Genomic DNA, 57,671 nt, shown 5'->3' with positions numbered 1-57,671 from the left:
ACCTGGAGGGGCACGGCCGCGAGGACGTGCTCGACGACGTCGACCTGTCCCGGACGGTCGGCTGGTTCACCACGATGTTCCCGGTGCGGCTGGAGGTCACCGGCTCCTCCTGGCGCGACCGGGTGAAGTCCGCGCGCAAGCAACTGCGCCGCGTGCCGGGCAACGGTTTCGGCTACGGCGCGCTGCGCTGGGCGGACCGCGTGCCGGGTGTCGAGGCGCCGGTCTCGTTCAACTACCTCGGTCAGTTCGACGCGCGGGCCGAGGACGAGTCGTTGTTCGGCGAGGTGCTGTCCGCGGTGGGCCGCGACCACGTCGACCAGGACCCGCACGTGGTGCAGGTGGTCGGCGAGGTGGCGGACGGGCGGATGACGTTCGGTGTCGTGCACCGCGTCCCCGTCGCCGGACTGGTCGACGACTTCGCCGCGGCGTTGCGCGCCATCGCCGCCGACTGCCGGGAGACGCGATGACCCCGTTGTCGCGCAACCGCGACTACCGGTTGCTGTGGGGCAGCCAGGCCGTGTCCGAGGTGGGCTTCAACGCCTCCCTCATAGCCTTCCCGCTGGTCGTGCTGATGGTCACCGGCTCGGCGGCGGCATCGGGCCTGGTGCTCGCCGTGGACGCGGTGGCCCAGCTCGTCGTCGGGCTGCCCGGCGGCGTGCTGGCCGACCGCTGGGACCGCCGGCGGGTCATGCTCTGGTCCGAGGCGGGGCAGGCGGTCGCCGTGGCCAGCCTCGCGGTGGCGTTGTGGCAGGGTGCCGCGACCCTGCCGCACATGGTGGCCGTGGCCGCGGTGCTGGGCGCCTGCCGGGCGCTCTTCGAACCCGCCGAGGACGCCAGCCTGCCGCGGATCGTGCCGGAGTCGCAGCTCGCCACCGCCGTGTCGCTCAACGCCGCGCGGTCGTCCGTCGGGCAGATGGCGGGCACCGCGCTGGGCGGCTTCCTCGTGGCGGCCGGCCGCTGGGTGCCGTTCGCGGTCGACGCCCTGACGCACGCGCTGGCGTTCGTGGGCCTGCTCTTCCTGCGGGTACCGCCTTCGCCGCCGGCCGAGCGCCGGCCCTTCGCCCGCGAACTGCTCGACGGCCTGAAGTGGGTGCTGGGCAGGCCGGAGATGCGCGTGACGGCGTGGTGCGCGATGACGCTCAACATGTTCTTCAGCGCGTACTACCTGGTGATCATCGTGCTGGCGCAGTCCCGTGGCGTGCCGTTGGGCGAGATCGGCGTGATGGCCGCGATGCTCGGCGTCGGCGGTGTGGTGGGAGCGTTGATCGCCCCGCGCCTGAGCGCGAAGCTGTCGCCGCACCAGGCGATCGCCGGCGTGTTCTGGGCGCTGACCCTCCTGGCGCCGCTGGCCGTGTTCATCTCCAACGGCTACCTGATGGGCGCGCTGTTCGCCGGCATGGCACTGCTCGCACCCACCGCCAACACGGTGATCACCACCTACCAGCTGCTGCGCACACCCGACTCGTTGCGCGGCCGGCTGAGCGGCGTCATGAACGTCGCCGTCGGCACGGCCGCCGCCCTGGGCCCCGCGCTGGGCGGCGTGCTGGCCGAGCTGCTTCCCGGATCAGGCGCGGTGCTGCTGTGCGCGAGCGGCATCGCGGTCATCACGGTGCTGGTCACCGTGCATCCCGTTCTCCGCGCATATCCACGAAAGGACGTCATGGCATGAGGGACGACATCGAGTACCAGGTCCTGCTCAACGACGAGGAGCAGTACTCGCTCTGGCCCGCGACACACGAGGTGCCGGCGGGATGGCGTCCGGACGGGTTCCGCGGCACCAAAGAGGAGTGCTCCGCCCACGTGGACGAGGTGTGGACCGACATGAGGCCGCGCAGCCTGCGGGAGCGCATGGCCGCGGAATGACCGGCGGGCCGCCCGGCCACCGCGGCCGGGCGGCCTAGCCCTGCGCGTCGACGACGTGCGCCAGCAGACCAGGACCCGCCTCGGGCAGAACGTCGTGCGCCGTCATCGGTTCTCCGCAGCAGTCGCACGCCAGCGTGACCCGTGCTTCGCCGGTGCACTCGCGATGCCGGTAGTGCACCGGCGGTCCGTCCGGCGCCATGTAGGCGTCGCCCCAGTCCTTGATGGCCATCAGGATCGGGTAGAGGTCGTGCCCCTTGCGGCTGAGCCGGTACTCGCCGCGGTCGGCGTCGACGGCCTGCTGCCGCACCAGGATCCCGTGCTCCACCAGCCGGCCGAGCCGGTCCTGCAGGCGACTGCGCGGAATCCCCAGGTTGCTCTGGAACGCGTTGAACCGCCGCACGCCCGCGAACGCCTCCTTCAGGATCAGCAACGTCCACCTGTCCCCCAGCACCACCAGCGGGCGGGTGATCGAGCAGGGCAGGTCGGCGAGCTGTTCGTACCGCATTCGCCGACCCTACCGAAGATGGTCTCTTTTCGAGACCGAGCCGTGCTAGCTTTCGGTCTCGAAAAGAGACCGCTTTGGAGGTTCCCGTGAGCGCGGCCCCTGACCTGCACGAGGCGTTGCAGCGGTTGCTCGCCGAGAGGTGGACCTGCCGCCAGTTCCTGCCCGACCCGGTCCCGAGGGACACCATCGAGCAGGTGCTCGCCCTCGCCCAGCGCACCCCGTCCTGGTGCAACACCCAGCCGTGGCACGTGACCGTCACCGAAGGCGCCGCAACGGAGAGGCTGCGCAAGCAGCTGCTCGACCACCTGCAGAACAACCCGGGCCAGCCGGACTTCCCCTTCCCCACGCAGTACACGGGCGTCTACCGGGAACGCCGCCGGGAGTGCGGCAAGCAGCTCTACACCAGCCTCGGCATCGAACGCGGTGACCACGAGGGCACCGTCCGACAGATGCTGCGCAACTTCGAGCTCTTCGACGCACCCCACGTCGCGATCATCACCACCGAGGCCGACCTCGGCGTCTACGGCGCGATCGACTGCGGTCTCTACCTCAACTCGTTCCTGCTCGCAGTCCAGAGCCTCGGCCTCGCCGCAGCACCGCAGGCCGCGCTCGCGGGGTACTCCGGCTTCCTGCGCGGCCACTTCGGGCTTCCGGACACCAGGCGCGTCGTCGCCGGAGTCTCGTTCGGCTACCCCGACACGGCGCATCCGGCCAACGGTTTCCGCACCACTCGCGCGACCCCCGACACCGCCGTGACGTGGCACTCCACGTAACACGTCTCAGGGCGCGATACTCCTGCCATGACGGGTGAAGCAGGCGCGGTCGTGACCGGGGCCGGACGCGGCGTGGGCAAGCTGGTCGCGCGGATGCTGGTCGAACGCGGCTACACGGTGCTGGTCACCGACGTCGACGAAGCCACCGCGACCGCGACGGCCGCCGAGATCGGCGCGACCGCGCGGGTGCTCGACGTGCGGGACGACGCGGCCGTGGAAGCGGCACGCGACGACATCGTCGCCCGTGCGGGCCGGCTCGACGTCTGGGTCAACAACGCGGGCGTTCTGGTGACCGGCCCGGCGTGGGAGCAGGACGCCGCCACCCGCAGGCTGATGGTCGAGGTCAACGCCCTCGGCACCATCAACGGAACGGTCGCCGCGATCCAGGCCATGCGCGGCCACGGCGGCGGGCACGTCGTGAACATCGTGTCCCTCGCGGGCATCACGGCCGTCATGGGCGAAGCGGTGTACGCCGCCTCCAAACACGCGGCCATCGGCTTCAGCCTCAGCACCCTCGCCGATCTGCGGCACGCGGGCGTCCAGGACATCGACATCTCGTGCGTCTGCCCGGACGGCATCTGGACGCCGATGCTCCACGACAAACTCGACGATCCGGCGGCCGCGCTGTCGTTCTCCGGCACGCTGCTGCAGCCCGCCGACATCGCCGCGGCCGTCGCCGCCGTGCTCGACAAACCGAAGCCGGTCACCACCGTCCCGAGGTGGCGTGGGGCTTTGGCCCGGCTCGCCGACACGTTCCCGCGGTTCGGGTTGCGCGCGATTCCTTTCATGGTGGCGCAGGGCCGCCGGACCCAGCGCAAGCTCGTGGCACGCGACCGGCAAGCCTGATCTCCTGGACGTGACTCACAGTTCGGAACTGGTCCACGTAGCTGCCAGCGCGAGCAACCGTTCAGCGAAGCCGTCGACGTCGCACCGTTCCGGGTCGAGCCCGAAATGGTCCTCGACCTCGGTCCACAGGTATTCCGACAGCGATGCGCGAGTGGCGCCGCCGGTGAGTCTGTCCCAGAGCGGGGCGAGCAGGCAGTCGTACTCGTCGTCGACGACGTCGGCGACTCCGATCGGATCCCACTCGTTGAGCAGGTGACGCAGGCCGGCTTGGCGGGAACCGTGCACCTCGGGGTTGTCGATCATTCAGAACGCCGTGACGTGGCGCCACCGGTGAGGAAGTGGTGGGACGATGCTACCCGCGCGCCGATGAACAGCGCGGATTCAAGCGAAGCTGTCAGCGTGCGTCCGTCCACTCGAGAACTGGAGCGCTCCGCCATGAAGTACACCGTCTCGTTGGAGATCGCCCTGCCGCGCGAGAGGGTGGCCCAGCTGCTCGCCGACCCGGAACAGATGCCGAAGTGGCTGCGGGGCCTGGTGCTGCACGAGCCGCTGAGCGGGGTGCACGGCCACGTCGGCACCAGGTCGCGAGTGGTGATGCAGACGGGGCAGCAGGAGTTCGAGGGCACCGAGACCATCACTCGCCGGGAACCGGTGGACCTGCACGAGATCCCGAGCGACAGCGTTGTCCTCTTCGAACGCGAGATCGCCGGCAAGGGTATGTGGAGCGTCGCGCGCGAACGCCTGACCGAGGCCGGTCCGGAGACGACGCTCTGGGTGAGCGAGAACGAGTACCGGTTCAGCGGCTTGATGATGCGTCTGGTGGGGCTTCTGATGCCCGGCGCCTTCCGCAAGCAGTCGCTGCAGCACATGCAGGACTTCAAGGCGTTCGCCGAGCACGGGAAGGACGTCCGCGAAGCGAACGGCTGAAACCGCTGCGTCACCGCTGACGCAAGACCAGAGGGGTACCGATCGGCGGTCGGTACCCCTCCAAGCCGATGACGCCGCGGCGACCTCCGGGACCACGACCCGGCTTTCAGCCGCCGAGGCGTTCGTCCGCGGACCGCCGCAGCTCGTCGAGGTGCACCAGGCTGTTCAGCACCGCCTCCGTGTCACCGACGAAGTCGATGAGGCACGCGACCTCGTCGACGCCGATCTCGGCGAGCGCGTCCAACGTCCGCAGCCCGTCCTGCACCGTGCCGAAGAGCCCGCCGGTGTCGAAGTAGCGGTCGAACGAGCGCGCGACCAGGAAGTCGACGTCCTCCGGGTCCATGTCCTCGGGGTTCACGCCCGGCATCAGGTCTCCGGAGGCGCGGGCGATCAGGCTGATCGAGCTGCGCAGGTAGTCGCTGAACGGCTTGCGCACGATCTCGCGCACCTCGTCGCGGTCGGTGCCGAGGAACGTGTGCAGCATCAGCGACACCTGCCCGTTGCCGGCGACGCCGTGCGAGCCCGCCTGGAACGCCTCCCGGTACAGGGTGATCTTCTTCGCCAGGTCGTCGAGGTCCTGGCCGAGCAGGTGGGTCAGCACGCCGGCACCGAGTTCACCGGCCTGCCGGAACGTCTCCGGCGTGCCCGCACTGGTCAGCCACACCGGCAGTTCCGGCTGCACGGGGGCGGGGAAGATCCCCACCTGCTTCTTCTCGCCGGCGCCGTCCACGACGTCGATCTTCTTGCCGCGCCACAGCTCGCGCACCGTCTGCATGGTCTCGACGAGGACCTCCTTGCGGCGCGGGTAGTTCTCCGGCCGCAACGCGAAGTCCACGGCGTGCCAGCCGGAGGCGAACGACAGGCCGACGCGGCCGCGGGAGAGGTTGTCCACGACGGACCACTCCTCGGCGATCCGCAGCGGGTGGTGCAGCGGGCCGACGACACTGCCCGCCCTGACCGCCACCCGCTCCGTCACGGCGGCCACCGCGGCGCCCGTGACCGCCGGGTTCGGGTACTGCCCGCCGAACTGGTGGAAGTGCCGCTCCGGCGTCCACACCGCCGTGAAGCCGTGCGTGTCGGCGAACCGGGCACCTTCGATCAGCAGCCGGTACCGGTCGCCGGAGCCGGCGCCGTCGTCGGCGAAGTAGAACAGTCCGAAGTCCATGCCAATCCCCTCGAGAAGAGGGCGGGTGGCCACGAGGGGCCACCCGCGGCCTCGTTAACAGACGACCTTCACCTGGAACACGTCCAGGTCGGTCAGGATGCTGACCTTCACGTTGCGCAGGCGGTCCGACCAGCCGACCGCCGACCACTCCTGCCACAGCGGCACGACCGGCATGTCCTGCACCAGCAGGCGTTCCGCCTCCCGGTACAGCTCCAGCGCCGCCTCCTTGGCCGGGGCGCGGTCCGCGCGGTCCATCGCGGCGTCGAACGCCGGGTTCGAGTAGCCGTAGTCGTTCGAGGACGCGCCTGTCCGGTACAGCGGGGACAGGAAGTTCTCGATCGACGGGTAGTCGGCTCGCCAGTCCGAGCGGTACGCGCCGGTGATCGTCCGGCCCACGACCGCCTGCCGGAACTCGCGGAACGACATCGTCTCCCTGGTCTCGCAGGCGATGCCGAGCGTGGCCGTGATGCTCTGGCACACCGGGCCCATCCACGTGCGCGCGCCGGACTCGATGTTGGTGTGCAGCTGCAGCGGTCCCTGGAAACCGGACTTCGCCAGGAGCTCCCGCGCCTTCACCGGGTTGTACGTGCACAGCTCACCGCACTGCCCCGGCTGGTAGCCCTCCAGGCCCGGGATGGTGAACCCGTCGGCCGGCTTCTGCCCGCCGCCGACGAGCTTGATCAGCTCTGTCCGGTCGATCGCCATCGACACGGCCTTGCGCAGGTCCGGGTTGTCGTAACCGGGCAGGTAGCTCGGGAACGCCAGGTTCTGCATCAGCAGGAAGTTGCGGTCGGTGTACCGGCCGGGAAGGTCCTTCTTGTACTGACCGCTGGTGATCTTCGAGTACGGCATGGCCTCCATGAAGTCCATCTCGCCGCGCACGAGCGCGTCGTAGGCCGTGGAGGTGTCCGGGTACACCGTGTAGAGCAGTTCCTTGACCCGCGGCTTCTCCGCGCCCTTGTAGTCGCGGTACGCGGTGAGCAGCTGGTGCCCGTTGGGCACCGCCTCCTTGAGCTTGTACGGCCCGTTGCCGACCGGCTTCTGCATCCACGCGGCCGGGTCGCGGAAGAACGAGTCCGGCAGCGGGTAGAACGCCCAGTAGCCCACCATCGTCGGGAAGATCGACAGCGGCGCGGACAGCGTCACCTGGAACTCGTGGTCGTTGACGACCCTGAGCCCGGACATCCGCTTCGAGATCGGTTCCCCGGTCGCCGGGTTGAGGTCCCGGTACCCCTCGATCTTGTCCATGAACGTGTTGTTGCGCAGCTTGTTCGGCCCGTACGCCACGTGGTTCCAGGCGTCGACGAAGTTGCGCGCCTTGACCTCGGTACCGTCGTGGAACCGCCACCCGCGGTGGATCCTGATGCGGAACACCCTCGAGTCGGTCGTGGTGATCGACTTCGCCATCGCGTTGTACGGCTCGGCGTCCTCCAGCCGGTACCCGACCAGGCCGGTGAACATCATGCTGATCAGCCGGCCGCCTCCCCACTCGTTGGTGTCACCCGGTAGCAGAGGCCGGAACGGCTCCGTGTTGAACATTCGGATCTGGGTGTTCTGGATTCCCCCGTGTCGTTGCTCCGCCACCGCCGCGGACGGCGTGACGACCGCGGACGCGACCAGCAGTGCACCGGCCAGCGCCAGCAGTTTCCCCCTGCCCCTCATTCACTCCCCCTTGACTCCAACCGCCACGCGCCGCACACCGAAGGTGAGCAGCGCCCCCACCGCGAGAGCCGCGACGGGAAGCAAGTAGGAGAACCGCAACGCGTCGGCGAACCCTTCGCGGAACTCCTGCGGCACCACGTTCTGCAGCAACCCGGCGTCGAGCCCCTCCACCGACAACCGCGCCTGCAGCACCGCCCCCACGGCCGCGCTGCCGAGCAGGCTGCCGCACAACCTCGTGGTGTTGAACAACCCCGACGCCGCTCCGGACACGTCCTGGGCGATGTCCCGCATCGCGATGATCGCCGCGGGCGAACCGCCGACCCCCATGCCGAGCCCGAGCAGGACCAGTCCGGGCACCAGGTGCCACCACACGCCGTCGGCCCGCACCGCGAGCGCGATCCCGGTGATCCCGGCGGCGAACAGCGCGAGTCCGGCCAGCAGCACGGGTTTGCCGCCGTACCGGTCGATCGCGCTGCCCGACTTCGGCGCGACGACCGCGGAGAGCAGCGGGGCCAGCGCCACGGTGAGCCCGGCGTCCCGCGCGCTCATCCCCGCCACCGACTGCAGGTGCAGCAACGTCAGGAACAGCATCGCGCCCAGTCCCAGCGGAAGTGCGGCGACGACCACCGCCATCAGCGCGAAGTTCCGGTCGCGCAGGATCACGAAGGGCAGCAACGGTTCCCGGTCCTGCCGGCCGCGTTCGACGAGCACGAACAGGACGAGCACGAGCACGCCACCGAGCAGCGCGACCGGGATCAGCCCGCCCCACGCGTGCCGCTCCCCCTCGATCAGCCCGTAGGTCAGCAGGAACAGGCCGGTGGTGACCAGCACGGTGCCGAGCAGGTCGAGCCTGCGCCGCCGGCCGCCGTCGTGGCCCGGCAACCAGGCCGCCCCGAGCACGGCCGCGGCGACACCGAGCGGGATGTTGAGGAAGAAGATCCACCGCCAGCCCAGCGAGTCGACCAGCAGGCCGCCCACGGTCGGCCCGATCGCGGCACCGAGACCGCCGACCGCACCCCAGATGCCGAACGCCGCGCCGCGCTTCTCCTCCGGGAACACCCTGGTGAGCAACGACAGCGTCTGCGGCACGAGCAGCGCCGCACCGACGCCCTGCACCACCCGTGCCCAGATCAGCTGGTCCGCTGTCTGCGCTAGGCCGCACACCACGGACGCGGCGGTGAAGAGGCTGACGCCGGACACGAACATCCGGCGCTGCCCGAACAGGTCCCCGAGCCGGCCACCGGTGATCAGCAGCACCGCGAACGCCAGCACGTAGGAGTTGATCACCCACAGCACCGAGTCGAGCGAGGCGTCCAGATCACGCGCGAGGGTGGGGATGGCGACGTTGACGACGGTGGTGTCCAGCAGCGTCATCACCTGGCCGAGGACCAGGGCCACGAGCACCAGCCACGGGTTGCGGCTCACTGCTGCCCCATCTGCTCGACGAGGCTCCGCGGCCGCATGTCCACCCAGTTCTCGTCGACGTGGTCGACGCACGCGGACCTGCTGTCCGGCCCGAAGGTCACCGTCCACCCCTCCGGCACGGCGATGTGCTCGGGCCACAGCGAGTACTGGCCCTCGTCGTTGATCAGCACGAGGTAGGTGCCGTCGGCGTTCTCGAACGGGTTGCTCATCACACTCTCCGTGCGGTTCTGGCGCCGAGGACCTGGGCGATCTCGGCGATGGGTTCGGGCTGGGTCATGGCGCCGTGGGCGCAGTCGAGCGAATGCACGTCGATCAGGCCGGTCACGTGCGGCGCCCACAGGCCGGGCGACGGGCTTCCGGTGGCGGCGAAGAAGAGGACGTCGCCGCGGAACACCCGCGGAGTGGCGGCGTTCATCAGCCGGGCGTTCGTGGCGAACGTCGCGGCCATCGCGTCGACCTGCTCCGGGGTGAACCCGGTGAGCTCGCCGCGGTCTCCGTGGCCCAGCGACGCGAGCATCGCGTCCGGACCCGGATCGTCCGCGCGCACCGGGTAGGCGTCGAGCAACGTCAGCAGTGCCACCTCAGCACCCTGTTCCTGCAGCAGCACCGCCATCTCGTGCGCCACCACACCGCCGAACGACCAGCCGAGCAGGTCGTACGGGCCTTCCGGCTGCACCTCCCGGATGCGGGCGACGTAGTCCGCCGCCATCTCGGCGACCGACCCCGGCGCCTGGGCCGCGGCCGTGAGACTCCTGGCCTGCAACGCGTACACCGGCCGGTCCACGCCGCGCAGCAGTCCGGAGTAGACCCAGCCGATGCCGGCCGCCGGATGCACGCAGAACAACGGTGTCCCGGCGCCGTCCGCCCGCAGCGGCAGCAGCACGTCGAACGAGTCGCGCTCGTCGTCGTGGCCGAGCCGGTGCGCCAAACCCGCGACGGTGGGCTCCTCGAACAACGTCCGGATGCCCAGCCGCACACCGAAGGCGCGCTGGATCCGGCCGAGCAGCCTGGCCGCCAGGATGGAGTGCCCGCCGAGGTCGAAGAACCCGTCGTCGATGCCGACCGCGGGCAGGTCCAGTTCCTCGGCGAAGAGCTCGGCCAGGATCTGTTCGGCCGGGTTGCGCGGCTCCCGCCGCACGCCGGCGGTGAAGTCCGGTGCGGGCAGCGCCTTCCGGTCGAGCTTGCCGTTCGGGGTCAGCGGCAGAGCCGGGACCGGCACGACGAAAGGCACCATGTGCGACGGCAACGTCCGCGCCAGTGCCTCCCGCGACACCTCCACTGTGGACACCACGTAGGCCACGAGACGATCGGAGACGGCGAGCACGGCGGCCTGGGCGACGCCGGGCTGGGCCAGCAGCACGGCCTCGACCTCGCCCGGCTCGATCCGGAAACCGCGGACCTTCACCTGCTGGTCCGACCGGCCGACGAACTCCAGGTTGCCGTCCGGACGCCACCGCACCACGTCACCGGTGCGGTACATGCGCGCCCCAGAAGAAACATCACTGCCGAACGGGTCCGCGACGAACCTCGACGCGGTGAGACCCGGCCGGCCGAGGTACCCGCGCGCCACGCCGTCACCCGCGACGTACAGCTCGCCCGGAACACCGACCGGCACCGGCCGCAGCGCGTCGTCCAGCACGTACACGCGGGTGCCGGGCATCGGCCTGCCCATCGGCGGGTGGTCGGTACCGGCGAGCGGGTCGCTCATCGCCGACACCACCGTGGTCTCGGTGAGCCCGTAGACCTGCATCATCGTGCGGCCGGGCGACCACCGGGCGACGAGGTCCGCGCTGCACGGCTCGCCGCCGACCACGAACCCCCGCAGGCTCGGCAGGTCCCGGCCCGGCGGCACCGACGCGAGCATCGACGCCACCAGGTCGGTGTGCGTGACGGCGTTCTCCTCGACCAGGTTCGCGAGGTCGTCGCCCGCCGGCTGGCGGTCGGGACCCGGCACGACCAGCGCGGCGCCGGCGAGCAGGGTCAGCGCGATGTCGGCGAGCGACACGTCGAAGCTGATCGACACGGCGAGCAGGAACCGGCTGTCCGGTCCCATCGCCAGCCGGTCGACGTGCGTCAGCGCCATCGTGACGATCCCGGCGTGCGTGACCTGCACGCCCTTGGGAGTGCCGGTCGACCCGGAGGTGTAGATGACGTACGCGGTGTTCGCCGGGTCGATCCGCACCTCCGGGTCCGTGCCCGGCTGGTCGCCCTCGACGGCCGCGGTGCTCAGCACGATCGCGGGCCGCGCGTCGGCGAGCATCGACTCGATCCGCTTTACCGGGTAGCCGGGGTCGATCGGCAGGTAGGCGGCACCGGTCTTGAGGACCGCGAGCCACGCCACGATCAGGTCCGCCGACCGCGGCAACCGCAGCGCCACCAGGCGTTCCGGCCCCGCGCCCTGGCCGATCAGCTGGTGCGCCAACCGGTTCGCCCGCTCGTTGAGCTCCGCGTAGGTCACCGAGGTGCCCTCGAAGACCACCGCGACCGCGTCCGGTGTGCGGCGCACCTGCTCCTCGACCAGCTTCGGCAGCACTTGAGCAGGCCCTTCGGCCGCAGTGCCGTTCCACTCCACCAGAAGCCGCGTGCGGTCTTCCGCCGAGAGCAGGTCGATCGACGAGATCGGCTGCTCCGGCGCGTCGGCGACGGTCTCCAGCAGGCGGTGCAGGGCCCCGGTCAGCGCCAGCACGGTCGGCCGGTCGAAGAGGTCGGTGCTGAACGTGACCTCCGCGAGCAGGCCGTCGGGCTGCTCGGCGAAGCTGAGCTCGAGGTCGAACCGCGACGGGTGCACGCCGGGCTCCACCGGCTCCGCCGTCACGTCCGGCAGGTCCAGCGCCGGCGCGGCACCGTCCTGCAGTGCGAGGACGACCTGGAACAGCGGCGGCCGGGAGGCGGTCCGCGCCGGCTTCAGCTCCTCCACCAGCCGTTCGAACGGCACGTCGGCGTGGGCGTACGCGGCCAGGTCGGTCTCCCGGATCCTGGCGAGCAGGCCGGTGAACGTCGGGTCGCCGGAGGTGTCCGCCCGCAGCACGAGCGTGTTCACGAAGAACCCGACCACGTCGTCCAGCGCGGCGTCGGTGCGGGCGGCGACCGGGCTCCCGATCGGCACGTCCGTACCCGCGCCGAACTTCGTGAGCACCGTCGCCAGTGCCGCGTGCAGCACCATGAACAACGTAGTGTCGTGCTGTCGTGCCAACGTCTTCAACCGGTCGCGCAACGAGGCGTCCAGCAGGGTCGACACCAGGTCGCCCCGCCCGCTCGGCACCGCGGGCCGCGGCCGGTCGAACGGCAGCTCCAGTTCGTCGGGCAACCCGGCCAGCGCGTCCCGCCAGTAGCCGAGCTGTCCGTCCACATCGGACGTCTCGCGCTGCCACAGCGTGTAGTCCACGTACTGCACCGGCAACGGTGTGAACTCCGGCGCCCTGCCCTCCGCCCTCGCCCGGTAGGCCAGTTCGAGGTCGCGGATCAGCGGGGCCATCGACGCGCCGTCGAACGCGATGTGGTGCAGCGCGATCAACAGCACCTGCTCGGCGCCGGTGAACAGGGTGGCGCGCACCGGCAGGTCCGTCGTCAGGTCGAAGCCGCGCGCCGCCGCGGAAAGGTCGGGTGGTCCGTCCACGACGGACAACCGCGCGCCGGCGGGCAGCACGACCTGGATCGGCCCCTCGCCGGTCTGCGGGAACACCGTCCGCAACGACTCGTGCCGGGTGACCACGTCGTCGAACGCCGCGACGAGCGCGGCCTGGTCCACGGCGCCGGTCAGCCGCCACGCGACCGCCACGTTGTAGGCCGCGTCGGCGTCGAGCATCTGGTTGAGGATCCACAGCCGGTGCTGGGCGAACGACAGCGGAATCGGATCCGGGCGCGACATCGGCACGAGCGGGTGCGCGGACCGGCCCGCGGTCCGGACGCGCCCGGCCAGCCCGGCCACCGTGGGGTGCTCGAACACCGCGCGCACGGGCAGCTCGACGCGCAGCGCCGTGCGGACCCGGTTCACCAGCCGCGTCGCGAGCAGTGAGTGCCCGCCGAGGTCGAAGAAGTTGTCGTCCACGCCGATGCTGTCGAGCCCGAGCGTGGCGGCGAAGAGACCGGCCAGGATCTCTTCCTGCGGCGTGCGCGGCCCCCGTCCGGAGGTGCCGCGGAACGACGGCGCGGGCAGCGCGGCCCGGTCGAGCTTCCCGTTGGGCGTCAACGGCAGCACGTCCAGCGGCACGATCGCGGCTGGCACCAGGTAGTCCGGCAACGTGCGGGCCAGCTCGCCGCGCAGCGCCGCCGGGTCGGCCGCACCGGTCACGTAGCCCACCAGCACCCGGACACCGGGCGTGTCCTCGCGGACGATCACCGCGGACCCGGTCACGGCGGGCTGGGCGAGCAGCACGGCCTCGATCTCGCCGAGTTCCACCCGGAACCCGCGGATCTTGACCTGCTGGTCCGCGCGGCCGAGGAACTCCAGGTTGCCGTCCGCACGCCACCGCACCAGGTCGCCGGTGCGGTACATGCGCCCGCCGAACGGGCTGGCGACGAACCGTTCCGCCGTCAGCGCCGGCCGGTCCAGGTACCCGCGGGCGAGCCCGTCACCGGACAGGTACAGCTCCCCCGGCACGCCGACGGGAACCGGCCGCAGGTGCGAGTCCAGCACGAGCGTCCTGGTGTTCCACACCGGGCGGCCCATCGGCGGGGTCTCGTCGCCGGACAACGGGTCGCTCATCACCGCGACCACGGTCGACTCCGTCGGCCCGTAGACCTGCATCATCGTGCGGCCCGGCGAGAAGCGTTCCACCAGGTCGGCCGTGCAAGCCTCGCCGCCGACCACGAACCCGCGCAACCTCGGGAAGTCCCGCTCCGGCATCGACGCGAGCATCGCGGCGACCAGGTCGGTGTGCGTGATCGCGTACGTGTCGATCAGGTCCGCGAGCTCGTCGCCCGCGAGCTTCACCTCCGGCGGCGGCACCACGAGGGTGGCGCCGGAGGTCAGCACCATCGCGATGTCCGCGAGCGAGACGTCGAAGCTGACCGACACCGCGAGCAGGAACCGCGAACCCGGTCCGAGGCCGAGCCGCTCGACGTGCACCCCGGCCACCCCGGCGATGCCGGAGTGGGTCACCACGACGCCCTTCGGCGTGCCGGTCGAGCCGGAAGTGTAGATCACGTACGCGGCGCTCGTCAGCGGCACTTCGACGCCGGGATCGGTGGCAGGTCTGCCTTCAGCCTGCACTGAAGTGACTGTGATGACCGGTTTGGCGTCCTCGATCATGAACGCGATGCGCTCCGCCGGGTAGTCCGCGTCGATCGGCACGTAGGCGGCGCCGGTCTTGAGGATCGCGAGCCACGCGACGATCAGGTCCGCCGAGCGCGGCAGGGACAGCGCCACCCGCCGCTCCGGGCCCGCCCCGGCCTCGATCAGCCGATGCGCCAACCGGTTCGCGCGGGCGTCCAGTTCGGCGTAGGTCAGCTCCGTGTCTCCGAAGACCACCGCGACGGCGTCCGGCGTCCTGGCCACCTGTTCGCGCACCAGCACCGGCAGCGGTGCCCGGCGAAGATCACGCGCCGTGGCGTTGAACCCGGTGACGAGCTGCGCGGTCTCGGCGGCCGGCAGGTAGTCGAGCGCGCCGATCCGGACACCGGCGTCCCGCACCGCGGACACGAGCACGCCGTGCAGCCAGGAGGCGATCCGCTCCGCGGTGGACCGGTCGAACAGCTCCGCGCTGTACTCCAGCCCGCCGGTGATGCCGGTGGGTTCCTCCACCAGGTCGAACGCGAGGTCGAACTTCGCGACGTCCGTGTCGCGCACCTCGACCCGGCCGGTGGCCGCACCGAACGTGATCTCCTGCGCCAGCGTGTCCTGGAACGCGAGCAGCACCTGGAACAGCGGGTGCCGCGACAGCGACCTGGCCGGCTGCAGCTGTTCCACCAGCCGTTCGAACGGCAGGTCGGGGTGGGCGTACGCGGCCAGACCCGTCTCCCTGACCTTCGCCAGCAGCTCCGCGAACGTCGGGTCGCCGGAGGTGTCGGTCCGCAGCACCACGGTGTTCACGAAGAACCCGACGACATCGTCGAGCACCTCGTCCGACCGGGCCGCGACCGGGCTGCCGATCGGGATGTCGGTGCCGGCGCCGAGCCTGGTCAGCAGAGTCGCGATCGCGGCCTGTAGCACCATGAACACGGTCACGCCGTGCTCGTCCGCCAAGGCCCGAATCCTGCGGTGCAGCTCGGGTTCGATCGTCAGGTCGACACGGCCGCCGCGGAACTCCGACACGACCGGGCGAGGCCGGTCGACCGGCAGCGGCAGTTCCTCCGGCAACCCGGCCAGCGCACCGGACCAGAAGTCCAGCTGCTGGCGGAACAGCGACTTCGGGTCCGACTCCGACCCGAGCATCTCCCGTTGCCACAGGGCGTAGTCCGCGTACTGCACGGGCAGCGGCGTCCAGTCCGGCGCACGCCCGGCGAGCCGCGCCTCGTAGGCCTGCGCGAGGTCGCGGACCATCGGCGCGGTCGACCGGCCGTCACCCGCGATGTGGTGGTGCAGCAACAGCAGTTCGTGCTCGTCCGGACCGAGTTCGACCAGCCGGCACCGCAACGGCGGCTCGGTCGTGAGGTCGAAGTCCTCCTCGTGACTGCCCGGGCCCAGCAGCTCCGGCGTCCACGACGGCAGGATCTGCTGGCGCGGGCCGGTGTCGCCCTCGGGGAAGACGGTCCGCAGCACCTCGTGCCGGTCCACCAGGTCACCGAGCGCGGCGGTCAGCGCGGCCCGGTCGAGCGGGCCGGTCAGCACCAGGGTGAGCGGGATGTTGTAGATCCCCTTGGCTTCCTCGATCCGGTTGAGCAGCCACATCCGTTGCTGCGCGTACGAGAGCGGGATCTCGTCCGGCCGGGGCCTCGCGACCAGCGGAGGTCGTGCCGCGTCCGCGTTGCCGAGCAGCGCGGCGAGTCCGGCGACGGTCGGCGACTCGAACAGGTGCCGGATCTTGAGCTCCGCGCCGAACACCGCGCGGGCGCGGCTGATGAGCCGGATCGCGGCCAGCGAGTGGCCGCCGAGCCGGAAGAAGTCCTCGTCGACACCGACCGCGGGCACACCGAGCACCTCGGCGAACAGCGAGCAGAGCAGTTCCTCCGCGGGGTTGCGCGCGGTCCGCACGACCCGCGCCTCCGCGGTCCAGTCCGGTTCCGGCAGCGCCTTGCGGTCGAGCTTTCCGTTGGGGGTCAACGGCAGCGCGTCCAGCACCACGATCGCCGACGGCACCATGTACTCGGGCAGCGACGCGGCGGCGTGCTCCCGCAGCCCGGCCGCGGCACCGGTCACGTAGCCGACCAGGCCGTTGTCCCTGACGACGACCACGGCCTGGCGCACGGCCGGATGCGCGGTGAGGACGGCCTCGATCTCACCCAGCTCGATGCGGTGACCGCGCACCTTGACCTGGAAGTCCACCCTGCCCAGGTAGTCGAGCTCGCCGTCGGCGCCCCAGCGCGCGAGGTCACCGGTGCGGTACATCCGGCCCGGCCCGAAGGGGTTGGCGACGAACCTCTCGGCGGTGAGCGACGGCCTGTGGTGGTAGCCCCTGGCCAGCCCGAGCCCGGCGATGTACAGCTCCCCCGGCACACCGGGCGGCACGGGCCGCAGCCCGGCGTCGAGCACGTAGACATCGGTGTTCCAGATCGGCCTGCCGATGGCGGGCGCGCCCGGCCTGCCCGCGAGTGGGTGCGTGGTGGACCAGATCGTGGTCTCGGTCGGCCCGTACATGTTCGTCACACCCGATGCCAGCGCCCGCATCGAGTCCGCGAGCGCGGGCGGCAGCGCCTCGCCACCGACCAGCATCCGCAGGCCGCGCACCCCCTCGGGTTCCGCGGCGACGAGCGCCTGCCACAACGACGGCGTGGCCTGCAGAACGGTGCCGCCGGTGCGCGCGATCAACCGCACGAGCGCGGCCGGGTCGGTGACCGTCTCCTTCTCCGCCACCACGACCGCGGCACCGCTGAGCAACGGCAGGAACATCTCCAGCGCGGCGATGTCGAACGCGATCGTGGTGACCGCGATCCACCGGTCGTGCGCCGCGAGCGGCACGGTCTCGGCCATCGACGCGAGGAAGTTGAGCAGCGTCGCCCTCGGGATGACCACGCCCTTGGGCTTGCCGGTCGAACCGGAGGTGTAGATCACGTACGCGGGACTGTCCTGCGCGACCACGACTTCGGGATTGGTGTCCACATCGGACAGCGGCGGCAGGGCGCGCAACGTCAGCAGCGGCTCGGCGTCGGCGAGCATGTAGTCGACCCGCTCGGCGGGGTAGTCCGGGTCGAGCGGCAGGTAGGCCGCGCCGGACTTCAGCACGCCGAGCAGCGCGACGACGAGATCCGCCGACCGCGGCATCGCCAGCGCGACATAGCGTTCCGGCCCGGCGCCGAGACCGATCAGGTGGTGCGCGAGGCGGTTGGCACGGGCGTTCAGCTCGTCGTAGGTCAGGAGCACGTCGTCGCACAACACGGCGACCACGTCCGGGGTCCGCGCGACCTGGTCCTCGAACAGCTCGACCACCGAGCGGGCAGGCACCTCACGGGCGGTGTCGTTCCACCGCCGCAGCACCAGGTCGCGTTCGGCCGGATCCAGCACGTCGAGCGTTCCGACAGGACGGTCCGGATCGGCGGCGGCCTCGGTCAGCAGCCGGACCACCCTGGCGGCCAGCCGCGAGGCGGTGCCGTGGTCGAAGAGGTCCGCGGCGTACTCGAGCCGTCCGTCGATGCCGGCGGCGTTCTCGGTGAGGTAGCAGAGCAGGTCGAACTTCGCGACGCCCAGCTCGTCCGCCTCGCGGTGGACCTCCAGCCCCGGCAGGTCGAACTCGACCGGTGGCGTGTTCTGCAGCACCAGCATCGTCTGGAACAACGGGTGCCGGGCCAGCGACCGGGTCGGGTTCAGCAGCTCGACCAGCCGCTCGAACGGCACGTCCGCGTTGGCGTAGGCGGTGAGGTTGGTCTGCCGCACCCGTGCGAGCAGCTCGGCGAACGTCGGGTCGCCCGAGGTGTCCGTGCGCAGCACCAGCGTGTTGAGGAAGCAGCCGACCAGGTCGTCGAGCGCGTCGTCGGTGCGTCCCGCGACCGGCGTGCCGATCGGGATGTCGGTGCCCGCGCCGAGCCTCGTGAAGGTCGCGGCGAACGCCGCCTGCAGCACCATGAAGACGCTGACCTGGTGGCGGCGGGCGAGGTCGCGCACCCGCTCGTGCAGCGCCGCGTCGAGGGAGAACTCGACCACTCCGCCGACGTAGCTGGCCGCGGCGGGGCGGGGCCGGTCGGTGGGCAGCGCGAGTTCCTCCGGCAGCCCGGCCAAGGCCTGCCGCCAGTGCTCCACCTGCGCGGCGATCGGGCTCGCCGGGTCGGACTCGGTGCCGAGCACCTCCCGTTGCCACAGCGTGTAGTCCGCGTACTGCACCGGCAGCGGCGCCCAGTCCGGCGCGGTGCCGGTGAGCCGTGCGGCGTAGGCGGCGGACAGGTCGCGACCGAGCGGCGCCAGTGACCACCCGTCGGCCGCGATGTGGTGCAGGACGATCATCAGCACGTGCTCGCGCTCGGACAGGCGCTGCAGATGCGCCCGGATCGGCGGTTCGGTGGTCAGGTCGAAGCCGTGGCGCGCGTCCGGCGGACCGAGGTGCAGCGGCACGTCGGCCGACGGCAGCACCACCTGGTGCGGCAGGCCGTCTCGTTCGACCAGGACCGTGCGCAACGACTCGTGCCGGTCCGTCAGGTCGGTCAGCGCGGCCCGCAGCGCGGGCACGTCCAGCTCACCGGACAGCCGCAGCACCAGCGGCAGGTTGTAGGTGCCGCTCGGGCCCTCCAGCCGGTCGAGGAACCACAACCGCTGCTGGGTGTAGGAGACCGGCAGGTGTTCGGGGCGTTCGGCGACCGTCACCCGTTGCCGGGCACCACCGGCGGTGGCGATCCGTTCCGCGAGCGCGGCGGGCGTCGGCGCGTCGAAGAGGCTGCGGATGCCGACCTCCACGCCGAAGACCGTGCGCAGCCTGCCGATCAGCCTCATGGCGAGCAGTGAATGCCCGCCGAGGTCGAAGAACCGGTCCTGCACACCGACTTCCGGCACGTTCAGGACGTCCGCGAACAGGCCGACCAGCAACTCCTCGGTCGGTGTGCGGGCCGCACGGCTCTCGGTGACCACGGCCTCGGGTGCGGGCAGCGCCTTGCGGTCGACCTTTCCGCTGGGGGTCAACGGAAACGCGGGCAGCACGACGAACGCACCGGGCACCATGTACTCCGGCAACGTCTCGGCGAGGTGCGCCCGCAGGCCGGCGCTGTCGGCCTCGCCGGCGACATAACCGATCAGGCGTTCGTCCTGGACCACGACCAGCGCCTGCCGCACCGCCGGGTGCTGGGCCAGCCGGACCTCGACCTCGCCCAGCTCGATCCGGAAACCGCGCACCTTGACCTGGGTGTCGGTGCGGCCGAGGTAGGTGATGGTGCCGTCGGAGTTCCACCGCGCCAGGTCGCCGGAGCGGTAGATCCGGCCAGGGCCGAACGGGTTGGCGACGAACCGTTCCGCGGTCAGCGCGGGCTGGCCCAGGTAGCCGCGGGCCAGCTGGACGCCGGCGAGGTACAGCTCTCCGGCGACACCGGGCGGTACCGGGTTGAGGTCGCGGTCGAGCACGTAGAGCCGGGTGTTGCGGACCGGCCTGCCGATCGGGACGGCGCTGCCGGAGAAACCCGGTGGCACCTCGAAGTAGCTGACCTCGACCGCGGCCTCGGTCGGCCCGTACAGGTTGTGCAGCGGGACGTCCATTGTGGACTGGAACTGCTCGACCAGGTCACCGGGCAACGCCTCACCGGCCGCCAGCACCCGGCGCAGGCCCGTGCACCCGGCTGCGGACGGCTCCTCCAGGAACGCCCGCAGCATCGACGGCACGAAGTTGACCTCGGTGATCCGTTCCGACCGGATCAGCTCGGCGAGGTAGGCCGGGTCCCGGTGGCCACCGGGACGAGCGAGCACGACGGTCGCGCCGACGATCAACGGCCCGAAGAACTCCGGCACCGACACGTCGAAGCTCGACGGCGTCTTCTGCAACACCCGCTCACCGGCATCGAGACCGTAGTGGTCCTGCGACCACAGCAACCGGTTCACGATCGCGCGGTGGGACACCACCACGCCCTTGGGCCGGCCGGTCGAACCGGACGTGTAGATCACGTACGCGGCGTTGTCCGGCGTCGCGGTGAGCGCGGGTGCGTGCGCCGGGTGACCGGACACGTCCGGAAGCTCATGCAACGCGAGCACCGCACCGGCATCGGTGAGCATGTGGTCGATCCGGTCGCGCGGGTGGTCGTGGTCGATCGGCAGGTAGGCCGCCCCGGCCTTGAGCACCGCGACCAGCGCGACCACCAGCTCCAGCGAGCGGGGCAGCAGCACGGCGACGAACCGCTCGGGGCCGGCGCCGTGCGCCAGCAGGTGGTGCGCGAGCCGATTGGCCCACGCGTCCAGTTCCGCGTAGGTCAGCGAGGTGCCTTCGAACACGACGGCGGTCGCGCCGGGTGTGCGTTCCACCTGCTCGGCCAGCAACTGCGTCAGCGTGGCGGCGGGAACCTCGGCCGCGGTGTCGTTCCACCGCGTCAGCACGCGGTCGCGGTCGGCCGGGTCGAGCTGGTCGACGTGGTGGATCGGCTGGTCCGGGTCGGCGAACGCGGCCAGGACCCGCAGCAGCCGGTCCTCCACCTGTCCTGCCAGCGGCGTGCGGTGGCTGATCCGCAACGTGAGCCGCTCCCCCGGCACCGCGATCAGGCCGAGCGGGTAGTGCACGGGATAGCGCATCTCGGTGCCGACGATCGTGAGGTCGCCGTGCGGCCGCACGTCGTCCGGGTAGTTCTCGAAGACGGTGAGCGTGTCGAAGAGTTCCGTGGTGCCGGTGAGCCGGTGCAGGTCGGCCAGCCCGAGGATGGCGTTCTCGCTCGTTCTCAGCTGCTGCCGGTGCAGGTCCGCGCACAGCTCGGCGACGGTCATGCCGGGCCGGAGGGTGGCGCGCACCGGAATGGTGTTGATGAACAGGCCGACCATCGTCTCGACGCCGGGCAGATCGGCCGGGCGTCCGGACACGGTGGTGCCGAACACGACGTCGTGGCGACCGGTGATCCCGCTGAGCACGAGTGCCCAGGCCGCCTGCACCACGGTGTTCAGCGTGTAGCCGCCGTCGAGCGCGCGCCGGGTCAGCAGGGCGGTGAGGTCCTCGGACAGTTCGACGACGCGTTCGCCGCGCACCTCGGTGCCACCGACCAGCGTCGGCTCGTCGACACCGTCGAGCACGTCGAGCCAGACCCGTTCCGCCGCGGCGCGGTCCTGGGCGCCGAGCCAGTTCAGGTAGTCCTGGTACGGCGGCGGGTCGGTGAGTTCCTCGCCCGCGTAGTGCGCGAGCAGCTCGTCCAGCAGCACCGGTGTGGACCAGCCGTCGAGCAGGATGTGGTGGCAGGTGAGGACGAGCTTGGTGCCGTGCAACAGGAACCGCAGCAAGGGCGGGGCGGCCATGTCGAACGGGCGCCGTTCCTCGGCCCGCAGCTCGTCGAGGTCGCCCTCGGCCACCCGCCACGGCACGTCCACCTCGGCCGGTGCGAACCGGCCGTCGTGCCGGAACCCCCAGCGCAGGTTCGGATGCCGTCGCACCAGCCAGCGGGCGGACTCGCGCAGGCGGTCGGCGTCGATCGTGCCGTCGATCTCGACGGTGAGCTGCGAGACGTACACGTCGACGTCGTCGTGCAGCGCGTGGAACAGCAGGCCCTCGGCCAGCGGCGCCAGCGAGACCCCGGCGTCCGGCAGGGTCTGCTCGACCACCGGGGTGGCGACCGTCGCGAGCGCCCGTACCGTGCGGTGCGTGAAGACCAGCTCGGGAGTGAGCCGGAACCCGGACCGCCGAGCCCGGCTGACCAGCCGGATCGCGCCGATGCTGTCGCCGCCCAGTGCGAAGAAGTCGTCCTCGGTGCCGACCGCCGGCAGACCGAGGATCGCGGCGAACGGCACGAGCAGCGCTTCCTCGGCCGGCGTGCTCGCCGCGGAGCCGGTGACCAGCACGCCGAGGTCCGGTTCCGGCAACGCGGCCCGGTCCAGCTTCCCGGCCGGGGACAACGGGAACTCGTCCAGCGTCACGAACAACGCCGGCACCATGTACTCGGGCAGCGTCACCGCGAGGTGCGCCCGCAGCTCGTCCAGGTCCACGTCACCGACGAGGTAGCCGACCAGGCGTTCGTCGCGGACCAGCACGGCGGCCTGCCGCACCGCGGGGTGGCGTTCCAGGCTCGTCTCGACCTCACCGAGCTCGATCCGGAAGCCGCGCACCTTGACCTGCGTGTCGGTGCGGCCGAGGTAGACCACGGCGCCGTCCTCGCGCACCCTGGCCAGGTCGCCGGTGCGGTACAGGCGGGCACCCGGCGCGCCGTGCGGGTCGGCGACGAACCGCTCGGCGGTCAGCCCCGGCCGGTTCAGGTAACCGCGGGCCAGCTGGTCGCCCGCGAGGTAGAGCTCGCCGGTCTCCGCCGGGTTCAGGTCGGCGTCCAGCACGCGCAGCCGCGTGTTCCACACCGCGTGGCCGATCGGCACGGCGCCGTCGGCGAAACCCGGTGGCACCTCGAAGTAGCTCACCTCGACGGCTGCCTCGGTCGGCCCGTACAGGTTGTGCAGCGGCACGTCCAAAGTGGACTGGAACTGCTCGACCAGGTCACCGGTCAGCGCTTCACCGGCCGCCAGCACCCGGCGCAGGCCCGTGCACCCGGCAGCGGTGGGCTCCTCCAGGAACGCCCGCAGCATCGACGGCACGAAGTTGACCTCGGTGACGCCCTGCTCCTGGATCAACGCCGCGAGGTAGGCCGGATCCCGGTGGCCACCGGGACGAGCGAGCACGAGCGTCGCGCCGACGATCAACGGCCCGAAGAACTCCGGCACCGACACGTCGAAGCTCGACGGCGTCTTCTGCAATACCCGCTCACTCGCGTCCAGCCCGTAGTGGGCCTGCGACCACAGCAACCGGTTAACGATCGCGTGGTGTGGCACCACCACGCCCTTGGGCCGTCCCGTCGAACCGGACGTGTAGATCACGTACGCGGGGTCCCGCGGGTCGATCGGCCGGACCCGGTCGGCGTCGATGACCGGCGCCGGCGAGTAGCCGGACAGCATCGCGGACGTGGCGGAGTCGTCGAGCGCGAGTCCGCTCACCGGCACGGTGCTGTGCGTCAGCACCTGCACCGGCCGCGCGTCCTCGACCATGAAGGCGATCCGGTCGGCGGGGTACTCGGGGTCCACCGGCAGGTACGCCGCTCCCGTCTTCACCACGGCCAGCAGCGCGACCACGAGTTCGACCGAACGGGGCAGCGCCACCGCGACGACCTGGTCCGGACCCGCGCCCTGCTCGAGCAGGAACCGGGCCAATCGGTTGGCCGCCGCGTGCAGCGCGCCGTAGGTGACCCCGGCGCCCTCGAACACCACGGCCGTGGAGTCCGGAGTGGACAGTTCGCTCAAGTCAAGCAGCGCAACAAGGTCACGCTTCGCGCCCACGATCATGAACCCCCACCCCGTTGAAACCCGAGACCGGCGAAGAGCCCCCGCAGCGCCGGTGTGATGAGCTAGCTTGGCCCGGACCGTTTCCAGTCCACCAGTGCCAATGGAGCGTCAAATGGACCGTTTCCAGGACCCGGCCGAGCTCGTCGAGGTGCTCGGCGACTGGGCGTCGGCCCGCGGCCCGCTCTACCGCAAGCTCTCCGGCGCAATGGCCCGGGCCATGCGCGCCGGCGACGTGCCGCACGGCGAAAGACTGCCGTCGGAACGGGATCTGGCCCGGATGCTCCAGGTCAGCCGGGCGACCGTGGTCGCGGCGTACGACGAGCTGCGCGACAGCGGCATGGTCAGCAGCAAACGGGGCAGCGGCACCAGGGTGACGACCGAGCCGGCGAAGCGCCGGGCCGGTGCGGACGGCCGGGTACCCGGCGGCCGGGCGACGTCGATCTTCCAGCGGCTCGTGGACGGACCGGGCGAGGTGATCTCGCTGGCGTTCGCCGTCGAACCCGCCGCGCCCGAGCTCGCGGACGCGCTGCGGGAGCTGGTCGACGAGGACATGACCAGCCTGCTCGGCGACGTCGGCTACCACCCGCGCGGGTTCCCGCCGTTCCGCAACGCGATTGCTGCCTATTACCGGAACCTATGTGTGCCAACGGTCCCCGACCAGGTTCTGGTGACCACCGGCGCGCAGCAGGCGCTCGGCCTCGTGGCGCAGATGTACCTGCGGCCGGGCTCGACGGTGGTCGTGGAGGCGCCGAGCTGGCCCGGTTGCCTGGACGTCTTCCGCGCGGCCGGTGCCAAGATGATCTCGGTGCCGCTGGACGACGAGGGCATCTCCGCCGACGGCCTCACGCGGGCGTTCGCCGAGCACCAGTCGGCACTGCTCTACGTGATGCCGACCTACCACAACCCGACCGGCACCCTGATGTCCGCGTCCCGCCGCCGGCGCGTCGCCGAGATCGCCGCCCGGTTCGAGGTGCCGGTGCTGGAGGACAACGCGTACACGTCGTTCGACGCCACCTCGGCCGGCGAGGGCTCCGGTCCGCTGCCGCCGATCGCGGGCTACGCACCGGACGGCGCCGAGGTCATCACGGTCGGCTCACTCGCCAAGGCGGTGTGGGGCGGGCTGCGGATGGGCTGGCTGCGCGCTCCCGGCGGGATCATCGAACGGCTCGCGCGCTACAAGGTGCTCGCCGACCTCGCGAGTCCCGTGCTGGACCAGGCCCTCGCCGCCAGGATCCTGCCGCGGCTCGACACCATCGCGGCCGGCCGCGCGCGGGTGCTGCAGGCCCGCCTGGACCAGCTGTGCGAGCTGCTCACGGAGGCGCTGCCCGAGTGGAGCTGGCGGGTACCCGACGGCGGGTCCGCGCTGTGGGTCGAGCTGCCGGACACCGATGCGCGGGTCTTCGCCCAGATCGCTCTCCGTCACGGTGTCGAGGTCGTGCCCGGCGCGGCGGCCGACCCCACCGGCGGCCACGACAACTTCCTGAGACTGCCCTTCACCTTCCCCGAGGAGACGTTGACCGTACTCGTTCGCCGACTCCAGCGGGCATGGCTCGAACTACGCCGTCACGGTCCGGAAAACAGCACACTCGGTCCTTCCGTGTAGTCACTCGACTACGGTTTGTAAACGACACCAAAAGCACTCCGTAGTCGCCCGATCACCATCCATGAACCGGCAGTTTCCCCATTTGCATGCACCATTAAAAGCAATCCATTTCTTGGCACGATCCCAGTCCAAGCTCGGCCGAAAAGAGCAGTGGATCGCCACCAATGTCCATATTGCCCCCGCAACATGGACCAACATAAGGTTGCTCGGGCCGCAGAGCGCAGGGAGGCGCTGCTCGGCCAGACCGCCCGCCCGCTAAGAACTTCGGGACAATTCTTTTGTATCCAGCTTCGACGTGCTAACACTTGAACAGTGTCGCCGCAGCCCGAGGGGGGACTCGGTCGCGAACGACCAGTAGTTGAAAATTGGATTGCGTCGGCACGGCAGCCACATTCCCAATCACCGGGGACGGGCCTGGCCAGGCTGCCCGAAAAACCAGGGGTGTAATTTTCTTGCAGTCGATGGCAGACAATTTCGTGAACATCGCGCACGAGCAGCCGGACGCACCGGCACTCGTCTGGCGCGACCGCACCGTCAGTTACCGCGAGCTGTACCTCGGCGCCCGCCGGGCCCAGGCCAGGATCGCGTGCCTGCCGGACGACGGCACACCGCTCGGCCTGCGGGCGCCGAAGAGCCCGGAGTCGGTCGCACTCGTGCTCGGCTGCCTGCTGGCGCAGCGACGGTTCCTGCTTCCCTCGGCGACCCTCGCCGAACAGACTCTCGCCGAGCTGTTCACCGCGAGCGGCTGCACGACGGTTCTGTCCGAAGTGGACGCTCAGTGGCAGGGTCAGGGAGGCGTCAACACGTTCAGGCCCGACCCGGACCGCGTGACGTTCATGCTGACCACGTCCGGCTCGACCGGCAGGCCCAAGGTCGTGCCGCTCACCGAGGGCGCGGTGGACCGGTTCACCGACTGGGCGGCGGCGCACTTCGGGCTCACCGGAGTGGTGCTGAACTACAGCCCGCTGAACTTCGACCTCTGCCTGCTCGACATCTGGGCGACCCTCAAGCACGGCGGCACGGTCGTGCTGGTCGACCCCGCCCGCGGCACCGACGCGGCACATCTCGCCGATCTCCTGCGGGACAACGAGGTCCAGGTCGTGCAGGCCGTGCCGATGCTGTTCGAGCTGCTGGCCGGCGGACCGCCGCAGCCGCACGTCCGCCAGGTGATCATCACCGGCGACACGATCGCGGCGCGCACCCTGGCCCGGTTGCCCGCGCTGTTCCCGAACGCCCGCATCCACAACCTCTACGGCTGCACCGAGACCAACGACAGCCTCGTGCACGAGCTCGACCCGGCCCGGCTGCCCACCGGTCAGATCCCGCTCGGCACACCGCTGCCGGGCGTGGAGATCAGGGTCGTCACCGAGGACGGGCCGCTGCACGGGCAGGGCACCGGCGAGCTGGAGGTGCGGACCCCCTTCCAGACCACCGGCTACCTCGATTCCGCGCTCGACGCGGACCGGTTCACCGCCGACGGCTTCTACCGGACCGGCGACCTCGTCCGGGCCGGCGCCGACGGCGCGCTGACCCTGCTGGGCCGCAACGACTTCCAGGTGAAGATCCGGGGAGTGCGCACCAACGTCCAGGAGGTCGAACGGGTGCTCCAGGAGCACCCCGAGATCACCGAGGCCGCGGTGGTCGCCGTGCCGGACCCGCTCGCCGGGCACCTGCTGCACGCCGAACTGCGCCGGGCACCGTCGTCCGGGCTGAACACCCTGGTGCTGCGCCAGTTCTGCGCCGAACGGCTGGCAGCCACCTCCATCCCGTCCACCATCCGCATCACCGCCGAACCGTTGCCGAGGACGTCGACGGGCAAGCCGGACCGGCAACTGCTCGTCCGCAGGAACACCAAGGGGAACAAGGACATGGACCACACCCGAGAGATCACGAAGTTCATCGTCGAGGAGTTCGTGCCCGACATCTCGGCAGAGGACCTCGCGGCCGACTACGACCTGCTCGCCGGTGGTGTCATCGACAGCCTCGGCCTGCTGAAGGTCATCGCCTGGCTGGAGGACCGCTTCGAGCTCGCGGTGGACGACATCGACCTCGAGCCCGACAGCTTCCGCACGATCGCCGCGATCAACGCGTTCGTCAACCAGGTGAAGCAGCCGGCCGGAGCACAGCGGGCAGCGGACAGATGACCCACGACCTGCTCGACGCGCTGGTCAACCGCCGCCGCCCCGTCGAGCTCCCGATGTGCCGGTCGTTCTGGGACCGGCTGCACGAACGGCGGGTCGACCGCGCGGAGGCGGCCGCGGTGCTCGCCGCGATGTCCACCACCATGCCGGACCCCGCCGCCGTCACCACGGTCGTCGGATCGCTGCACGAACGCAGACCGGCGCACGGCCACGTGTTTCCCGCCGGGGTGAACATCGTCGGCACCGGCGGCGGGCCCCGCACCGCGAACATCTCGACCGCCGCCGCGTTCGTCGCCACCGCGATGGGCGTGCGGGTGGTGAAGACCGGCTCCCGCGCCAGTTCCGGCGGGGTCGGGTCCATCGACCTCCTGGACCGGCTCGGCATCGGCCTCACCCGGTCCTACGAGGAGACCGGCCACCTGCTGGACCGGTTCGGCATCGCGTTCGCCGGCTACTTCGTCTACCCCACCGAACTGACCAGGCTCGCGCGCACCGTGCTGCCGCTCGACCTGCGCACGATCGGGCGCTGGATCAACACGGTCGGGCCGTTCCTGGCCGACCTCCCGGTGTCCGCCCAGCTCACCGGCGTGTCCGACGCGACGCACCTGCCGGCGCTGCGGGCACTGGCGGCGGCACGACCCGAGAAGCGGATCTGGTTGTGCGCCAACGACCTCGGCGCCGACGAGCTGATCAGCTTCACGGCGAACTCGGTGCACGGGGCCCTGGACCTCCAGGTCCAGCCGGTCGGCGACGGCGACCTGGCCCAGCTGGCCGCACCGGCGGAGGACGACGTCGTCGAGCACTTCCTGGACCTGCTGGCCGGCCGGGGCCCGGCGGCCGCGGTGGACACGGTGTGCCTGAACGCCGCCGCGCTCGCCGTGGCCGCGGGACACGCACCCGATCTCCCGGCCGGGTTCCGGACGGCCCGCGCCGCCGTCGCCGACGGCGCCCCGCGGGCGTTGGCCGAACGAATGCGACGAGTGGTGGCTCATGGCTGAGCTCACTTCCGGGTTCTTCGGCCGCGCACCGGGTCTGGCGCTGTTCCTCAACGCGGGCGATCCGCCGCTGCCCGCGCTGCGCGACGTCGTCACGATGCTCGACGAGCACCGGGTGGACTGCCTGGAGCTCGCGGTGCCGTTCCCGAACTCGTTCACCGACGGCCCGACGGTGCGCCGCTCCGCGGATCGCGCCCTCGCCAGGGGCGTGGACCTGCCCGCGGTGCTCGACTTCCTCTCCGGCGTGGTGCCCGGCCTGCGACACACCAAGATCGCGTTGCTGGCGGACTGGAGCCACACCGTCAAGCCCGCGCCCATCGCCGACTTCGTCGCCAGGATCGCGGACTCGGCGGCGGACGCCCTGTTGTTGCACGGCCTCCCGCCCCGGCTGCGCGAGGACTATTACACGGCCGCGGCCCACCGCGGACTGCCGCTGGTCACCACGTGCTACCCGAACTCCCCCGACGACACGCGGCGGCACTCCGCAGCGCACGCGTCGGCCTATCTCTACCTGGTCGCGCACTACGGCCGCAGCGGCGCACGCCCGCCCGGCGGTTTCGCCGCGCTCGCCGATCCGATCAGCCGGCTGCGGACCGAGACGTCCGCGCCGATCGCGGTCGGGTTCGGCGCCCGCACGCGTGCCGACGTCGTCGCCCTGCACACCGCGGGTGCCGACGCCGTCGTGATCGGCAGCGCGACCGTCGAACAGGTCGAGACGGGCGATCCCGTCGAGAACCTCGCGGGCTTCGTCCGCTCACTCGCACTTCCCCTTGTGCCCACCACCAGCGGAAGCACTGAAGACAAGGAGTGGAAATGATCATCCGAAAGATCGACGACGTCCCGTCGGTGGATTGGGGCAACGGGCTGAGCAGGCGGTTCCTGCTGAACTCCGACAACATGGGCTACACCGTGACGGACACGATCGTCCGCGCCGGCACGAAGTCCCGTCTGGAGTACCGCAACCACCTGGAAGCCTGCTACTGCATCGAGGGACGGGGCGAGGTCATCGACCTCGACGGGGTCGCGCATCCGATCGAGCCGGGCACGCTCTACGCGCTCGACCACAACGACCCGCACTTCCTCGTCGCCGCACCGGACACGGATCTCAGGCTGGTGTGCGTCTTCTCCCCCGCGTTGCGCGGGAACGAGCGGCACAGCCTCGATTCCGCCGAGTTCTCCCACTACTGACCGGAGCGGGTTCGTGATCAACTGGAACTCCGACCAGCTCGCGCTGCGGGCCGGCCTCGCGGCGTGGTCCGCGAGGCTCAGCGAGAACCACGTCGAGCGGGACGCCGAAGGCGGCTTCTCGCACGAGAAGTGGGACCTCGTGCGGGAATGCGGCATTCTGCGGCTGCCCTTCGGCGAGCAGTGGGGTGGGCTCGGGCAGGACCTGCTCACCACCATGTACCTGCTGGAGGCACTCGGGCACGGCTGCCGGGACGGCGGACTCAACTTCGCCATCTCCACGCACATGGTCAGCACCGGCATCCCGTTGCAGCGCTTCGGTTCCGCGTTGCTCAAGGACCGCTACCTGCCCGCGGTCTGCGACGGGACGAGGATCGGCGCCCACGCGATCACCGAACCCGGCGGCGGCTCGGACGCTCTCGCCATGAGCACCCGGGCCGTCCGCGACGGCGACGACTTCGTGCTGACGGGCAGCAAGACCTTCGTCAGCAACGGGCCTGTGGCCGACCTCTTCGTGGTGTACGCCCGCACGCACCCCGACGGCGGACCGCTCGGCACGACCGCGTTCCTCGTCGAACGCGGCACGCCGGGGTTCGCCGTCGGCAACCCGATCCCCAAGATGGGGCTGCGGACGGCGCCACTGGCCGAGCTGTACTTCGACGAGTGCCGGATTCCCGCGACCAACGTGGTCGGTCGCGCCGGCGGCGGCTTCCTGGTGCTCGACTTCGTGATGAAGTGGGAGATCCTCTGCTCGTTCGTGATCAACCTCGGTGAGATGGAACACCGGCTGCAACGGTGCGTCGGTTACGCGGGTGAACGCACCGCCTTCGGCTCGCCGATCGGTTCCTACCAGGCCGTCTCGCATCGCGTCGCGGACATGAAGATCGGCGTCGAGACGACCAGGAAGTGGTTGTACGACACGGCGGTCAAGGTCACTCGCGGCGAGAGCGTCACGACCGACATGGCGATCACGAAGCTCATCGCGAGCGAGCAGAACGTCGCGTCCGCCATGGCCGCGGTGCAGATCTTCGGCGGCAACGGCTACATGGCGGAGTACGGCCTGGAGAAGGACCTCCGCAACGCCGTCGCCGGAACGATCTACTCGGGCACCTCCGAGATCCAACGCAACCGCATCGCCGCGATGCTCGGCCTGAAGTAGGAACACCGTGGAGTTCATCGATCACGACTCGGACGAGGTGCGGGCCTTCGTGGCGCGCACGGTGTCCGCCATTCCTGAGTCGACTGCCAATTCACCGATGGCGCAGGCCGTCGCCCTCTACTACGCGGTCCGGGACAAGATCAGGTACGAGGTGTACGGCGCCGACCTGTCCCGCGAGGGCCTGCGCGCGAGCGCGGTGCTGCGGGGCGGATCGGGCATGTGCATCCACAAGTCGATCGTGTACGCCGCCGCGCTGCGGTCGATCGGCGTACCGGCCCGGCTCGTGCTCACCGACGTCCGCAACCACCTGGCCTCGCCACGGCTGCGGGAGCTCGTCGGCGGCGACGTGTTCCGGTTCCACTGCCTCACATCCGTCCACAACGGACAGAAGTGGGTGCGCGCCACCCCTGTGTTCAACAAGATGCTGTGCCGTCTCTACGGCATCACGCCGCTGGACTTCGACGGCACGGCCGACAGCCTCTACCACCCGTTCGACTCGCGTGGCCGTGAGCACATGGAGTTCCTGCACGTGCACGGCGAGTTCGACGACCTGCCCCACGACCTCGTGCTGGACGGCCTGCGCACCGCACACCCGCGGCTGTTCGACGCCGACGACCGGTTCGCCGCGGGATCCCTGCTCGCCGACGCACACACTGGAGACGTGAGATGACCGACCAGATCAAGTACCTGCTCGACGAGAAGGACATCCCGACCACCTGGTACAACCTGGCCGCCGACCTGCCCGGCCTGCCGCCGTTGCTGCATCCGGGAACCGGGGCGCCGATCACCGTCGACGACCTCACCCCGATCATGCCGGCGACGGTGGCCGAGCAGGAGCTGAGCCGCGAGCGGGAGATCGAGATCCCCGAGCCGGTGCGGCAGATCTACGCGCAGTGGCGGCCGGCGCCGTTGTTCCGCGCTCGCCGGCTGGAGCGCGCTTTGGACACGCCCGCGCGGATCTACTACAAGTACGAGGGCGGCAGTCCTGCGGGCAGCCACAAGCCGAACACCGCGATCGCGCAGGCGTTCTACAACCACGAGGCGGGCATCCGCAAGCTCGCCACCGAGACCGGCGCCGGTCAGTGGGGCTCGTCGCTGTCGCTGGCGGGCGCGCTCTTCGACCTGCAGGTGCAGGTCTACATGGTCAAGGTCAGCTTCCACCAGAAGCCCTACCGCCGGCTGCTGATGGAGACCTACGGCGCGCGGTGCGTGGCGTCGCCGAGCACCGAGACCGAGGCCGGCCGGAAGATCCTCGCCGACGACCCGGACTGCGCGGGCAGCCTCGGCATCGCCACGTCCGAGGCGCTCGAGGTCGCCATGAACGACCCCGAGACCAACTACGCGGGCGGCAGCGTGCTCAACCACGTGCTGCTGCACCAGAGCGTGATCGGCCAGGAGGCGCTGGCGCAGTTCAAGCTGGCTGACGACTACCCCGACGTGGTGATCGGCTGCGCGGGCGGCGGCAGCAACCTCGGCGGCCTCACCTTCCCGTTCATCGGTGAGCGGCTGCGGGGCGGCCAGCCTGTGCGCGTGGTGGCGGCCGAGCCCGCGGCGTGCCCGACGCTGACCCGCGGCAAGCTCGCCTACGACTTCGGTGACACCGCGGGCCTGACCCCGTTGCTGCAGATGCACACGCTGGGCCACACGTTCGTGCCGCCGTCGTTCCACGCGGGAGGCCTGCGCTACCACGGCATGGCGCCGCTGGTGAGCGCGGCGCTGGAGGCGGACCTGCTGGAGGCCGTCGCGGTCGAGCAGACGAAGTGCTTCGCCGCGGGCATCCAGTTCGCGCGGACCGAGGGCATCGTGCCCGCGCCGGAGTCGACGCACGCGATCTCGGTCGCGATCTCGGAGGCGTTGCGCTGCAAGGAGGAGGGTCGTTCCGAGGCGATCCTGTTCGGGCTGTCGGGACACGGCCACTTCGACCTGTCCGCCTACGAGGCGCACCTGACCGGCGCGCTGCGGGACGAGGCGTACTCGCAGGCAGGGCTCGACGCGGCCCTCGCCGCGCTGCCCACCGTGCCCGCGCTGGCCGATGCCTGAGCTGAAGGTCTGCGGTGCGACCAGCACGGCGGACCTCGGGTTGCTCGCCGCGGCGGGTGCCGACCTGGTGGGACTGTGGCACGGGGTTCCCGGTGGCCACGCCGACCTCACCCTCGGCAGGCTCACGTCGCTCGCCGCGGCGGCGCACCTGATCACGCCGGTGCTGGTGACGCTGGCCGCGGACGTGCGGGACGTGCTGGCGGTGTCCGGCATCCGGGTCGTGCAGCTGCACGGCTACCAGCCGCCGGGCACCGTGCGGGCGTTGAAGCAGCTCGACGTGCACGTGATCAAGGTGCTGCACGTGAGCGGGTCGTCCTGCCCGGAGCGGCCGTTGATCCGGGCGTACGAACGGGCCGGGGTCGACTCGTTCCTCGTCGACGCGGTCGGTGCGGACGGGCGGATCGGCAGCACCGCCCGGTCGCTCCCGCCCGCGACGGTGCTGGACCTGGTGGACGCGGTGAGCGTGCCGTTCCTGCTGGCCGGCGGGATCACCGCGGCCAACGCGGATGCGTTCGCCGCGGTCGCCGCCCATCCGCTGTTCCGCGGGGTGGACGTGGACACCGGTGCCCGTGACGCCCTCGGGGCGTTCGACGCGGCGAAGGTGTCCGCGCTGCGGCGCAACTGGACGGAACGAGTGGCCGCGTGAGCACAGGACAGGACACATGAGCGCATTTGTGGACGCGATCACCGGAGCACGGGTGCCGGTGATCGCGGAGGTGAAGCTGCGGGACGCGGCCGGCACGGACCTGCTCGGCGGACGTTCGGTGGCCGAGGTCGTCAGCGCCTACCGCGAGGCGGGCGCGGCGTGCGTGTCGGTGGTGACCGGCCGGTGGTTCGGCGGCAACGCCGAGTTGCTGCGCGAGGTGGCGTCGCTCATCGACGTGCCGTTGCTGCAGAAGGACTTCATCACCTCGCAGGCGCAGCTGCACCAGGCCAGGAAGCTGGGCGCGTCCGCTGTCCTGCTCACCGCGGCGCTGCTCCCGGCGACCACGCTCCCCAGGGTGGTCGACCGGGCGCTGGCACTCGGCCTGACCCCGTTCGTCGAGGTGACCGGCGCCGGCGAGCTCCCGGCCGACGCCTCGGAGTGCGTGATCGCGGTGAACAACAAGGACATCAAGGACCGCGAACGCGGCTCAGCCGACCTCGACCGGGGGCTCGGCCTGCTGCCCGCGGTGCTCGCTTCCGGCACGCCCTGCGCGGTCAGCGCTAGCGGCATCGACACGCCCGAGACCGGCGCCCGGCTGGTCGACGCGGGGTTCGCCGCTCTGCTGGTCGGGACCGGGCTGCTGCGGGCGAGCAGTCCGCGCGCCTGGTTCGACCGGTTCTCGCACGCCAGGGCGGCGGCATGAAGGCGCTCTCGCTGCGCGACGCGGTGGGTGAGTCCGTGCTCACCCACGACGTCGCGCTTCCGGCGGACCGGATCGCCGCCGACTTCGCGGCCCGGTACGCGGGTGTGCCCGCGACCTCGCTGAGCCGCGCCGAACCCACCGTGCGCTACACCGCCACCGGCCACCGCATCCCGGTGCTGCTGGGCATGTACGGCAACGAGGACCGGGTGCGTTCGTGGCTGCCCGGTCTGCCCGAACGGTCCACAGTGGACGCGGTGGCCAAACTGACTTCCGGCAGGGTCGCACCCGAACACGTGACCTCGGTCCCGTGTCAGCAGAAGGTCTCGGCGCTGGCGAACCTGCCGGTGCTGCGCGCCACGCCGCGCGACGCCGGACCGTTCCTGACGATGGGCCTGGTGCACGCGGGCGAAGCGCTGTCCGTGCACCGGATGCTCGTGCTCGACGACTCCCGGCTCGCCATCTGGATGGTGCCCGGCCGTCAGCTCCTGGCGTTGTACCAGCAGTCGGAACGGCTGCCGGTGTCGATCAACATCGGTGTTCCCCCGGCCGCGCTGGTGGCCTCGGCGTTGTCGAGTGCCGTGCTTCCGGCCGGTGCGACCAAGCTGGAGATGGCGGGCGCGCTGGCCGGTGCCCCGATCAGGGTCGCCGACGGCGTCACCCAGCCGGTGCGGGTGCTCGCGGACTCGGAGATCGTGCTGGAGGGCTACCTCGACGGCACGCTCGCCGACGAGCCGCCACCGGTGTCGTTGCCCGAGTTCCTCGGCTACGACGGCGAGTCGCGGGCCGGTCTGCCGGTGATCACCGTGACCGCCGTGACCACCCGGCGCGCCCCGGCCTACCAGGCGGTGATCGGGCCCGGCCGCGAGCAGTCGGTGATCCTCGGTCTCGCCGGCGCGCTGTCGGTCGCGCTGTCGGGCACCGACGACGACTGGCGGCTGATCGACGACCTGCACTTCACCCCGGCGGGCGGCGGCATGCTCACGCTCGCCGTCGCGATCCGCAAGACGTCGTCCACTTCGGACGAACGGCTCGCGCACATCGCCCGGCGGATCTTCGGGCAGCACCGGTTCGTCAAGCTGGTCGTGTTCACCGACCCCGACGTGGACCTGCGCAACCCCGAGGACCTGTGGTGGGCCGTGACGACCCGCTCGAACCTCGGCACGGACCGCACGACGTTCGACGGCTTCCGCGCGTTGCCGATGGATCCGTCGCAGGCGGCGGACTGGCGCGGCGGACGCGGTGGCACGACCCGCACGTTCATCGACGCCACCACGCCGTTCGAGCTGTCCGCCACGACCTGCCGGAGCTTCCGTTGAGACTCGTCGTCGGGATCACCGGCGCGACCGGCACGATCATCGGGGTGCGGTTGCTGGAAGCGTTGCGGGAACTGGAGGTCGAGAGCCACCTGGTGCTCAGCCGCTGGGGCCGCGCGACGCTGGAGATGGAAACCGACTTCACGGCCGCCGACGTCCGTGCGCTCGCCTCGGTCTCGTACGGTCCCGGCGACGCGTCCGCGGCGATCGCGAGCGGTTCGTTCCGCACCGACGGCATGATCGTCGTGCCGTGCAGCATGAAGACGCTCGCGGCGGTGCGCACCGGCTACGGCGACGGGCTGATCCCGCGCGCCGCCGACGTGACCCTGAAGGAACGGCGCAAGCTCGTGCTGGTGCCCCGCGAGCTGCCGCTCTCGGAGATCCACCTCGAGAACATGCTGGCGCTGACCAGGATGGGCGCCGTGATCGCGCCGCCCGTGCCCGCGTTCTACACCCGCCCGGCCTCGATCGACGAGATCATCACGCACATCGTCGCGCGGGTGCTCGACCAGTTCGGCCTCGACCTGCCGGGAGTGCCGCGGTGGACCGGCCCGCCGGACTGACGCCGCAACCGTGACGAGGTCAGTCCGACAGCGATGCCTTGATCACTCTGACCTCTCCGGAGGGCAGGGCGACCTGGGCGGACGCGTAGCGCTGGTAGTCGCTGCCGAGGTTGCCGGCGGCCTGGATCACGGTGGCGGACCAGGGGGCGGTGCGCCGGGTGCAGGACGGGTCGCAGAGGTCGCGGGTCTTGTGGTCGTCGGTGCCGTCCGAGACGATGCCGACCCGCACCCACCGCGGCTCCACCCCGTTGCCGGCGGACGGCGTGACCGTCAGCTTGGCACGCTCCTGGTAGTGGTCCCGGTAGGCGCGTTCATGGCGGTGGACGCAGAGCTTGCCGGCGGTGGCCTGGACCGGAATCCACACCGAGGTCCACTCGGAGGTCTGCGGAGCGCAGCCGCCCGGGCAGATCTGGTTCGTGCCGTCCGAGCTCCAGGTGTAGGTGGTCGGCTGCAACGAGTGGCCCTCGGCGGGGGTGACGATGACCCTGGCGCGGTGACCGCTGATCGAACCGGTGTCGGTGACGCGCTTCTGCCCCTGCGCGCAGACCGAACCGGCGATCGCGCCGCCGAGGCCGATGACGGTCGCGCAGTTCTTGTCGAAGGCCTGCCAGGTGGCCGCGGCCTGGGCGGCTGGGACGCCCCCGACGACCGCGGCCGTGACGCCGAGAGCGAGTACGGCCGTTCTGGACTTCCACAAAGGACTTGTCCTTCTGTTCGAGCCGCTGGTCCGGCTGAGGCGGCCCCGAACCATCAGCGCCCCGCGCCGGACGATGTGGGTCGTCCAACCGGTTGACGGCGCCGGAGATCGTGTGCTCGGGCGGAAGCCAGAGCGGACAACGACATCGCGACTACGGCGACGAGCAGCAGCATCACCGCGGGGCTCAGTGCCGCCAACGGCGCGCGTTCGATGTAAGGCAGTGACTCCGCGAGCATCAGGCCCCACTCCGGAGCGGGCGGCTGGGCTCCGAGGCCGAGGAAGCCCAGTGAGGCCAGCGCCAGCGCGATGCCGGGCAGCCGCAGGACGGCGTTGCGCGCGACGGGTCCGGCGACGGCCGGGAGCACGTGGCGCAGCTCGATCCGGGACGGTGACGCGCCCAGCGCACGATGGGCCTTCACGTAGGTGGCCGCGCGAGTTTGTTCCACCAGGGCGGCGGCGTGTGCGGCGAGGGGGGGCCACGAGACCAGTGCGACGGCCAGCGAGGCGCCGAACGTGCCGGGGCCCAGCACCGCGGCCACGAGGATGCCCGCGATCACGGGCGGTACCGCGTTCGCCGCCTCCGCCAGGCCGCGGGCGACGTTCGGCAGGAAGCCGATGGCCAGGGCGAGCACGTACGAACAGGCGCAGACGGCGACGGCCACACCGATCGTCGCCGGTGCGCCGTGGGCGACCCGTGCCAGGACGTCGCGGCCGAGTCCGTCCGTGCCCAGCGGATGTGCCCAGGCCGGTGACGCCAGCCGGGCCGCGGCGTCGATCCGCAGAGGATCCCGCAGCAGACCCCACCCGATCACCACCGCCATCAGCACGGCGGCCCCCAGGGGAATGGCGACGTGCAGTCTGTTCGGCACCCACCGCGTGTGCGGGGGCAACGACAGCGCTGCATCCCTCAGCGCGGGCCCCAGCATGCGTCGCCGGACCACACCGACGACCGCTCCGGCCAGCAGGCCCAGCAGAAGCAGTGCGAGCACGCTTCCCTGCAGCATCGGCACGTCCTGCGCTCGGGCCGCCCCCAGCGCCGAGCGCCCGATGCCGGGCACCGCGAAGACCACCTCCACCGCCACGGCACCGCCGGTCAGACCGACCACCACCAGCCCTGCCTGAGGCAGCAACGGCGGCAAAGCACGCCGGAGCACTCCGCGGACGAGAACCGAGCGGGTGCACCCCCACGACCTCCACACCGCCACCCACGGTTCCTGGAAGACCGCCGGAATCGCGTCGTTGAGCAGCGTGCCCAGCACGGCGCCCCCGGGGATGCCGAGGGCGAGAGCAGGCAGCACGAGGTGAAGTGGACCGTCCCAGCCGTACGGGGGAAACCAGCCCAGCCACACCGACAGGGTCACCAGCAGCACCGCGGCCAGCAGGAACTCGGGCAGCGCGGCCAGTGCGGCGCCCGCACCTCCGGTGGTCGCGGCCGCATCGCCACGGGCGCCTCGCAGCAGGGTCGGCAGGCACAGGGCCGCGGACACCACGAGCACCACGACCAGCGCCGCGCCCATCAGCGTGAGTGAGACGCCGAGACCGGACAGGACGCTCGGCAGCACCTCGGCGCCGTTGATCCACGACCGGCCGAGGTCGCCTCGCAGCAGCCCGGACACCCAGCGCGTGAGCATGCTGACGGGACCGGCGTCGAGGCCGAGCTGCCGGCGGACCGCGTCCAGGGCCTCCCGTGTCGGCTCCTGCTCCGCCGACAGCGCCCGCAGGACCGACAGCGCCGGATCACGCCCGGACAGCCAGGGCAGGAGTCCCACCACGGCGGTGATCAGCGCGAGCGCACCGCACCGGGAAGCCAGGACCCGCAACGACTCCGTCCTCACTTCACGTGCGTGGCGGAGGTGATGAGCGCGCGTTCCCGCGGGTCCTTCACCGAGCCGGCGACCGACGTGGCGTCGCCCTGGATCACGCGCTCGTGCAGCATCGGGATGGCGGCGTCGGTCCGCAGCACGGCCGCCTCGGCTTCGAGGATCGCCGCACGACGCTGGTCGCCGGCTTCGGCGCCCTCGGCCTTGCGCACGGCCTGCTCGACGTTCTCGTCGCACAGCCGCGCGATGTTGAACGAACCGCCGCAGGTGAAGTCCGACTTCAGGTAGGCGACGGGGTCACCGGAGTCGAGGACGGTCGCCCTGGAGAGGATGAACGCGTCGAACTTGCCCGCCAGCATGTCCTGCTCGATGTGGGCGTACTCGCGCACGACCTGGTTCACCTTGAACCCGGCGTCTTGGAGCTGTTGCTGCACAAGAGAAGCGACCTCGGGCAGCTCGGCGCGGTCGGTGAAGGTCGCCAGCGTGATAGTGGCGCCGTTCGCTCGGCCGGCGGTGAGGCGGTCGGTCAGCTCTTTCCTGGCCTGAACCGTCCACGGCAGTGCCGGCCCGAGCAGTCCCTTGGCGACGTCGGCGCGGTTCTCGTAGACGGTGCCGACGATCTGGCCGCGGTCGATCGTCTCCCGGACCGCGGCACGCAGCGCGGGATCCGCGAACGGTCCGGACTTGGTGTTGAGGTACAGCGTGTTGGTGCGCGGCATCGGCACCTCGCTGATGGTCTGCGCGTCGAGCAGCGCGGCCTGCGACACCGGGACCGCCTCGGCGATGTGCGCCTCGCCGCTGCGGATCGCCGCCGCGCGCGCAGTGCCGTCCGGCACGAACGACACGTCGATGCCCGCGGCCTTCGCCTTGTCACCCCAGTAGCCGTCGAAACGGTCGAGGGTGGCGCTGGTGGTGCCGTTGACCCGCACGAGCCGGAACGGCCCGCTGCCGGTGCCCACCGGGGTGGCCTTGCCGTCCGCCGCGTACGCGCTCTCGGCCAGAATGGACAGTTGGGGTGACGACAAGCGCTGCGGCAGCAAGGGATCCGGCGTGCCCGTCGTGACGACGAGTTTGTCACCCTGCACGGCCGCGGTCAGTGCGACGCCGTCGAGGATGCGCGGCTTCGGCACCGCCTTCGCCGACCTGGTGAGGGTGTTCACGGCGACCGCGGCCGTCAGGACGGTGCCGTCGTGGAAGCTCACCCCCGGCCGGACGGTGAACTCCCAGGCGGTGTCCGAGGTGCGCCGCCACTCGGTGGCGAGCCCCGGACGGGCGTCGCCGTTGCCGTCCAGCGTCACCAGCGTCTCGGCGGTGGACCAGCGGGACAGCTTGAACGCGTCGTCGCTGAACGGCGACAGGCCGGACCGCGGCGGCTGCATCATGGCCAGCTTGATCCGGTGCTCTCCGGACGGACCGGCCGTCTGCCCGGCCCCGGTGGCGAAGCACCCGGCGAGGAGGACCGAGACGGCGGACAGTCCGACGGCGGCCAGCGGCGCGCGGAGGTGCATGTGAGCTTCCTGTCGTCATGAGAGCGTGAACAGCGGCGACGCTAGCTCATGACAATCATTTGCATCTAGTTCACGAGTTCCATGTCACGTGGCGCGGCGCCCACTGCCGATCAGGGTGGTGGCGTCGAGCTCGGTCACGCCGTCGTCTCGCAGCGACGCCAGGTAGAGCTCACGCACGGTGTCCCACTTCTCCGCGGGCACCTTCTCCAGCGCGCCGCGGAACCCGGACCCGATGATCACCAGCCAGGCGACCTCGGGAGTCATCGTCAACGCCATCTCGTTGACGGTCACGTCGACGTCGGCCAAGCCGCGTTCCGCCAGCCAGTCCGCGTAGCTGCCTGCCTGGTTGACCTGGTCGACGAGATGCGGCGGACGGGGCGCGGGCGGTGGCGTGCTCGTGGCCTCGGCGATGGCGCGGCCGAGGTGCCGGCCGGCCGCCGCCATGGACTCACCGCGCCAGATGGTGAACACCGCGCGGCCACCGGGACGCGCCCGGCTGATCAGGTGGTCGGTTCCCGCCGTCATGTCCGGGAAGAAGAAGATGCCCAGAGCCGACTGCACCACGTCGTAGCCCTCGGCGGCCCACGTGGTGACGTCCGCCTGGTGCGCGCGCAGCTGCGGCAGATCGGCCGACAGCCGGCGCAGCTGGTCGATCATGGGACCGGACATGTCGACGGCGTCGACGAGACCGTCGTGGCCGACGAGCCGGGCGGACGGGATCGCCGAGGCACCGGCGCCGCAGCAGGCGTCGAGAACGCGCTCCCCCGGCCGCGGATCGGCGATCGCGACCGCCGCCGCGCCGATCGGCTCCCACAGATGCCGCCCCAGCGCGGTGAAATCGGCTGCCGCGGCGTCGAACGCGCCACGGATCTCGGTCTGCCGGTCCTCAGCCATGAACCCCTCGTTTCAATCCTGTGTGGACAGTGCTCGTCGTGCCCAGAAGCATGCGGTCGCCGTCGTCCGACGAGCCGTCACGACGTTAGCCCAGCCGGTCGCACCATCCGGCCCGAGCGCACCGCCTTCCCACCTTCCCCGGAGGGCGGTGTCGAAATGACATCGATAATGATTACCATGTTCCCCAGGTTCGGCCGCACGGCTCGCGACCGAGGAGGAGGACTGGTGGGTCACCTGTTGATGATCGAGAGCTGGGTCGGTGCCATGAGCTCGTTGCTGCCCAGGGCGGTCAACGAGTCAGGGCATCGCTTCACGTTCCTGACCCGCGATCTGCACCACTACCTGCGCGCGGCCCCCTCGCACCCACACCCGTTGCTGGCCGCGAAGAACGTGCTGACGGCGGAGACCAACGACGTGCCCGCGCTGCTCGACCACGTCGAACGGCTGCACGCGGTCCTGCGCTTCGACGGCGTGATCTCCTCCTGCGACTACTACCTCCCGACCGTCGCACGGGTCGCCGCGCACCTCGGCCTGCCCGGCCCCGATCCACTCGCCGTCGAACGCGCCTGCCGCAAGGACCTCACCCGCACCGCCCTGCGCGAGGCGGGTGTGCCCGGTCCGCGCTTCGCTCTGGCCGACGACTGGCCCGCGCTCGCCAAGGCCGCCGCGGAGCTGGGTTATCCGCTCGTGGTCAAGCCGGTCGACCTGTGCGCCGGGATGCACGTGCGCAAGGTGGCCGACGAGTCGGAGCTGCGCGAGGCGTTCGCCGCGATGGAGGCGTTCCCGGTCAACGCCCGCAACCAGCCCAGGGTGCGGACCGTGCTGGTGGAGGAGCTGCTGACCGGGCCCGAGGTGAGCGTGGAGACCGTCACGGTGGACGGGGCCACGCACGTCGTCGGCGTCACCGACAAGAGCATCGCGGGCGACCCGTGGTTCGTGGAGAGCGGGCACATGTTCCCCGCCGACCTGCCCACCGCCGAGGCCGAGGCCGTCGCCGTGGCCGCGATCGAGGCGCTGGGCCTGGACCGCTGTGTCGCGCACACCGAGGTCAAGCTGACCTCCGACGGCCCGAAGCTCGTCGAGGTCAACCCGCGTCCGGCCGGCAACCAGATCACCGAACTGGTCCGCCGCGTCACCGGCATCGACCTGCCCGCCGCGTACGCGCAGCTGGCCGTGGGCGAACGACCGGATCTGAGCCCGGCGGACACCGGTGTGCGCAGCGCCGCGATCTCCTTCGTCCTGCCTCCGCGCTCCGGGCTGGTCGCCGCTGTCCGCGGCACCGAGGCGCTCGGCACCGCGCCCGACGTGGTGGACTGGTCGATCAAGCAGCCCGGCCACCGGGCGGGAGATCCGACCAGCAACAACAGCTACCTCGGCCACGTCGTGGTGACCGATCCGGCCGGCCTCGGCGCACGTGCGCGGGCCGAGCAGCTCGTGAGCGGTCTGTCGGTCGACTACGCCGAGGTGCCCGCGTGACGCTCACCGACCTCGTCGAGCTCGTCCGCGGCGGCGGGCTGGGCTCCGACCCGGCGACGTGCACCGTGTCCGTCGGGTTCACCACCAGACAGGGCGCCCGGCACGCCACCCGCGGGCAGTCGTACCGCAACACCGTGGTCAGTCTCCGCGTGGAGGAGGCGATCGGTTCCTGCGCGGTGGAGGACATCGCCGACGACGAGGTGCACGCCTGCGTCGGGGCGTCGGTCCTCGACCTGCTCGGCCACCCTAACCCGGCCATCCGCACCGCCGCGCTGGACGCCTACCTGGCGCACGTCCGCCCGCACCACCTGTCCGCCACGAAGTCGCTCACCATCGGTCCCGGCAGTTCCCTGGCCAAGTCCATGGCACGGGCGGAGGCCGTCGTGGACCTGCTGGACCCCGCGCCGGGTGACCGGGTGCTGGTCGTCGGCGTGGTCAACTCGCTGCTGCACCACCTGCGAGAGCGAGGCGCGACGTACGTGCCGTGCGATCTCAAGGGCGGCCACACCGAGTGGGACGAGCCGATCGCCACGGACGCGGAGAGCGCGCTCGACGGGTGCGATCTCGTGCTGGCCTCGGGGATGACGGTCGGCAACGGCACGTTCGAACCGCTGCTGCGCCGCGCCGCCGACGCGGGCAAGCCGGTGACGCTGTTCGCGCAGACGGCCAGCGCGATCCTGCCGTGGTTCATCGGAACCGGAGTGCGCGCCGTGTCGGCCGAGCCGTACCCGTTCTTCTGGCTCGACGGCGGCCCCACCACGATCCACCACCACACGGAGCGCCCGTCGTGACGGTCCCCCGCCAGAACCGGCACCTGCTCGACCTTCTCGGACGGAGCCCGGTCGCCCGCATCGACACCCCGCTGCCGCACCGGCACGGCGGGTTCTGGGCCAAGCTCGAATGTCTGAGCGCCGGTGGCATGAAAGCCCGCGGTGCCGTGTCCATGCTGCGTGCCGCTCGGGAACGCGGCGAGTTGCGCCCCGGCGCGGTGGTCGTGGAGTCGACGAGCGGCACGCTGGGTCTCGGCCTCGCGTTCGCCTGTCAGGCCTTCGGCCACCCGGTGGTCCTGGTGGTGGACAGCGAATTGGAGCCGTCGATGCGCGCCCTGTTGCGCGCGCACGGCGCCCGGTTGGAGGTGGTCGACCGGCCACACCCGGTCGGTGGATGGCAGCAGGCACGATTGGACCGGCTCCAAGCCGTGCTGCGCGAGTACCCCGACGTCTACTGGCCCGACCAGTACAACAACCCGGACAACCCCGGCGGCTACGCGGAGCTGGCCAGGGAACTGGTGGAGCAGCTCGACCCCGTCGACGTGCTGGTGTGCAGCGTGGGCACCGGCGGGCACAGCGCGGGCGTCGTCCGCGAACTGCGCCGCTACTGGCCCGGCGTGCGGCTGATCGGTGTGGACGCCGTCGGCTCCACGATCTTCGGCCAGCCCGCGCGGCCCAGGGTGATGCGCGGCCTGGGCAGCAGCATCCACCCCCGCAACGTCGCCTACGCCGAGTTCGACGAGGTCCACTGGCTCGGCCCGGTCGAGGTGGTGGACGCCTGCCGCCGGCTCGCCAGGGACGCGTTCGTCACCGGCGGCTGGAGCAGCGGCGCCGTCGCGCTGGTCGCCGCTTGGGCCGCAAGGGTCGAGCCCGGCGCGGTGGTGGCCACCGTCTTCCCCGACGGCCCCCACCGCTACCTCGGCACGATCTTCGACGACGACTTCTGCCACGCCCGCGACCTGCTCGGCCCCGCCGCCGACCGGCCGGTGGAGATCGGCGACCCGCACCACGTCGAGGCGACGGGCTGGACGCGGTCCCGCTCGGTCGTCGCACCGCAGGCGGCGGTGCTCGCGTGAAGCTCGACTGGGAGGTCTACGGCCTCGACCTGTCCACGCCACTGCGCATCTCCAGGTCGGTCATGGCCCGCCGGGACGCCGTGCGGGTCGTCGTGACGCACGACGGCCTGCAAGGCCACGGCGAAGTGGTGACCAGCGTCTACTACCGGCTCGACGTGGAGGCGATCACGTCGTTGCTGAACCGTCCGCTCCTCGCCGGCGCGGACTCGCCGGAGACCGCGCTCGACGCCCTGCACGCGGACCACACGATCCCAGCGGGAGTGCGGGCGGCGGTCGACGCGGCGTTGCACGACCTGCTCGCCCAGCGCGATGCCGTGCCGGTGCACGCGCTCGTCGGCGTCCCGCGGTGGCACGACGTCCCGACCGCTTACACGATCGGCATCACCACACCGGAAGACGCCGCTACCAGGGCCGCGGCGCTGGCGGGGCGCGGGTTCTCCGTGCTCAAGGTCAAGGCCGGGGCCGATCCGGAACGGGACGTCGCCACGGTGGCCGCGGTCCGCGCCGCCGCACCGGACGCCCGGCTGGTGCTCGACCCCAACGGCGGGTGGAGCCCGGACGAGACGGTGCGGGTGGTGGAGAAGATCACCGCGGCCGGGGTCGCGCTCGACGCGGTGGAACAGCCGATCCCGCCCGGCGACCCGGACGCGCTGGCCTGGGTCCGCGAGCGCTGCCCGGCGCCGCTGGTCGCCGACGAGGACGCCGCCACGGTCGCCGACGTGCGCAAGCTGGCGGGCGCGGTGGACGGCGTCAACGTCAAGCTCGCCAAGTGCGGTGGCCTGCGTCCGGCACTGGAGATCGTCTCGGCCGCCCGTGAGAGCGGGCTGGACGTGATGCTCGGCTGCCTGGTGGCCAGTTCGCTCGGCATCGCGCCCGCGGTCCACCTCGCCGGGCACGCCCGGTGGGTCGACCTGGACGGGCACCTGTTGCTGGCCCACGACCCGTGGTCCGGCATCGGCGGTGAGGACGGTGTCCTGCGGCTGTCCGGGGTACCGGGTCTGGGTGTGGTGCGGCGATGACGGCACCCCTGCGGTCTCCCCAGCCTGCCGGGCCTGGGCGTCGAGCGGTCATGACGGCGCTCCTGTGGTTTCGCCGGCCTGCCGGATCTGGGTGTGGTGCGGCGATGACGGCACCTCTGTGGTCTGCCCGGCCTGCCAAATCTGGGCGTCGAGCGGTGACAACGACACCCCTGCGGGCTCCCCGGCCTGCCAGGCCTGGGCATGGTGCGGCGACCACGACACCCCTGTGGTCTGCCCGGCCTGCCAAGTCTGAACGTGGTGCGGCGACGACGGCCCCGCTGCGGTTGTCCGGCGTGCCAGGGCTGGGCGTGGTGCCGCGATGAGCCGGTTCGCGCTGCCCGTACGGTTGCTGCTGGTCAACCAGTTCGCCGTGAACACCGGCTTCTACCTGCTCATCCCCTATCTCGCCGTGCACCTGGGCGGCCTGGGCATGTCCGCCGCGGTGATCGGCGTCGTGCTCGGTGTGCGGACGCTGAGCCAGCAGGGCCTGTTCCTGGTGGGCGGCACCGCGTCGGACCGGCTGGGACCGCGGACCGTCATCCTCGCCGGCTGCGCGCTGCGCGCGGTGGGGTTCGGGCTGTTCGCGATCGGCGACTCGCTCGCCGTGGTGCTGGCCGCGTCGGTGCTCAGCGGGCTCGCGGGTGCGCTGTTCAACCCGGCGGTGCGGGCGTACATCGCGCTGGAGGCGGGCGATGCGCGGACCGAGGCCTTCGCCCGGTTCAACGTCTACGCCCAGGCGGGCGCGTTGTTCGGGCCGGTGCTCGGCAGTGTGTTGCTGCTGTGGGACTTCCGGATCGCCGCGGTGGTGGCGGCCGGGATCTTCGCGGTGCTGACCATCGCCCAGGCCGTCGTGCTGCCCTCCCGACCGGCCACCCGGCGGGGCGGGACCGTGCTCGGCGACTGGCGCGAGTGCCTGGCGAACCGCCGGTTCGTGGCGTTCACCTGCGTGCTGAGCGCGATGTTCGTCCTGCAGAACCAGCTCTACCTGCTGCTGCCGCTCCAGGCGCAGGAGGCCACCGGATCGGCGGGCGTCGTCGCCGCGCTGTTCCTCGTGTCCACGGTCGCCACACTGCTGTTCCAGGTGCGCATCACCCGCCTGCTGTCGAACCGGGCGCGAGGACCGGCGATCGCGACGGGTCTCGCCGTCATGGGCGCCGGCTTCGCCGCGCCGGCGCTGTGGTCCGGGCTCGTGCCGGTGCTCGTGGCCACGCTCGCGCTGGCCGTCGGCGTGATGATCGCGAACCCCCTCGTCTACGACCTGATCCCCTCGTTCGGCCCGGAAAGCCTGGCGGGCACCCAGTTCGGCGTGTTCTACCTCGGGTCGGGGCTCGCCGCCGCGCTGGGCAACACCGCGATCGGCTGGGTCATCGGATTCGGTGACCGGCTCGCGTCCCTGCTGTGCGTGGCGATCGGACTCATCAGTGCCCTGGGGGTCGCGTGGCTGCACCGCCGCGGCGCGCTCACGCCCCGACAGCCGGAGGTCGCCCGATGAACCTGCTCACCGACAACCCCGAGCTGTACGAGCACCAGTTCCCCGACCCCGGGCACGTCGCGGCCCGGTTCGTGCACGACGTGGTGGCCCGGTTCGGCGGCGGACGGGACCTGCTCGACATCGGCTGCGGCACCGGACGTGACGCGGGCTGGTTGTCCCGCAACGGGTATCGAGTCTCCGGAGTGGACAGTTCGGAGAACATGCTCGCGTACGTGCGCGAGCACCACCCGGCGGTCGACGTGACGGTGGGCGACATGCGCTTCTTCGACCTGGGCCGTCGTTTCGACGTCGTCACCTGCCTGGACAGCGCGATGCTGTACTGCCACACCAACGCCGACCTCGTCGCCTTCCTGGACCGCTGCCGGGCACACCTGTCGCCCGGTGGCCTGTTCGTCGCGGAGATGCGCAACGGCGCGTTCTTCCTCGGCAACACCGAACTCCTCGACGGCGTGCGCACTCGCTCGGTGACGTGGCGAGGCACCGAGTACACGTCGCACACCGAGCTGTGGATCGACCACGCCGAACAGTTGCTGCGCCGCCGGCGCGCCTGGGAATGGGCTGGGCGCAGCGAACCGCTCGTGCAGCGGTCGGCCTGGCGGCTGCTGTTCCCCCAGGAACTGCGCCACCTGCTCGACCTCGCCGGGTTCGACGTCCTCGCCCTGTTCGACTCGCCAGGTCCCCGCACCGACCAGCCCTGGACCGCCGACGCCCCGCTGAGCGGCGCGCTGTCCGGCGACCGCCTCCACGTCGTGGCCCGCCTCCGCCGAAGCGGGTGCCAGTGAAAGGAACCAGCATGTCCCTGAACCGCCGCGGTTTCCTCGGCCTCACCTCCGGTCTGGCGGTCGTCACCCTCGCCGGGTGCGGCAGCAGCGCCACGTCGGCCTCCTCCACCCCGCGCACCGGCGGCAGGCTCCGCGCCGCGTTCGCCGGTGGTGGCGCCAAGGAGGTCCTCGACCCGCACCTGGCCAACCTGTTCGTCGAAGCCGCGCGGTCGAAGGCGATGTTCGACAAGCTCGCGGACCTCGGTGGCGACGTGTCGCCGCAGCCGCGTCTGGCGGAGAAGTGGGAGCCGAACGCCGACCTGACCCGGTGGCGGATCACCTTGCGCAAGGCGGTGTTCCACGACGGCAGACCGGTGCGATCCCAGGACGTGCTGGCCAGCTATGCGCGCATCCTCGACCCGAACCGCGCGTTCCGCGCCAAGTCGAGCCTCGCGCTGATCGACCTGCCGAACAGCCGCGCCGTGGACGACCGCACCGTCGAGTTCGCGCTGAAGCGGCCCTTCGCCGAGTTCCCCAACGCCCTCGCGGCGTTCGGCGCCTACATCGTTCCCGAGGGCGCCGAGGACTTCACCAAGCCGGTCGGATCGGGAGCGTTCAGCTTCGTGTCGTTCGAGCCGGGCAGGTCCGTGCTGCTCAAGCGCAACCCCGAGTACTGGGAGGGCGCGCCGCTGCTGGACGAGCTGGAGTTCGTGATCGCCAACGAGGAGTCGGCGCGCACCAACGCCCTGCTGGGCGGGCAGGTCGAGTACGCCCACGACCTGACCCCGACCACCGCGCGCAGCAACGCTTCCGGTGACCGGATGACGATCCACCGCTCCCCCAACAGCGCCGTGCAGGCGTTCGCCATGAAGGTGGACCGGGCGCCGTTCGACAACCGCGACCTGCGCGAGGCGCTGTTCCTGCTCGCCGACCGGCCGCAGCTGGTCGAGTCGGTGCTCGCGGGCAGCGGCCAGGTCGGCAACGACCTGTTCGGCAAGGGCTACCAGCACTACGCCGACCTCCCGCAGCGGGAGCGCGACCTGGACAAGGCGAAGTTCCTGATCCGCAAGGCGGGCGCCGAGGGCCTGGTGGTCAAGCTCGACACGTCCACCGCCGCGGCCGGCATGGTCGAGGCCGCCACAGTGTTCGCCGACCAGGCCAAGGGATCCGGGCTGACGATCGAGGTCGTGCAGGGCAACAAGGACAGCTACTGGGCCGACACGCTCAAGAACGGTTCGCTGTCGAGCTTCCGCTCCGGTGCCATGCCCATCGAGACGCACATCGCGCAGCGCCTGCTCAGCGGATCGGGCACCAACGTGACCAAGTGGGCCCGGCCGGAGTTCGACGCGCTGTACGAGAAGGCCGTGTCCACTTCGGACCAGTCCGCGCGCACCCAGGCCTACCAGGAGATGCAGCGCGTGCTGCACGCCGAGGGCGGCTACCTGATGTGGGGCTTCGCGGACTGGATCGTGGGCGCCAAGCCGAACGTCGGCGGGATCTCCACCGCGCCGGCCAACACGCTCGACTGGGCCCGGTTCGACAAGGTGTGGCTGGGGTGAGTCTCGCGTCCTACGCGGCCCGCCGGATCGCGCTCGGGCTGATGCAGGTGCTGGCCGTGGTCACCCTCGTGTTCTTCCTGGTCGAGGCTCTGCCAGGAGACGCGGCGGTGGCCCTGGCCGGCGACAACCCGGACCCCGCGCGGATCGCCCAGATCCGCGCGGCCATGGGACTGGACCGGTCCGCACCCGAGCGGTTCGCCGAATGGCTGACCGGGTTGCCCCGGCTGGACTTCGGCGAGTCCCTGGTCTCGGGACGACCGGTCGCCCAGTTCCTGTCCGCAGGAATCGGCCCGACCGTCGTGCTCGCGGTGCTGACGCTGGTGCTGCTGTTGCCGATCTCTGTGCTGGTCGGTGTGCTGGCCGCGCTGCGCGAGGGCAGCCTGCTGGACCGGGCGCTGACGTCGGTCAGCGTGGCGCTGCACTCGATTCCCGAGTTCGCGCTCGCCGTGGTGCTGATCGCGGTGTTCGGCGTGCAGCTGGGATGGTTGCCGCCGACCGCGGTCGGCTCGGACGTGCTCGCCGAACCCGCGGTGCTGGTGCTGCCGTTGGTGGTGCTGCTGGCCCGGCCCATCTGCTCGATCAGCCGCCTGGTGCGCGCTGGCATGGTCGACGCGCTGGCGTCGGACTACGTGCGCCACGCCCGCCGCCTGGGGATCGCCGAGACGAGGATCCGGTTCCGCCACGCCCTGCCGAACGCCCTTTCCCCGGCGGTGCAACAGGTCGCGCGCACGACGGACTGGTTGCTGGGCGGGGTGATCGTCGTCGAGGCCGTGTTCGTGATCCCCGGCCTCGGGACCGTCCTGGTGGACGCCGTGGCCGCACGCGATCTGCCCGTGGTGCAGGGGCTGGCGGTGGTCTTCGCGGTCACCACGGTGGCCGTCAACCTGGTGGCCGACCTGGTGGGCTTCCGCCTGGCCCCGCGCGCCGAGGTGGTCGCGTGAAGCGGGCGGGCATCGGCGGACTGCTGATCGTGGTGCCGTTGGCGCTGGCGCTGCTGGGACCGCTGTTCGTGCCGGAGAACCTGACCCGCAGCGCACCTTTCATGCCACTGGGCCTGCTGGGCACGGACTTCGTGGGACGCGACACCTGGCACCAGGTGCTCGCCGGTGGCCAGACGGTCGTGCTGGTGGCGTTGCTCGCCACCGTCCTGTCCTACCTGGTCGGGGTGCCCTACGGCGTGGTGGCGGCCACCACCCGGCTGCGGCTGGTCGACGAGGTGCTGATGAGGCCTCTGGACGTGCTGCTGGCGGTGCCGTCACTGCTGGTGCTGATCCTCGTGGCCGCCATCACCGGGCAAGGCCTGGTCGTTCTCATCGGGATCGTCACGCTCGTCAACTTCCCCGACGTCGCCCGTCTTTCCCGTGCCACGGCACTGGAGATCGCGGCACGGCCCGCGCTGGAGGCGATGCGCATGCAGGGCGAGTCGTGGTGGCAGACTTCGATCGTCTACACCGGACGATCGATGCTGCGCACGCTCGCCGCCGATCTGGGCGTCCGGCTCACCTCCGCGCTGTACCTGGTGGCGTCGGCCAGTTTCCTCGGCGTCGGCGTGGCGCCCGACGCCGCGGACTGGGCCGTGATGGTGGACCGCAACCGCGGCGGTCTGTTCCTGCAGCCGTGGGCCGTGGTGGTACCCGCGTTGCTGATCATCTCCCTGTCGATCGGGTTGAACCTGGTGTTCGACCGCGCACTGCGGAAGGTTCGGACATGACCCCGGTCGTGCACGTGGAAGACCTGCGCGCCGAGGCGGGCGGGCACGTGCTGCTCGACAGCGTCAGCTTCGCCCTGTCCGCGGGCCGGGTCCTGGCCCTGGTCGGCGCCTCGGGCAGCGGCAAGACGACCACCGGCCTGGCGCTGCTCGGCGAACACTCCCCCGGCGTGTCGGTCAGCGGGCACGTCGAGGTGCGCGGACACGTCGGATTCGTGCCGCAGCAGCCCGCCTCCGCGCTCAACCCGGTGCGCCGGCTGGGTGCCGTGTTCCGCGAGATCGCCGCGCTGCACGACGGCGATCCCGAGGAACTCGTCGGCACGGCACTGCGCCGGGCGCGGGTGCCGGCCGGCCTGCTGCGCCGCTACCCGCACCAGCTGTCCGGCGGCCAGCAGCAACGGGTCGTGCTCGCCCAGGCGCTGGTCGGCAACCCGGCGGTGCTGGTCGCCGACGAACCCACCACCGGGCAGGACGCCCTGACGCGCGCCGAGGTGGTCGACGAACTCGCCGCCGTCGTCGCCCAGGGGGTGGCGCTGGTGTTGCTGACCCACGACGTGGAGGTGGTGCGGGCACTCGCGGACGAGATCGTGGTGCTGCGCGCGGGCCGCGTCGTCGAAGCCGGGCCCGCTGCTGAACTCCTGACGAATCCGCGCGAGGACTACACCCGCGCGCTGCTCGACGCGGCGCCGCAAGTCCTCGCCGACGTTCCCGAGCGGGCGCCCCGCCTGCGGGTCCGCGGCCTGACCGCCCGGTACCGCAACGCCACCGTCCTGCACGACGTGGACCTGGAGGTCGGGGAACGGCTGGCGGTCGTCGGCCGTTCCGGCAGCGGCAAGACCACTCTCGGCCGCTGCCTGGCGGGCCTGCACCAGCAGGCCACCGGCGAGGTGCTGCTGCACGACCGGCCGCTCGCGCGGTCACTGCGCCGCCGGCCCCGAGCCGCGCTGGCCGCCGTGCAGTACGTCTTCCAGGACGCGCGGGGCTCGTTCGACGAACACCGCCCGGTGCTGGACCAGGTCGCCAGGACAGCGGTGCGGCTGCGCGGTGTGCGTCCCGCCGAGGCCCGTGCGTCGGCGCTCGCCGCCTTGGCCCGCGTCGGTCTCTCCGAGGAGACGGTCCTGCGCCTGCCGCGCGGCCTGTCCGGCGGTGAACTCCAGCGGGCGGCCCTCGTGCGCGCCCTGCTCGCCGAACCGGAGGTGCTCGTGTGCGACGAGATCACCTCGGGCCTGGACGCGGTGACCCGCGCCGGGCTGCTCGACCTGCTCGCGAGCGTGCCGTGCGCGCTCGTGCTGATCAGCCACGACCTCGACGTCGTGGCCCGGCTGGCCGACCGGGTAGCCGTGCTCCACGAAGGACGCGTCGTCATCCACGGTCCGGTCGCGACCACTTTGGACGGCGCGAAAGAGAGGATGAAGTGAACGAGCACTACCCCTACGAGGTGCGGTTGGCGACCCACGCCGACCTGCCGGGTGCCCGCAGCGTCATGCTGGACACCTTCTACCGCGAGTTCGGCCACGGCTACCGCCCCCAGTGGCACACCGACGTGATCGACCTGGCGGGGGCCTACCTGGACACGCCCAGGCACGCGCTGTTCGTCGCGGTCAACGGTGACGAGGTCGTCGGCACCACCGCCGTGCGGGCGCAGGGACCGGCCAGTCCGCCGCACCCGGCGTGGATCGCCGAGCGCTACTCCGGCGACCGGACGGCCCAGCTGTTCCGGGTGTACGTCCGGGCGGAGCACCGGCGCCGCGGCCTCGCGCGGGCACTGGTCGACGCCGCGGTCCGGTTCATCGCCGAGACCCCCGGCTACGAGCAGATCTACCTGCACACCGACACCCGCGTGGCCGGCGCGGAAGCGTTCTGGCGCTCGGTCGCGCTCGAGGTCTGCGACGCCCGCGACGGTGACCCGGACCGCCACCAGACCGTGCACTTCGAGATCCCCGTCCCGGTCCTCGCCGGGTCGGCCGAAGCGAGATGACGTGACTCGGTTACGCGAACCCGGGTCGGCGGGAGGCTGAGTCCCGTCGACCTGGGTGCCCTTCAGACCCAGTCCGCGTCGATCCCGCGGGCACGAAGCATTTCCAGCGCCTCCTCGTTGCCGGTGTAGAGCAGCGTCATCGACTTCAGGTTGGGGAAGTGCCGCAGGTCGGCGAACTCGTCGACGTCGAACAGCTCGTCCTCGCCGTCCCAGCCCGGCGCGATCTCGAGGTAGATCTGGTTGCCGCCGTCCATCGCGATCTCGGTGATCTTCTCCGCGAGCTCGGCGGGGACCTCCAGCGCCTCGAAGTACGCCAGAGCCTCCGGCACCGCCTCAACGCTCCACGCGTCGTAGGTGAAGCCCTGTTCGAAGGCGTAGTTGGTCAACCTGAACTTCGGCAAGAGGCCCTGGCCGTACATCAGCTCTTGGACGACGGCGAGTTTGAAGTTGAAGTCGGTGAACGGAATCGGCTGACTCATGCCCGGATCGTATATGAGGGGGTGACACCGCATTCGGAAGTTGTCCCCCTCCATTCAGAAAGAGGATTTGCGCGAAGAACATCACTCATTTCTTCGAGCCGTCAGTTTGGAACACACGACCTCAACGCCGTCAATGGGTTGATCGACCGATACCGGCGAGGGAACGTGTCGGCTATGTTCGGGGCTTTCACGACTGGGGAGGAAGTTTCGTGAGGATCGCGCCCTACCGCGGCGGTACCAGTTGACCCGGCGACCAGAGAACTCCGGGAAGGGCATCACGACCGCCAGCTCCGGCCGGCCGCCGAGCCGGATGGACATCGCCCGGCAGCACGTGGAACAGCAGTTCGGTCCGACGATCGCGAAACGACTCGACACGTTCGAGGACGGGACCTTCTACGTCACCGCGGGCGGGTGGGCGCGACTGCTGTCCTGGTTGGCGGACTTCGTCGTATACCTGTTCTGCGCGTTCGCCGGTTTCATCGCGCTCGTGCTCGCCACAATGGACCGCGAGGTCCCCGGCACCACGGCGGCGCTGATCATGCTCGGGCTGCTGTTCGGCGCGCCGATCCTGTACGGCCTGTTCTTCGGCAACGGCCGGGCGCTCGGCGCGGTGCTCACCGGGACCCGCCTCGTCCGTCTCAAGAACGGCGACAGGATCGGCGTCGGGGCCTGCTGGGCCATGCTCGTGCGCACCGTGCTGTTCCCCCTGCTGATCATCGCTCTCACCGTCGGCGGGTCGACCGTCTCCGGCTCGCTCACCAGGATCAGCATCGACGACGGCGCCACCCGGCGGCTGCGCGCGGCCGGCTTCCTGCGCCTCGACGAGGTCAGGTCTTAAACACCGAGGCGCTGCTGCTCGGCCTGCACCACTCGCTGTTCCACGGACACGGCTGAGTCCAGCGCGTTCGCGTGTGAGTGCTTCGTGTCGCTTTCGCGCGCGTAGTGGTCGAACAGCAGGGTTTTGTGGTCGCGGATCTCCTGCACCCGCGCGTCCACGCTGTCCTTGACGAGCAACCGGTGCACGTGGACCTTGCGGACCTGGCCCATCCGGTGACACCGGGCGATCGCCTGGTCCTCCGTGCTCGGCTTCCACTGCGGCTCGGTGATGATCACCACGGACGCGGCCTGGATGTTGAGGCCCACGCCGCCCGCCTCGATCTGGGCCACCAGCACCGCGTGGTCCTCGCACGCCGTGAACGCGTCCACCAGTTCCTGACGGCCCTGCGCCGACGTCGCGCCGGTCAGGGGACCGAAGACCTCGACGTGGTCCGCGACCGCGTCCAGCACGTCGTGGAAGTACGAGAACACCACGACCTTCCAGCCGTTGTCCCTCGACTCCTCGATGATCTCGAGCAACCGCTCCAGCTTCGCCGAGCCGCCGGGCGTGCCGGGTGCGTAGGCGGCGCGGCGCATCGCCATCAGGTTCCCCTCGCGCACCGCGTCCAGGTACGCGGCCCGGTCCTGCTTGCCGAACTCGACCCAGTCCTCCACCTCCAGCAGCTCCGGCAGCTCCCCCAGCACGTCCTCCTGGTTGCGCCGCAGGTACACCGGCGCGACGACGCGGCGGAAGGCCTTCGCTCCCACCACGGCGTCGACGGACCCCGTGCGGGCCGCGACGCCCGGCTGGAGATGGGCGACCAGGTTGCGGAACTCCTCGACGCGGTTCTCCATCGGGGTACCGGTGAGGAGCACCGCCCGTTCCGCGCGCTGCAGGATCGTGTTGACCGCCTGCGAGCGCTGCGTGTCCGGGTTCTTCACGTAGTGCGCCTCGTCGACCACGACCAGCGCCGGGCGGAACCTCTTCGGCAGCACCAGTTTCGGCAGCGTGCCGAACGTCGTCACGCCGACACCGCCCTGCGCCAGCCACTTGCCGACCGCGTCGTCGCGGCCCGCGCCGTGCAGCCGGTGCGGCACGAGGTCGCTGTGCCGGGCGATCTCGTTGGCCCAGTTGACGACGACGCTCGCCGGGCAGACCACCAGGAACCCGCGACGCCCACCGGCGGCGAGGCTCGCCATCACCGCGATGGCCTCGATCGTCTTGCCCAGTCCCATCTCGTCGCCGATGATGACGCGTTTGCGCGCCAGCGCGAACTTGGCTCCGAACACCTGGTAGCCGCGCAGCGACACCTTCAGCAGGCTGGTGTCCAGTGTGGTCGCGTCGACCTCGTGCTCGATGTCGGACGGGACGAAACCCTTGGCGGCACTGCGATCCGGCACCGCGTCCGCACCGGCCAGGTCGGCGAGGAGCGTGTTGTAGGCGGCCGCGTCGAGCTCGTAGTCGCGCCACAGTGCGCGATGATCCAGGTCCGGCACGCGCAGCTGCTTGCCCACCGCGCGCAACGCCGCCGCGTCCCGGCTGCCCAGCAGGGCCTCGAGCCGGTCGAGCGAGTCGAGGGCGGCCTGCCGGTTCTTCCGCAACGAGAAGAACATCCGCACCCGGCTCCAGGCACGGGACGCGGCGCGCACGTCGGCGTCGACCCTGCCCAGCACGTCCGCGAGCGGCTCGCGCAGCGGAGCGACGAGCTGGTTCGCCCTGCGCAGCTTGGACATCAGCCGCAGCAGCTCGGTCTGGGCGCGGTCAGCGCGGTCCGGGTTCAGCCGGGCGGGCGTCTCGCGCGCGACGCCGTCGACGACGGCGCGGGCGGCCCGCACGATCTGCTCGGCGGACTGCCTGCCGACGCCGGGCACGCCGTCGAGCTGTTCGGGCCGCGCCTCGGCCACGTCGGCGACGGTCCGGTACCCGGCGGCCTTCAGCTGGCTCAGCCGCAGGTTCGCCGACGCGACCCGCAGCTTGTCCACCGGCATGGCGCGGAGCTGGTCGGCCACCAGCGAGTCCCGGACCGCCTGGTACTGCGCGGCGGCGAGCGCGAGCAGCCGGTCCGGTTCCGCGCGCACCCCTGCCGCCTCGGCGCGGAACGCCTCCGCGGCGGCCAGCACCCCGCGAGCATGCCTACCGACCTTCGACGAGTCGTCCACCCAGGTCCTTCCGTCAGGCGGTCCGAGAGTACCGAAACCAGACCTGGCGCCGATGGCCGGAGCACGTGACGCATGGCGTCACCAAACGACCGGACCGGCCTTGTCGAAGAAGCCGCCGGTCGGGCCGTCGGTGCCGATGGTGGCCATCCGGACGATGATGTCCGCGCTCTCCTCGACGGTGCTGGTGCCCTGGTGGCCGTTCAGGTCCGTCGCGGTGTAGCCGGGATCGACGGCGTTGAACCGGATCGACGGGTAGGCCTTGGCGTACTGCGAGGTGATCATCACGAGGGCTGTCTTGGAGGAGTTGTCGTGGCGCGGCCGGTGTGCGGGCGATGGTCGAGGTCGGCGCGGAACACGGCGTCGATGTGCGGAAGTGCTTGCAGGACACCGGCATCTCCCCCGCGATGCTGCACGACAACACGGTGGTGAGCGCCGCACAGGAGCTCGCCGTCGCCGCCAACCTCTCGCGGCGACCGGGGCGCGTCCGGCGTCGGACTCGCGGTCGGCGAGCGGCTTTCGTTGCGCGCCTATGGTGTCTGGGGCTTCGCGATGCTGACCTGCCCGACGGTCCGCGGTGCCGTCGAGTTCGGCATGCGGTACCTGCCGCTCACCTACGCGGTCACCGGCCTGAGCCTGCGGGTGTCCGGCGACGAGGCCTTCCTGATCGTGGACGGCGACGGTTCGTCCGCCGCGCTGAGACCGTTCCTCGTCGAGCGGGAGATCGCGGTGACCGCGGGCATCCTCCGCGCCATCCTCGGCGAGTCGTCACCGACATCGCCGTGCTGGATCTTCCGCTGCCGCGGTCAGATCCGCTCACCCTGACGGTGTGCGGACGCGCGTGCCGCTCGCTGCTGAGCGAACGCTGCTCCCCTGCGTCGCGCAGAACGTGCGGGAGATCATCGCCGAGGGCGTGACCGAGGCCGGCCGGATCGCTGCCCGTCTGCACCTGTCGGCCCGCACGCTGCGCCGCCACCTCGCCGCGGAGGGGACGTCACTGCGCCACCTCGTCGACGAATCCCGGCGCGTACAGGCAATCGAGCTCATGACGCTGCACCGCCTCACCGTCGAGCAGATCTCGCTGCGGCTGGGTTATGCCGACGCCGCCACGTTCATCCGCGCGTTCCGCCGGTGGACGGGCACCACGCCGGGCGCCTATCCCGTGCGCTGATCGCCGGTGTCCGGTCCGAGCGGTTCGAGCCGGGCCGGCACGTGCTTGTGCCACGGTGTGCCGGCCCATTCGTCGCGGTCCTCGGCGGCGGTGAGTTCGTTGGGAGCGACGCCGGTGCGCTCCTGCACGGTGAGCCCGAGACACCTGCTGTCGACCCGCGCCGGTTCGCCCGTGCGGGTCGACAGCCACGCCGCTGTCCGCGCCGGTCAGGCGAAGGCGAGCCCCACGACGGTGCCACCGGCGACGCCGACGACCGAG

The 57,671-nt window shown here is 71.2% G+C and carries 47 protein-coding genes and 1 pseudogene (2 of these 48 only partly in view); 32 read left to right on the top strand and 16 right to left on the bottom strand.

The features are described 5' to 3' along the window. The 3 genes in view from AB0M48_RS25015 to AB0M48_RS25005 are tightly spaced (each overlapping or abutting the next) and all read left to right on the top strand, a layout consistent with a single transcriptional unit that may run on beyond the window. Positions 1 to 467 carry the final stretch of a non-ribosomal peptide synthase/polyketide synthase gene (locus AB0M48_RS25015; protein WP_363846276.1) on the top strand. The gene continues 17,713 nt to the left of window position 1, outside the view, so only the last 467 of its 18,180 coding nucleotides appear in the window; its start codon lies beyond the left edge, outside the window; the stop codon is at positions 465 to 467. After that, entirely contained in the window at positions 464 to 1,669 is a 1,206-nt protein-coding gene (locus AB0M48_RS25010) for an MFS transporter (RefSeq protein ID WP_363846274.1), read from the top strand. The genes AB0M48_RS25015 and AB0M48_RS25010 overlap by 4 nt, the downstream gene beginning before the upstream one ends. Then, positions 1,666 to 1,863 (top strand): MbtH family NRPS accessory protein, encoded by a 198-nt coding sequence (locus AB0M48_RS25005; RefSeq protein ID WP_266032438.1) that lies wholly within the window; start codon positions 1,666 to 1,668, stop codon positions 1,861 to 1,863. The genes AB0M48_RS25010 and AB0M48_RS25005 overlap by 4 nt, the downstream gene beginning before the upstream one ends. Positions 1,864 to 1,897: 34 nt before the next feature. On the opposite strand, the gene AB0M48_RS25000 is transcribed toward AB0M48_RS25005, so the two are convergent. Continuing rightward, the gene (locus tag AB0M48_RS25000; protein ID WP_363846271.1) at positions 1,898 to 2,368 is read right to left on the bottom strand and encodes a helix-turn-helix domain-containing protein; all 471 of its coding nucleotides are present in this window, start codon (positions 2,366 to 2,368) and stop codon (positions 1,898 to 1,900) included. An 86-nt stretch (positions 2,369 to 2,454) separates the two neighbouring features. Here AB0M48_RS25000 and AB0M48_RS24995 point away from each other — a divergent pair, with 86 nt between their 5' ends. Both AB0M48_RS24995 and AB0M48_RS24990 read left to right on the top strand, forming a co-directional pair. Beyond that, a complete protein-coding gene (locus AB0M48_RS24995) occupies positions 2,455 to 3,141 on the top strand; it encodes a nitroreductase (protein ID WP_363846269.1) in 687 nt (228 codons plus the stop codon). Between the two features lie 27 nt (positions 3,142 to 3,168). Beyond that, positions 3,169 to 3,987: an SDR family NAD(P)-dependent oxidoreductase gene (locus AB0M48_RS24990; protein ID WP_363846267.1), complete on the top strand. Its 819-nt coding sequence runs from the start codon at positions 3,169 to 3,171 to the stop codon at positions 3,985 to 3,987. Positions 3,988 to 4,002: 15 nt separating this feature from the next. Here the strand turns inward: AB0M48_RS24990 and AB0M48_RS24985 are convergent, their stop codons facing one another. Beyond that, a complete protein-coding gene (locus AB0M48_RS24985) occupies positions 4,003 to 4,290 on the bottom strand; it encodes a hypothetical protein (protein WP_363846265.1) in 288 nt (95 codons plus the stop codon). 96 nt (positions 4,291 to 4,386) lie between these two features. Between AB0M48_RS24985 and AB0M48_RS24980 the strand changes: the two genes are divergently transcribed. Beyond that, on the top strand, positions 4,387 to 4,914 hold the full coding sequence (locus AB0M48_RS24980) for an SRPBCC family protein (RefSeq protein WP_363846263.1): 528 nt from the start codon (positions 4,387 to 4,389) through the stop codon (positions 4,912 to 4,914). 106 nt (positions 4,915 to 5,020) lie between these two features. Here AB0M48_RS24980 and AB0M48_RS24975 read toward each other — a convergent pair whose 3' ends face one another. Genes AB0M48_RS24975 through AB0M48_RS24955 form a run of 5 tightly spaced genes read right to left on the bottom strand, consistent with a single transcriptional unit; the run spans position 5,021 to position 23,684 of the window. Then, the gene (locus tag AB0M48_RS24975; RefSeq protein WP_363846261.1) at positions 5,021 to 6,079 is read right to left on the bottom strand and encodes a MupA/Atu3671 family FMN-dependent luciferase-like monooxygenase; all 1,059 of its coding nucleotides are present in this window, start codon (positions 6,077 to 6,079) and stop codon (positions 5,021 to 5,023) included. A 54-nt stretch (positions 6,080 to 6,133) separates the two neighbouring features. After that, positions 6,134 to 7,741, bottom strand: a complete 1,608-nt coding sequence (locus AB0M48_RS24970; protein WP_363846259.1) for an ABC transporter substrate-binding protein — start codon at positions 7,739 to 7,741, stop codon at positions 6,134 to 6,136. Next, a complete protein-coding gene (locus tag AB0M48_RS24965; RefSeq protein ID WP_363846257.1) occupies positions 7,742 to 9,166 on the bottom strand; it encodes an MFS transporter in 1,425 nt (474 codons plus the stop codon). After that, positions 9,163 to 9,375 (bottom strand): MbtH family protein, encoded by a 213-nt coding sequence (locus AB0M48_RS24960; protein WP_319984567.1) that lies wholly within the window; start codon positions 9,373 to 9,375, stop codon positions 9,163 to 9,165. The genes AB0M48_RS24965 and AB0M48_RS24960 overlap by 4 nt, the downstream gene beginning before the upstream one ends. Continuing rightward, complete coding sequence (locus AB0M48_RS24955) at positions 9,375 to 23,684, bottom strand: amino acid adenylation domain-containing protein (RefSeq protein WP_363846254.1); 14,310 nt, start codon at positions 23,682 to 23,684, stop codon at positions 9,375 to 9,377. The genes AB0M48_RS24960 and AB0M48_RS24955 overlap by 1 nt, the downstream gene beginning before the upstream one ends. Positions 23,685 to 23,796: 112 nt before the next feature. Here AB0M48_RS24955 and AB0M48_RS24950 point away from each other — a divergent pair, with 112 nt between their 5' ends. From AB0M48_RS24950 to AB0M48_RS24895, 12 genes are all read left to right on the top strand, one after another. Continuing rightward, complete coding sequence (locus AB0M48_RS24950) at positions 23,797 to 25,287, top strand: PLP-dependent aminotransferase family protein (protein WP_363846252.1); 1,491 nt, start codon at positions 23,797 to 23,799, stop codon at positions 25,285 to 25,287. 461 nt (positions 25,288 to 25,748) lie between these two features. After that, positions 25,749 to 27,431, top strand: a complete 1,683-nt coding sequence (locus tag AB0M48_RS24945) for an AMP-binding protein (protein ID WP_363846250.1) — start codon at positions 25,749 to 25,751, stop codon at positions 27,429 to 27,431. Beyond that, positions 27,428 to 28,426 carry a hypothetical protein gene (locus AB0M48_RS24940; protein ID WP_363846247.1) on the top strand — a complete coding sequence of 333 codons (999 nt, stop codon included), beginning with the start codon at positions 27,428 to 27,430 and terminating at the stop codon, positions 28,424 to 28,426. The genes AB0M48_RS24945 and AB0M48_RS24940 overlap by 4 nt, the downstream gene beginning before the upstream one ends. Then, complete coding sequence (gene trpA, locus AB0M48_RS24935; RefSeq protein WP_363846245.1) at positions 28,419 to 29,240, top strand: tryptophan synthase subunit alpha; 822 nt, start codon at positions 28,419 to 28,421, stop codon at positions 29,238 to 29,240. The genes AB0M48_RS24940 and trpA overlap by 8 nt, the downstream gene beginning before the upstream one ends. Further along, entirely contained in the window at positions 29,237 to 29,611 is a 375-nt protein-coding gene (locus AB0M48_RS24930; RefSeq protein ID WP_319984573.1) for an ectoine synthase, read from the top strand. The genes trpA and AB0M48_RS24930 overlap by 4 nt, the downstream gene beginning before the upstream one ends. 13 nt (positions 29,612 to 29,624) lie before the next feature. Continuing rightward, on the top strand, positions 29,625 to 30,767 hold the full coding sequence (locus AB0M48_RS24925; RefSeq protein ID WP_363846242.1) for an acyl-CoA dehydrogenase family protein: 1,143 nt from the start codon (positions 29,625 to 29,627) through the stop codon (positions 30,765 to 30,767). Between the two features lie 7 nt (positions 30,768 to 30,774). Further along, complete coding sequence (locus AB0M48_RS24920; RefSeq protein ID WP_363846240.1) at positions 30,775 to 31,437, top strand: transglutaminase-like domain-containing protein; 663 nt, start codon at positions 30,775 to 30,777, stop codon at positions 31,435 to 31,437. Continuing rightward, the gene (locus AB0M48_RS24915; RefSeq protein ID WP_363846238.1) at positions 31,434 to 32,807 is read left to right on the top strand and encodes a TrpB-like pyridoxal phosphate-dependent enzyme; all 1,374 of its coding nucleotides are present in this window, start codon (positions 31,434 to 31,436) and stop codon (positions 32,805 to 32,807) included. Before AB0M48_RS24920 ends, AB0M48_RS24915 begins: the two co-directional genes overlap by 4 nt. Beyond that, positions 32,800 to 33,453, top strand: a complete 654-nt coding sequence (locus AB0M48_RS24910) for a hypothetical protein (RefSeq protein WP_363846236.1) — start codon at positions 32,800 to 32,802, stop codon at positions 33,451 to 33,453. The genes AB0M48_RS24915 and AB0M48_RS24910 overlap by 8 nt, the downstream gene beginning before the upstream one ends. Positions 33,454 to 33,469: 16 nt before the next feature. Further along, positions 33,470 to 34,156: a hypothetical protein gene (locus tag AB0M48_RS24905; RefSeq protein ID WP_363846234.1), complete on the top strand. Its 687-nt coding sequence runs from the start codon at positions 33,470 to 33,472 to the stop codon at positions 34,154 to 34,156. After that, positions 34,153 to 35,472, top strand: coding sequence for a UbiD family decarboxylase (locus AB0M48_RS24900; protein ID WP_363846232.1), 1,320 nt, complete (start codon positions 34,153 to 34,155; stop codon positions 35,470 to 35,472). Before AB0M48_RS24905 ends, AB0M48_RS24900 begins: the two co-directional genes overlap by 4 nt. Then, positions 35,469 to 36,032: a UbiX family flavin prenyltransferase gene (locus AB0M48_RS24895; protein WP_319984580.1), complete on the top strand. Its 564-nt coding sequence runs from the start codon at positions 35,469 to 35,471 to the stop codon at positions 36,030 to 36,032. The genes AB0M48_RS24900 and AB0M48_RS24895 overlap by 4 nt, the downstream gene beginning before the upstream one ends. A gap of 19 nt (positions 36,033 to 36,051) precedes the next feature. Here AB0M48_RS24895 and AB0M48_RS24890 read toward each other — a convergent pair whose 3' ends face one another. From AB0M48_RS24890 to AB0M48_RS24875, 4 genes are all read right to left on the bottom strand, one after another. Further along, the gene (locus AB0M48_RS24890; RefSeq protein WP_363846229.1) at positions 36,052 to 36,729 is read right to left on the bottom strand and encodes a hypothetical protein; all 678 of its coding nucleotides are present in this window, start codon (positions 36,727 to 36,729) and stop codon (positions 36,052 to 36,054) included. A 53-nt stretch (positions 36,730 to 36,782) separates the two neighbouring features. Next, positions 36,783 to 38,564: an ABC transporter permease subunit gene (locus AB0M48_RS24885; RefSeq protein ID WP_363846227.1), complete on the bottom strand. Its 1,782-nt coding sequence runs from the start codon at positions 38,562 to 38,564 to the stop codon at positions 36,783 to 36,785. Further along, positions 38,561 to 40,057: an ABC transporter substrate-binding protein gene (locus AB0M48_RS24880; RefSeq protein WP_363846225.1), complete on the bottom strand. Its 1,497-nt coding sequence runs from the start codon at positions 40,055 to 40,057 to the stop codon at positions 38,561 to 38,563. Before AB0M48_RS24880 ends, AB0M48_RS24885 begins: the two co-directional genes overlap by 4 nt. 84 nt (positions 40,058 to 40,141) lie before the next feature. Further along, positions 40,142 to 40,951: a methyltransferase domain-containing protein gene (locus AB0M48_RS24875; RefSeq protein WP_363846223.1), complete on the bottom strand. Its 810-nt coding sequence runs from the start codon at positions 40,949 to 40,951 to the stop codon at positions 40,142 to 40,144. 225 nt (positions 40,952 to 41,176) lie between these two features. Between AB0M48_RS24875 and AB0M48_RS24870 the strand changes: the two genes are divergently transcribed. From AB0M48_RS24870 to AB0M48_RS24820, 11 genes are all read left to right on the top strand, one after another. Next, positions 41,177 to 42,427, top strand: coding sequence for an ATP-grasp domain-containing protein (locus AB0M48_RS24870; protein ID WP_363846221.1), 1,251 nt, complete (start codon positions 41,177 to 41,179; stop codon positions 42,425 to 42,427). Then, entirely contained in the window at positions 42,424 to 43,218 is a 795-nt protein-coding gene (locus AB0M48_RS24865; RefSeq protein ID WP_363846219.1) for a DUF364 domain-containing protein, read from the top strand. The genes AB0M48_RS24870 and AB0M48_RS24865 overlap by 4 nt, the downstream gene beginning before the upstream one ends. Then, positions 43,215 to 44,273: a PLP-dependent cysteine synthase family protein gene (locus tag AB0M48_RS24860; RefSeq protein WP_363846217.1), complete on the top strand. Its 1,059-nt coding sequence runs from the start codon at positions 43,215 to 43,217 to the stop codon at positions 44,271 to 44,273. Before AB0M48_RS24865 ends, AB0M48_RS24860 begins: the two co-directional genes overlap by 4 nt. Next, positions 44,270 to 45,292, top strand: coding sequence for a dipeptide epimerase (locus AB0M48_RS24855; protein ID WP_363846215.1), 1,023 nt, complete (start codon positions 44,270 to 44,272; stop codon positions 45,290 to 45,292). Before AB0M48_RS24860 ends, AB0M48_RS24855 begins: the two co-directional genes overlap by 4 nt. Before the next feature lie 319 nt (positions 45,293 to 45,611). Beyond that, on the top strand, positions 45,612 to 46,784 hold the full coding sequence (locus AB0M48_RS24850) for an MFS transporter (RefSeq protein WP_363846213.1): 1,173 nt from the start codon (positions 45,612 to 45,614) through the stop codon (positions 46,782 to 46,784). Further along, positions 46,781 to 47,566, top strand: coding sequence for a class I SAM-dependent methyltransferase (locus tag AB0M48_RS24845; RefSeq protein WP_363846211.1), 786 nt, complete (start codon positions 46,781 to 46,783; stop codon positions 47,564 to 47,566). Before AB0M48_RS24850 ends, AB0M48_RS24845 begins: the two co-directional genes overlap by 4 nt. 11 nt (positions 47,567 to 47,577) lie before the next feature. Continuing rightward, positions 47,578 to 49,104 carry an ABC transporter substrate-binding protein gene (locus tag AB0M48_RS24840; RefSeq protein ID WP_363846209.1) on the top strand — a complete coding sequence of 509 codons (1,527 nt, stop codon included), beginning with the start codon at positions 47,578 to 47,580 and terminating at the stop codon, positions 49,102 to 49,104. Continuing rightward, a complete protein-coding gene (locus AB0M48_RS24835) occupies positions 49,101 to 50,045 on the top strand; it encodes an ABC transporter permease (RefSeq protein ID WP_363846207.1) in 945 nt (314 codons plus the stop codon). The genes AB0M48_RS24840 and AB0M48_RS24835 overlap by 4 nt, the downstream gene beginning before the upstream one ends. Beyond that, a complete protein-coding gene (locus AB0M48_RS24830; protein WP_363846205.1) occupies positions 50,042 to 50,815 on the top strand; it encodes an ABC transporter permease in 774 nt (257 codons plus the stop codon). The genes AB0M48_RS24835 and AB0M48_RS24830 overlap by 4 nt, the downstream gene beginning before the upstream one ends. Beyond that, on the top strand, positions 50,812 to 52,230 hold the full coding sequence (locus AB0M48_RS24825) for an ATP-binding cassette domain-containing protein (RefSeq protein ID WP_363846203.1): 1,419 nt from the start codon (positions 50,812 to 50,814) through the stop codon (positions 52,228 to 52,230). The genes AB0M48_RS24830 and AB0M48_RS24825 overlap by 4 nt, the downstream gene beginning before the upstream one ends. Beyond that, a complete protein-coding gene (locus tag AB0M48_RS24820) occupies positions 52,227 to 52,790 on the top strand; it encodes a GNAT family N-acetyltransferase (RefSeq protein ID WP_363846201.1) in 564 nt (187 codons plus the stop codon). Before AB0M48_RS24825 ends, AB0M48_RS24820 begins: the two co-directional genes overlap by 4 nt. A 62-nt stretch (positions 52,791 to 52,852) precedes the next feature. Here the strand turns inward: AB0M48_RS24820 and AB0M48_RS24815 are convergent, their stop codons facing one another. Then, positions 52,853 to 53,269 carry a hypothetical protein gene (locus tag AB0M48_RS24815; RefSeq protein WP_363846199.1) on the bottom strand — a complete coding sequence of 139 codons (417 nt, stop codon included), beginning with the start codon at positions 53,267 to 53,269 and terminating at the stop codon, positions 52,853 to 52,855. Between the two features lie 241 nt (positions 53,270 to 53,510). Here AB0M48_RS24815 and AB0M48_RS24810 point away from each other — a divergent pair, with 241 nt between their 5' ends. Next, positions 53,511 to 54,107: a hypothetical protein gene (locus AB0M48_RS24810; protein WP_363846197.1), complete on the top strand. Its 597-nt coding sequence runs from the start codon at positions 53,511 to 53,513 to the stop codon at positions 54,105 to 54,107. On the opposite strand, the gene AB0M48_RS24805 is transcribed toward AB0M48_RS24810, so the two are convergent. Continuing rightward, positions 54,104 to 56,245: an SNF2-related protein gene (locus tag AB0M48_RS24805; RefSeq protein ID WP_363846195.1), complete on the bottom strand. Its 2,142-nt coding sequence runs from the start codon at positions 56,243 to 56,245 to the stop codon at positions 54,104 to 54,106. The genes AB0M48_RS24810 and AB0M48_RS24805 overlap by 4 nt on opposite strands. A gap of 78 nt (positions 56,246 to 56,323) precedes the next feature. Beyond that, complete coding sequence (locus AB0M48_RS24800; RefSeq protein WP_363846193.1) at positions 56,324 to 56,527, bottom strand: hypothetical protein; 204 nt, start codon at positions 56,525 to 56,527, stop codon at positions 56,324 to 56,326. Between the two features lie 213 nt (positions 56,528 to 56,740). Between AB0M48_RS24800 and AB0M48_RS24795 the strand changes: the two are divergent. Continuing rightward, positions 56,741 to 57,067, top strand: a pseudogene (locus AB0M48_RS24795) (AraC family transcriptional regulator ligand-binding domain-containing protein); the annotation flags it as partial. Between the two features lie 4 nt (positions 57,068 to 57,071). Further along, positions 57,072 to 57,413, top strand: coding sequence for a helix-turn-helix transcriptional regulator (locus AB0M48_RS24790; protein ID WP_363846192.1), 342 nt, complete (start codon positions 57,072 to 57,074; stop codon positions 57,411 to 57,413). Here the strand turns inward: AB0M48_RS24790 and AB0M48_RS24785 are convergent. Continuing rightward, positions 57,398 to 57,541 (bottom strand): hypothetical protein, encoded by a 144-nt coding sequence (locus tag AB0M48_RS24785; RefSeq protein ID WP_363846190.1) that lies wholly within the window; start codon positions 57,539 to 57,541, stop codon positions 57,398 to 57,400. The genes AB0M48_RS24790 and AB0M48_RS24785 overlap by 16 nt on opposite strands. Positions 57,542 to 57,619: 78 nt before the next feature. After that, a protein-coding gene (locus AB0M48_RS24780; protein WP_363846188.1) for a DUF4394 domain-containing protein crosses the window boundary here: on the bottom strand, positions 57,620 to 57,671 show its end. Its footprint extends 797 nt past the window's final position; only the last 52 of its 849 coding nucleotides appear in the window; its start codon lies off the right edge, out of view; its stop codon occupies positions 57,620 to 57,622.

The sequence above is a fragment of the Lentzea sp. NPDC051208 genome (assembly GCF_040682435.1).
GTDB classification, from domain to species: domain Bacteria; phylum Actinomycetota; class Actinomycetes; order Mycobacteriales; family Pseudonocardiaceae; genus Lentzea; species Lentzea kristufekii.
The sequence above is the reverse complement of the archived record's forward strand: the minus strand, read 5'-3'. Positions and strand labels throughout refer to the sequence as shown.

Bases quoted from the DNA above. Each gene is read 5' to 3' on its own strand.
- AB0M48_RS25000 (WP_363846271.1), bottom strand. From the start codon at position 2,368: ATGCGGTACGAACAGCTCGCCGACCTGCCCTGCTCGATCACCCGCCCG.
- AB0M48_RS24900 (WP_363846232.1), top strand. From the start codon at position 34,153: ATGAAGGCGCTCTCGCTGCGCGACGCGGTGGGTGAGTCCGTGCTCACC.
- AB0M48_RS24940 (WP_363846247.1), top strand. From the start codon at position 27,428: ATGACCCACGACCTGCTCGACGCGCTGGTCAACCGCCGCCGCCCCGTC.
- AB0M48_RS24815 (WP_363846199.1), bottom strand. From the start codon at position 53,269: ATGAGTCAGCCGATTCCGTTCACCGACTTCAACTTCAAACTCGCCGTC.
- AB0M48_RS24970 (WP_363846259.1), bottom strand. From the start codon at position 7,741: ATGAGGGGCAGGGGGAAACTGCTGGCGCTGGCCGGTGCACTGCTGGTC.
- AB0M48_RS25005 (WP_266032438.1), top strand. From the start codon at position 1,666: ATGAGGGACGACATCGAGTACCAGGTCCTGCTCAACGACGAGGAGCAG.
- AB0M48_RS24800 (WP_363846193.1), bottom strand. From the start codon at position 56,527: ATGATCACCTCGCAGTACGCCAAGGCCTACCCGTCGATCCGGTTCAAC.
- AB0M48_RS24955 (WP_363846254.1), bottom strand. From the start codon at position 23,684: ATGATCGTGGGCGCGAAGCGTGACCTTGTTGCGCTGCTTGACTTGAGC.
- AB0M48_RS24985 (WP_363846265.1), bottom strand. From the start codon at position 4,290: ATGATCGACAACCCCGAGGTGCACGGTTCCCGCCAAGCCGGCCTGCGT.
- AB0M48_RS24930 (WP_319984573.1), top strand. From the start codon at position 29,237: ATGATCATCCGAAAGATCGACGACGTCCCGTCGGTGGATTGGGGCAAC.
- AB0M48_RS24990 (WP_363846267.1), top strand. From the start codon at position 3,169: ATGACGGGTGAAGCAGGCGCGGTCGTGACCGGGGCCGGACGCGGCGTG.
- AB0M48_RS25010 (WP_363846274.1), top strand. From the start codon at position 464: ATGACCCCGTTGTCGCGCAACCGCGACTACCGGTTGCTGTGGGGCAGC.
- AB0M48_RS24845 (WP_363846211.1), top strand. From the start codon at position 46,781: ATGAACCTGCTCACCGACAACCCCGAGCTGTACGAGCACCAGTTCCCC.
- trpA (WP_363846245.1), top strand. From the start codon at position 28,419: ATGGCTGAGCTCACTTCCGGGTTCTTCGGCCGCGCACCGGGTCTGGCG.
- AB0M48_RS24850 (WP_363846213.1), top strand. From the start codon at position 45,612: ATGAGCCGGTTCGCGCTGCCCGTACGGTTGCTGCTGGTCAACCAGTTC.
- AB0M48_RS24945 (WP_363846250.1), top strand. From the start codon at position 25,749: ATGGCAGACAATTTCGTGAACATCGCGCACGAGCAGCCGGACGCACCG.
- AB0M48_RS24950 (WP_363846252.1), top strand. From the start codon at position 23,797: ATGGACCGTTTCCAGGACCCGGCCGAGCTCGTCGAGGTGCTCGGCGAC.
- AB0M48_RS24905 (WP_363846234.1), top strand. From the start codon at position 33,470: ATGAGCGCATTTGTGGACGCGATCACCGGAGCACGGGTGCCGGTGATC.
- AB0M48_RS24875 (WP_363846223.1), bottom strand. From the start codon at position 40,951: ATGGCTGAGGACCGGCAGACCGAGATCCGTGGCGCGTTCGACGCCGCG.
- AB0M48_RS24975 (WP_363846261.1), bottom strand. From the start codon at position 6,079: ATGGACTTCGGACTGTTCTACTTCGCCGACGACGGCGCCGGCTCCGGC.
- AB0M48_RS24840 (WP_363846209.1), top strand. From the start codon at position 47,578: ATGTCCCTGAACCGCCGCGGTTTCCTCGGCCTCACCTCCGGTCTGGCG.
- AB0M48_RS24915 (WP_363846238.1), top strand. From the start codon at position 31,434: ATGACCGACCAGATCAAGTACCTGCTCGACGAGAAGGACATCCCGACC.
- AB0M48_RS24825 (WP_363846203.1), top strand. From the start codon at position 50,812: ATGACCCCGGTCGTGCACGTGGAAGACCTGCGCGCCGAGGCGGGCGGG.
- AB0M48_RS24880 (WP_363846225.1), bottom strand. From the start codon at position 40,057: ATGCACCTCCGCGCGCCGCTGGCCGCCGTCGGACTGTCCGCCGTCTCG.
- AB0M48_RS24960 (WP_319984567.1), bottom strand. From the start codon at position 9,375: ATGAGCAACCCGTTCGAGAACGCCGACGGCACCTACCTCGTGCTGATC.
- AB0M48_RS24910 (WP_363846236.1), top strand. From the start codon at position 32,800: ATGCCTGAGCTGAAGGTCTGCGGTGCGACCAGCACGGCGGACCTCGGG.